The following is a 45389-nucleotide window of genomic DNA, read 5'->3' on the forward strand; positions in this document are numbered from 1 at the left end:
GCGCGCCCCCCCCCCTACACGCTACGTCGAGGGCGCCGGGACGGTCAGGCCGGTCGGGAGCACCCGCGGCAGGAGCTCTCGCAGCGCCGCGACGCGCTCGTCGCGGGCGGCGCCGGTCATGCGCTCGACCGGCGCGGTGATGCTGACGGCGGCGACGGGCCGGCCGGCGCGCAGCAGCGCGACGGCGACGCACGCGATGCCGGGCTCGTTCTCCTCGGTCTCGGTGGCGTACCCGCGATCCCGGGCCGCGGCGAGGGCCGCCCGGAGCGTGGCGTCGGGCGTGGGGTCGGGCTCGGCGTCCCCGGCCGGCGCGGCAGCCAGGAGCGCCCGGCCGAGCGCCGTCGTCGCGACGGGGATGCGCCGCCCGACGGCGGACCACACGCGCAACGGGCGCTGCGGCTCCACCTTGTCGAGGTAGACGACCTCCTGCCCGGCGAGGGTGCCGAGGTGCACCAGCTCGTCGACCTCGTCGCGCAGCGCCTCCAGCGCCGGGCGCAGCAGGCCGGGCAGGTTGTCCTCGGCGAGGTACGCCGCCCCGAGGGAGAGCACCGCCGCCCCCAGGGTGTAGGCGCCGTCGGGCCGCTGGTCGGCGTACCCCCGGTGGCGCAGCGCCGCGAGCGTGCGGTGCAGCGTCGACTTGTTGGCGCCCACCTCGGCGGCGAGGTCGGCCAGCGCGACGCCGCCGGCACCCGCGCGGGCGAGCGCGTCGAGCGTGAGCAGCGCCTTGTCCACGCTGCCGAGCGGGCTGGGGGGTTGGGTCATCGGGGACGGTCCTCTATGGTGTTCCGTAGTGAACAACGTACGTTCACCATAGCGAAACGGAGTCAGGATGTCTTCCCCCTCGACCCAGGCCGGCGACGTCGTCGCCGCGCTCGGCGCCCACCGCCTCGTGCCCGTCGTCGTGGTCGACGGCGCCGAGGAGGGCGCACGCCTCGCCGACGCGCTCGTCGCCGGCGGCCTCCCCGTCGCCGAGATCACCCTGCGCACCGCCGGCGGCATCGACGCGATCCGCGCGGTCGCGCAGACCCAGCCCGAGGTCGTCGTCGGCGCGGGCACCGTGACCACCGTCGACCAGGTCGACGCCGTCGTCGACGCCGGGGCGCGCTACATCGTGTCGCCCGGGCTGTCGGCCGCCGTCGTGCGCCGCGCGCAGGAGCACGGCGTCCCGGTCCTGCCGGGCGTCGCCACGCCCAGCGAGATCATGGCCGCGCTCGACCTCGGCATCGACGTCGTCAAGCTCTTCCCCGCCTCCGTGGTCGGCGGCCCCGCCGCGATCAAGGCGTTCTCCGCGCCGTTCCCCGGCCTGCGCTTCGTGCCCACGGGCGGCGTGAGCGCCGCCAACCTCGGCGACTACCTCGGGCTCGCCCCGGTGCTCGCCGTCGGCGGGTCGTGGATGGTCGAGAAGTCGCTCGTGACCGCCGGCGACTGGGCCGAGATCACCCGCCGCACCGCCGAGGCCGTCGCCCTCGCGGCCGCCGTCTGAGCCCGCCGCCGAGCCTGCAAGGAGCACCGACACCATGACGAACCCCTCGATCACCACCCGCCCGGCCGCCGAGTGCCGGTACGACGCCGTCGCCCTCGGCGAGGTCATGCTGCGCCTCGACCCGGGCGACCGCCGCGTGCGTACCACCCGCTCCTTCGACGTCTGGGAGGGCGGCGGCGAGTACAACGTGGCCCGCGGCCTGCGCCGTGCGTTCGGGCTGCGCGGCGCGATCGTCACCGCGCTCGCGGACAACGAGGTCGGCCGCCTCGTGGAGGACTTCATGCTCACCGGCGGCCTCGACACCTCCTGGGTGCAGTGGCGCGAGTACGACGGCATCGGCCGCAGCGTGCGCAACGGCCTGAACTTCACCGAGCGCGGCTTCGGCGTGCGCGGCGCGGTGGGCGTCAGCGATCGCGGCAACACCGCGATCGCGCAGATGAAGCCCGAGGACGTGGACTGGGACGCCCTGTTCGGCTCCGGCGTGCGCTGGCTGCACACCGGCGGCATCTTCGCCGCGCTGTCCGAGTCGGCCGCCGACGTCGCCGAGGCGGCCATGACCGCGGCCAAGAAGCACGGCACGATCGTGTCGTACGACCTCAACTACCGCCCCTCCCTCTGGAAGGGCATCGGCGGCGTCGAGCGGGCGCGCGAGGTCAACCGCCGTCTCGCGCACCACGTCGACGTGATGATCGGCAACGAGGAGGACTTCACCGCCTCGCTCGGCTTCGAGGTCGAGGGCGTGGACGAGAACCTCACCGACCTCGACACCGGCGCCTTCCGCGCGATGATCGGCACCGCCGCCGAGGCGTACCCGAACTTCCAGGTCATCGCGACGACGCTGCGAGGCGTGAAGTCGGCGTCCGTCAACGACTGGGGCGCCATCGCCTGGTCGCGGGCCGAGGGCTTCGTCGAGGCCACGCACCGTGCCGACCTGGAGATCTTCGACCGCGTGGGCGGCGGCGACTCGTTCGCCTCCGGCCTCGCCTACGGGCTCCTGGAGCTCGACTCGCTGCAGCAGGCCGTGGAGTACGGCGCCGCGCACGGCGCGCTCGCCATGACCACGCCGGGTGACACGACGACGGCGACCCTCGCCGAGGTCGCCAAGCTCGCCGGCGGCGGCAGCGCGCGCGTCCAGCGCTGAGCGCGGAGCTGGTCCGAGACCCCGCGAGGTAGTCCGAGTCCTGCCGAGGTAGTCCACTACCTCGCGGTTCCTGGAACTACCTCGCGGGGTCTCGTGCTACCTCGCGGTGGCCGGTGCTACCTCGGCGGGGGAGCGGTGGACTCCCGGACGACGAGGCCGGTGGCGAGGTTGACCCGCCGGGCCATCGGCGTCTCGCCACGGGCGAGGTCGAGCAGCAGCCGCGTCGCGGTGGTCGCCATCTCGAGCAGCGGCTGGCGGACCGTGGTCAGCGCGGGCGCGGTCCAGGTCGCCAGGGGCAGGTCGTCGTACCCGACGACGGACACGTCGCGCGGCACGGAGAGGCCGCGTTCCTGCGCGGCCCGCAGCAGGCCGATGCCCTGCATGTCCGACCCGGCGAAGACGGCGGTCGGGCGCTCGGGCAGGTCGAGCAGCTCGCTGCCGGAGCGGTAACCGGACTCCACCTCGAAGTTGCCCGACCGCACCAGCGTGGGGTCGAAGGCGATCCCGGCCTCCTCGAGCGCGGTGCGGTACCCGTCGAGGCGCGCGCGGGCGCACAGCATGTTGCCCGGGCCCGAGATGGCGGCGATGCGCCGGTGCCCCAGCTCGAGCAGGTGCCGCGTCGCCGCGAGCCCCCCGCTCCAGTTGTCCGACCCCACCGTGGGCACGTCGGGCGGGGGCTCGCCGTCGGTGTCGATGACCACGTAGGGGATGCCGCGCGTGGTGAGGCGGGGCCGCTGCGACGAGCTGAGGCTGGCCGCGACGAGCAGCACGCCCAGCGGCGGGCGGGAGAGCGTCGTCTCGAGCCAGGTGGTCGGCGGGCGGTGCTTCCCGCCCAGCTCGGACAGGATGACGCTCACCCCGGCGGCCGCGGCGGCGTCCTCCACGCCGCGGATGATCTCCGTGGACCAGGCCGAGCCGACCCGGTGGAAGACGAGGTCCACGAGCCCCGCGCCGACCGGGGGAGCCACGGCCCGGCGGCGCCGGTAGCGGTGCCGCTCCAGCGCGGCCTCCACGCGGTCGCGGGTGGCCGGCGCGACGTCGGTCCTGCCGTTCAGCACCTTCGACACCGTGGGTGCGGACACGCCGAGCTCCCGGGCGATCTCGGCGATCGTCGGCGTCGGGCCCTGCGGGGTGGGGGTGCTCATCGTCCGTCCTGTCGTGACGCGGCGTCGCGCTCGGGCGATCGACCGCAAGTTTCGGCTCGACCGTACACGACCTCGGGCGTGCTCTGGACGTTCACGGGCGCCGTGATCAGACCGTGATCGGCCGGGTGCTTGACCATCACCGAAAGCTCCCCCTACTCTCGGCCGCAGTTGGAGAACGTTTTCAATGACGAAACTTTCGGATCGTCGGCGCGAGGTTGCGACCGGCGGACCACACGACGACGTGACGGCTGGGGGACTCATGGCGCAGGCCGCAGGGATGGTGACGACCGTCCCGCCGATCGACGACGCACCGTCGTCACCACCACCGCGGGACGAACCACGGCGGCAAGGGCGGGCGCGCACCACGTGGCGCCAGGCGCTGCGCAAGGACTGGCGGCTGTACTCGTTCGTCGTCCTGCCGGTGCTGTTCTTCCTGATCTTCAAGTACGTGCCGATGATCGGGAACGTCATCGCGTTCCGCCGGTTCCGCCCCGGCGGCAGCCCGCTGGGCGACGAGTGGGTCGGCTTCTACTACTTCGAGATGTTCATCCACAACCAGCAGTTCTGGCAGGTGTTCTGGAACACCGTGGTGCTGGGCCTGCTGACGCTGGCGATCTGCTTCCCGCTGCCGATCATCCTCGCGCTCATGCTCAACGAGCTGCGGTCGCGCCGGTTCAAGAAGATCGTGCAGACGATCTCCTACCTGCCGCACTTCATGTCGATCGTCATCGTCGCGGGGCTCGTGCTCCAGCTCACCGCGGTGAGCGGCACGGTGAACCAGGTCGTGGAGGCGTTCGGCGGCGACGCGATCGCGTTCATGCAGCAGCCCGACTGGTTCCGCACGATCTACGTGAGCTCGGAGGTCTGGCAGACCGTCGGCTGGGGCACGATCCTCTACCTCGCCGCGCTGACGACCGTCGACGACCAGCTCTACGAGGCGGCCCGCATCGACGGCGCGAACCGCTGGCAGCAGACCTGGCACATCACGCTGCCCGGCATCCGCCCCACGATGATGGTGCTGCTCATCCTCAACATCGGCTCCTTCATGGCGGTCGGGTTCGAGAAGGTCCTGCTGCTGCAGAACCCGCTGATCTACTCCACGGCGGACGTCATCTCGACGTACCTGTACCGGGTGGGCATCCAGTCGGCCCAGTTCTCCTACGGCACGGCGATCGGCCTCTTCGAGGCGCTCATCGGCCTGGTCCTCGTCCTCACCGCGAACTTCGTCTCGCGCCGCACGGTAGGAGCCTCGCTGTGGTGACCGGCATGCCCACCCCCGACCTCGCCGCCGTCCGGACCGAGGCGACGACCGTCAAGGACACGGCCGGGTACCGCACCTTCAAGGTGGCCAACGTCGTCGTGCTCCTCGTGGTGTGCGCCGTGACGCTGTACCCGTTCGTGAACCTCGTGGCGAAGGCGTTCTCGTCGGAGGGCTTCATCGCCGCCGGCGAGGTCAACCTCCTGCCGCGGGGGTTCAACGTCGAGACGTTCCAGTACGTCATGGGCGACGCGATGTTCTGGACCAACTACAAGAACACCGTCGTCTACACGGTGGTCGGCACGTTCGTGTCGATGGCGCTCACCACCCCGTACGCCTACGCGCTGAGCCGCCGCCACCTCAAGGGCCGCACGTTCTTCATCGGCATCGCGGTCTTCACGATGTTCTTCAGCGGCGGCCTGATCCCGAACTACATCCTCGTCGCCGACGTGCTGGGGATGCGGAACACCCTCTGGGCGATCGTGCTGCCCGGTGCCATCTCGGTGTTCAACCTCCTGGTCATGAAGTCGTTCTTCGAGAACTTCCCGAGCGACCTCGAGGAGGCGGCCGCGATCGACGGCCTCACGACGTACGGGATCTTCTTCCGGATCGTGCTGCCGCTGTCCAAGGCGGTGCTGGCCACGATGACGCTGTTCTACGCCGTCGGCCTGTGGAACTCGTGGTTCAACGCCTTCCTCTACCTGGACCAGAAGGAGCTGTTCCCGGTCACCGTCTACCTGCGGAACATGATCGCCGCGGCGTCGCCGGCGGCCGACCCGACGCAGGACGCCGTGCAGATCGGCGCGAACATCCAGTCCGTGACGATGCTGCTCACCGTGCTGCCGATCATCTGCTTCTACCCCTTCATCCAGAGGTACTTCGTCTCCGGCGTGATGCTCGGCTCCGTCAAGGGCTGACGGGCCGGTCATCACCCGCACTGCACGCACCACATCCCGCTCGAGAGCGACGACGCTCGTCACACGAGGAGAAGACATGAGGAACACCCGGATGCGGGCGGCCGTCGCGGCCGCGTCGCTGACGACCCTGGCCCTGACGCTGGCGGCCTGCGGCAGCGGGGGAGGCGACGACGGCGGCGACGGCGCGAGCCCGGACGCCGCCACCATCGACGCGGACCACTCCGTCGGCGCGATGGACGATTTCGCGGCGGGCACGTCGTTCAAGGCGACGGAGCCGGTGGAGTTCTCGCTGATGTACCGCGACCACCCGGACTACGAGGTGCAGGACGACTGGTCGGTCTTCGAGCACCTCGAGGCGGACCGGAACGTCACGTTCTCCCGCACCGACGTGCCGCTGGCCGACTGGGACCAGAAGAAGGCGCTGCTCATCGGGTCGGGCGAGGCCTCGGACCTCATGCCGGTGACCTACCCCGGCCAGGAGACCCAGTTCGTCTCGGGCGGCGCGCTCCTGCCCGTGTCCGACTATCTCGAGTACATGCCGAACTTCGCGCAGAAGGTCGAGGACTGGGGCCTCCAGGACGAGATCGACAACCTGCGCCAGGACGACGGCAAGTACTACATCCTGCCGGGCCTGCGGGAGATCCCCGACGTGCAGTACACGGTCATGATCAACGACGACATGTGGAAGAAGGCCGGGGTCACCGAGGACCCGGCCACCTGGGACGAGTTCACCGAGGACCTGGCGAAGGTCAAGGAGGCGAACCCCGGCCTCGACTACGCCTTCTCCGACCGCTGGACGGACGTCAGCACGCTCGGCGCGCTGCTCAACGTCATGGGTCCGAACTACGGCGCCGCGGGCGGGTGGGGCTACAACAACACCTGGTTCGACCAGGACTCCGGCGAGTACGTCTTCAACGGCACGAGCGACGCGTACAAGCAGCTCCTGGAGACGGTGCACGGCTGGGTCGACGCGGGCGTCATGGACCCGGAGATCACCCAGTCCGACGACCAGGCCCGCCAGAAGTTCGTGTCCGGCAAGTCCGCCGCCGTGTCCAGCAACACCCAGGAGATCACGGCGTACCGCACGGCGATCAAGGACGGCGGCAAGGACATCACCACCCGCCTGCTCACCATCCCGGGCGGCCCGGCGGGCAGCAACCTCGCCGCGAGCCAGCTCTCCAGCGGCCTGATGATCTCCAGCAAGGCGGCGGAGCAGCCGTACTTCAAGGCGCTGCTGCAGTACGTCGACTGGCAGTACTACTCGGACGAGGGCATCGAGTTCGCCCAGTGGGGCGTGGACGGCGAGACGTACTCGAAGGGCTCGGACGGCACCCGTGAGCTGAACGAGGACATCAGCTGGAACGCGATCAACGCGGGCGCGCCGAAGAAGCTCAACACCGACTTCGGCTACAGCAACGGCGTGTTCCTCCTGGCGAACGGCTCCACGCAGGACCTGCTCGAGTCCGTGATGTCGGACGAGGTCAAGGAGTGGACCCGGTCCGTGCTCGACGCCAAGGAGGTGCTGCCGGTGGCCCCGGCGCCCCGCCTCAACGAGATGGAGCTCGAGCAGAACTCGCTGCTCGACACGCAGCTCAAGGACGCCGTCCAGTCCGCGACCGCCGGGTTCATCACCGGCCAGCGCTCGCTCGACGAGTGGGACGCGTACGTCTCCGAGATCGAGGGGCTGGGCGCCACGCAGCTCGTCGAGACCGTCAACACCGCCCTGGCGCGCCAGGAGGGCTGAGCCCTGACCACCGTCGTCGTCCCCGACGCGCCCGCCGCCACGCTCTCCGAGGCGTGGCGGCGGTGCGTCGGCACCGGCCGCCTCAACCTCGCGCTGCGTCAGGACTACCAGGACTCGCTCGCGGTGGTGCAGCGGGAGATCGGGTTCCGCTACGTGCGGGGCCACGGCCTGCTGTCCGACGACGTCGGGATCCACCGCCCCTACGACGCGGCGGGCCACCGTGGCACGCGGTACGCGTTCACGTACGCCGACCAGGTGCTCGACGCGTGGCTCGCGCAGGGCATCCGGCCGTTCCTCGAGCTCGGGTTCATGCCGTCGGCGCTCGCGTCGGGGGAGCAGACCGTGTTCTGGTGGAAGGGCAACGTGACGCCGCCGCGCGACCATCGCGAGTGGGCGGCCCTCGTCCAGGCGGTGGTGCGGCACGCGATCGACCGCTACGGCCTCGAGGAGGTGCGGCGGTGGCCGGTCGAGGTGTGGAACGAGCCGAACCTGGCGCAGTTCTGGGAGGGCGCGTCGCAGGAGGCGTACTTCCGGCTCTACGAGGTCACCGCGGCCGCGGTGAAGGAGGTCGACGCCGACCTGCAGGTGGGTGGGCCGGCGATCTCGCCCGGCGCGGACGAGTGGTGGGCGCCGTTCGCGGAGTTCGTCGAGCGGCGGGACGTCCCGGTGGACTTCGTGTCCTTCCACGCCTACACCACCGGGCCCGCCCAGCACGTGCCGTTCGGCACCTACCAGACGCTGCGGCACCCGCGGGACCTGCTGGACCAGTTCGCCGTCCCGGCGAAGCTGCTGGCGGGCACCCGGCTGGAGGGGCTGCCCGCCCATGTCACCGAATTCAGCACCAGCTACCGGCCGGACAACCCGGTGCACGACACCGCCTACCAGGCGGCGTCGCTGGCGTCCGTGCTCTCCGAGGGCGGCGACCTCGTCGACTCCTTCTCCTACTGGACGTTCTGCGACGTCTTCGAGGAGGAGAACGTCCCGACCTCGGTCTTCCACGGCGGCTTCGGGATGCTCGGGCACCGGCAGCTGCGCAAGCCGGTGTTCCACCTCTACGCCTTCATGGCGCGGATGGGCCCCGAGGTGCTGCACCGGGGCCTGGACCACCTGGTGACGCGCGACGACGGAGGCCGGGTGACGGTGCTGGCCTGGCAGCCCGTGGGCGGCACCGCCGACGCCGAGGAGCCGGACCGGCACGAGCTGCGGCTGAGCGTCCCGGTCGGCGACGCCGCGACGCGGCGGGCGTCGGTGCACCGCTCGCGCGTGAACGACGACGAGGGCAACGCGTTCAGCGCGTGGCGCCACCTGGGCCGCCCGGCGTCCCCGACGTCGCGGCAGCTCGACCTGCTGCACGAGGCGTCGGTGCCGGGTCGCTCGCACACGTCGCTCGAGGTGTCGGGCGGCCGGGTCGACCTGGCGCTCACGCTCGCCCGGCACGAGGTCACGCTGGTGGAGATCGACCCGGTGCGCGACGAGACGCCGCCCTGGCTCGACGACGCGCGCATCCTCGGTCGCGGGCCGGGCCAGGACGGCGGGGCGTCCTGATGGCGGCCGCGGCGCCCCGCGACTTCGGGGACGGCGTGCTGGGCCGGATCACGGCGCGCGTCTACTGGTACCTCGTCGTGGGGGTGCTCGTCGCCCTCGGCTGCGTGCCGACGCTGGTGCTGCTCACGCTCCTGGACCGGTCCTCGGGCAACGCGCTGCTGGTGCCGCTCTGCCTCGCGCCCGCGGCCCCGTTCCTCGCCGCGGGGATCTTCGCGCTGCACGCGCGCGCTGGCACCGACGAGCCCGTGCCGGGCCGCACCTTCGTGCGCGGCCTGCGGCTGGGCTGGCTCGACGCGCTGCGGCTGTGGGTGCCGGCGACGGCGGTGCTCGGCGTCGTCCTCACGTCCGTCGTGCACCGCGAGGCCGCCGGGATCTCCGTGGCCTACGCCGTCGTGCTGGGCGCCGTGGGCCTCGCCGTGCTGCTCTGGGCGGTGCAGGCGCTGGTCCTCGTGTCCCTGTTCTCCTTCCGCGCCCGCGACGTGGCCCGGCTGTCCGTCTACTACCTCGGCCGGCGGCCGTCCGTGACCGTCGGTCTGCTCGCGCTCGTCGTCGTGGCGGGCGGCGTGGTGTGGGTGGCGGGCGAGCTGGTGCTCGCCCTCGTCGCCGCCGCGTGGCTCGCCTTCCTGCTGCGCGTCGCGCAGCCCGTGCTGGACGACGTCCGCGCACGCTTCGTCGCCTGACCCGCACCACCGACCTCCGGAGGAAACGCCGTCATGTCCGCCCACCTGCCCGCCGGCCGCAAGGTCCGCTACGGCGGCGACTACAACCCCGAGCAGTGGCCGCGGGAGGTGTGGGAGGCCGACCACGCCGCGTTCGACCTGGCGTCGATCGACACCGTGACGCTCAACGTCTTCTCCTGGGCGACGCTGCAGCCCGACGAGGACACCTACGACTTCGCGCTGCTCGACGCGATCGTCGAGCGCGCCGTGGCCGCGGGCCGCGACGTCGTGCTCGCGACGTCGACCGGGGCGCTGCCGCCGTGGCTCGCCCACCGCCACCCCGAGGTGGAGCGCACCGACTTCCAGGGCCGGCGGCACGTGTACGGGCAGCGGCACAACGCGTGTCCCAGCTCGCCGGTGTACCGGCGGCTGTCGGCCGAGCTCGCGGGGCGCCTCGCCGAGCGCTACGCGGGCACGCCCGGCCTGGTCGCGTGGCACGTGGGCAACGAGTACGGCGGGTTCGACGGCGGCTGCTGGTGCGACCTGTGCGCCGCGGGCTTCCGCGAGTGGCTGCGTGCGCGGTACGGCACGCTGGAGCGCCTGAACGACGCCTGGAACGCGGCGTTCTGGTCGCACACGTTCAGCGACTGGGAGCAGGTCGTGCCGCCGAACATGCTCAGCGAGCACTGGCGCGGGCCGGACCACACGGCCTTCCAGGGCATCACGCTCGACTACCGGCGGTTCATGTCGGACGCGATGCTCGCGAACTACCGCGACGAGAAGGAGCGCATCCGCGCGCACGACGCGACCACCCCCGTGACGACCAACTTCATGGGCATGTTCCGGCCGATCGACTACCACCGTTGGGCCGAGGACCTCGACTTCGCGTCGTGGGACAACTACCCGCCCGGTCAGCGGGAGCACGCCCGCATGGCCTTGGCCCACGACGTCATGCGCGGGCTCAAGGGCGGCGCGCCGTTCTGGGTCATGGAACAGACGCCGACCATCACCGCGTCGCGCGACGTCAACCCGGTGAAGCGGCCGGGCGTGCTGCGGCTCTGGTCGTGGCAGGCCGTGGCGCACGGCGCGGACGCCGTCCTGTACTTCCAGATGCGGCAGTCGAAGGGGGCGTGCGAGAAGTACCACGGCGCCGTCCTCGACCACGCCGGCCGCACCGACACCCGCGCGTTCCGGGAGGTCGCGGAGCTCGGCGCCGAGCTCGACGCGCTGGGCGACGCCGTCCTCGGCGCGCGCACGCCCGCCCGCGTGGCCCTGCTCTTCGACTGGGACTCCTGGTGGGCCGCGGAGATGACGGACGGCTTCAACCGGCACGCCCGGTACGTCGACACGGTGCTCGCCTACTACCGCGCGCTGTGGCAGGCGGGCGCGCAGGTGGACGTCGTCCCGGTCACCGCGGACCTGTCCCGCTACGACGTCGTGCTCGCGCCCATGCTGCACGTGCTCAAGGGCGACGTCGCCGACCGCCTGGAGGGCGTCGTCGCGCGCGGGGGCTCCGTGCTGGCGTCGTACTGGTCCGGTCGCGCCGACGTGGACGCGAACGCCTTCCTCATGGACGCCCCCGGGCCGCTCGGTCGGCTGTTCGGCCTGCGCGTCGAGGAGACCGACTCCGCCGAGCCGGGCGTCACCAACCCCGTCACCCTCAAGGACGGCGCGGGCGACGACGCCGTCGCGGCCGCCTCGCTCGTCTTCGAGGTGCTCGTGCCCCAGGGCGCGGAGGTCGTCGGCACCTACGGCGCCGAGTTCTACGCGGGCACGCCCGCGGTGACGCGCCACCGCCCCGGAGGCCACGACGGCGGGGAGGACGGCGGCGAGGCCTGGTACGTCGCGACGGCGCTCGACGACGGGGGCGTCGCCTGGGTGGTCCGCCGCGTGCTCGGCCGGCACGGCCTCGTCGGCCCGTACGCCGACACCGACGACGTCGAGCTTGCGGTCCGCGAGGGCGCCGACGGCGCGCGGACGGCGTTCGTGCTCAACCACCGGTCCGACGCCGTCGACGTCGCGGCCCACGCCTCGGGGACCGACCTGCTCACCGGCCGCGCCGTCGTCGCGGGGGAGACCCTGCACCTCGAACCGACCGACGTCGTCGTCCTCCGTGAGGACCCGCCGAGGTAGTGCGCGCGCCCGCGAGGTAGTCCAGTGACTACCTCGCGGGCTCGCGGACTACCTCGCGGTTGGCGGTGCTACCTCGCGACGGTGCCGGTGACCGTGTCGCCGCTGCGCGTCACGGTGTACTCCACCGTGTCGCCGCTCCAGAAGTGGAACGTCAGCGAGACGGGCTCGCCGTCGCGCAGGGTGGCGAGGTAGGCCGGGCGCAGCAGGACGGCGCCGGCCTCCTCGTCCGGGGCGAACGACGCGTCGAACTCCTGGAACGGCGTCCAGCTCTGCGGGCCGGCGCCGCTGCCGTCGGCGTAGACCGAGGCCATGGTGGCCAGCCGGTCGCCGCGGAACCGCGCCGGGATCGACACGCCGCCGGCCACCGTTCCCGTCGCGTCCGCGAGCACGGGGGTGTCGGCCGCGATCACGTGGATCCGCCACGGCACCCCCGCCGAGAAGCGCGCCTCGATCGTGGCGTGCGCGCCGGGCGACGCGTCGCCGATCAGGCGTTCCAGGTACGCGGCCGAGAACGTCACCTCGTCGCCCGCGACGGCGGCGTCCGCGGCCGCGACCGGCTCGCCGTCGAGGAACAGCCCCTCGAGCCGGGTGCCGTGCGGCTCGAGCGTGACGGTCTGCGCGCCCACGTCGCCCGGGCGCACGAAGACCTGGTCCGTGGACGCGGTGCCCGACCGCGTGGTCCAGCTCGACGACACCTGCGCCCACAGCTCGGGGTCGCTCCACGTGAAGCCGGTGCGGTCGAGGTGCTGCCCGTTGTCCCAGAGCATGGTCGTGACGCCGGCGTCGCGGGCCTGGTGGCCGAGCTCCTCGAAGAACTTCAGCTTCTCGCCCTGCTCGATGGTGCCCGTGTGCCGGTCGAAGCCGAGCAGCCCGTACTCGCCGAGGACCACCGGGATCCCCTGGTCGACGAACGTGCTCCGCACGCGGTCGAACGTCCCCGTCATGTCCGCCAGGGCGACGTCGTCGAAGCGGGTGCCGCCCGCGACGTTCACGCTGAACGGCCAGTAGCCGTAGTAGTGGACCGTGGCGGCCAGCTGCGGGTCGTCGAGCTCGGCGATGGTGCCGGCGAGGGCGTCGAGCCGCTCCTGGCCGGCGTTGGTGTGCAGGGTGGGCAGCACGAGCACCCGGTCGGCGTTGCCGCCGCCGGACGCCCGGACCACCTCGTGGAACACGGTGTTGAGGTCGTCGAGCAGGACGTCGCCCTGCGCGTCGTCGACGTCCGCGAACTGCGGCTCGTTGAGGCTCTCGAACAGCAGCTCGGCCGGGTGGTCGCGGAAGCGGTCGGCGAGCTGTTCCCACGTGGCCCGGAAGCGGTCACGCACGCCGTCCGGGTCCGAGGACATCGCGTTCGCCCAGATCCACGAGTCGTGGTGGAGGTCGAGCAGCACGTACAGGTCCTCGGCCAGCGCCTGGTCGACGACCTCCTCGACCCGGTCCAGATAGTCCGTCTCGATCGCGTAGTCCGGGGCGCCGCCCTGGTGCTCGTCCCAGGTGACCGGGACGCGGATGCTGCGGAACCCCTCGTCCTTGACGGCGGCGAGCAGCTCCGGCGTGACGCGCGGGTTGCCCCAGGCGGTCTCGTCCGGCCCCACGGAGTCGAGCGAGTTGCCGAGGTTCCAGCCAGGCTGCATCGCGGCCACCGTCTCGGCCGCGCCGGCGGCGCGGTGCGGGTGCGCCGGGTGTCCGGGGCGCCCGGGGTGCGTCGGGTGCCCGGGGTGCCCGGGGTGCTGCGGGTGCGCCGGTGCGGCGCCGGCCGGGGCGGCGAGCCCGGCGGCGAGCGCCAGGCCTGCCGCGAGGGCGGTGAGCGTCGTCCTGAGCGGTCGTTTCACGATGGTGTGCCCTTCGTCGCGCACGGGTGATGGACGTCGCGCCTCCGACCGGCCGGACCGGCGTCGGCGCCGGGCTCTGCATGTCGAAGCGCTTCGACACCTTGGCGAGCCCGACGCCGTCCTGTCAAGGCCCTGAAACGTTACGGATCTCCCGTCGCGCCACCCGTCACACCACCCGGCGGTAGGCCACCACGGCGGCGGTGCCGAAGACGGCGAGGAACGCCGCGCTCCACAGCAGGGTCGCGGTCGCCGGCCCGGCGACCGGGCCGCCGAGCAGCAGGCCCTGGCTGGCCTCGATCGCCCGGCTCACCGGGTTCACCTCGGCCCAGGCCTGCAGCCAGCCCGGCATCGTCTCGACCGGCGCGGCCATGCCCGTGCCGAACACGAGCGGGAACGGCAGCAGGAACCCCACCGTCGACACCATGATCTCGTCGCGCAGCAGCACCGCCACGAGCACGGTGAGCCAGCACAGGGAGAAGCCGAGGACGATCGCGAGCCCGCACGCGGCCAGGGCGGGCAGCAGCCCCGTCTCGACCCGGAAGCCGAGCGCGTACCCGACGCCGAACAGCACGGCGAGCGCGATGACGTACCGGACGGCGTCGGCGAGGACCGAGCCCAGCAGCATCGCGGCGCGCGGCACGGGCATGCTGCGGAACCGGTCGAAGACGCCCTTCTTCATGTCCTGCACGATGCTGAGCCCGGTCGCGACCTGCCCCGTGAGCACCGTGGTGAGCACGAGGATGCCGGGGAACAGGTACTGGAGGTACTCGTGCGTGGACCCGGCGACCGCCCCGCCGAACAGGTAGACGAACAGGACGAGGAACACGACGGGCAGGATCACCGCGTCGGCCAGCTCGCCGGGGTTGCGCCGGGTCTTGACGAGAGCACGGTGCGCCAGGATCAGGCCGTGGCGGGCGAGCGGCCAGCGGCGCGGGGGCGTCGTCGTGCCCCGGCGGTGCGGTGCGGTGCCGGTGGCGACGGTCGTCGTGGTGGCGGTCATGATTCCTCCCTCGGGGTGGTGCGGTGGCCGTCGGTCAGGGTGAAGAAGACCTCGTCGAGGCCCGGGAGGCGGAGCGCCAGCTCGGTGACCGCGACGTCCGCGTCCTCGAGCCCGCGCACGACGGCGGAGAACGCGCGCTCGTCGTCGACGGACGCGGTGACCACGCCCCCGTGCGGCGGGGCGACGTCCTCCCCGGTCACGCGCGCGACGACGCCCGCCGCGGTCGCGACCCGGTCCGGGTCGCGCGGCCGCACGACCACCGTCTGCCCGCCGACCTGCTGCTTCAGGCCCGCCGGGGTGTCGTGGGCGATGACGCGGCCGCCGTCGATCACGGTGATCTCGTCGGCCAGGGCGTCGGCCTCCTCGAGGTACTGCGTGGTGAGCAGCACGGTGGTGCCGTCGTCGGCGAGCGACCGGATGGTCTGCCACAGCTCCTCCCGCTTGCCCGGGTCGAGGCCGGTCGTGGGCTCGTCGAGGAACAGGACGCTCGGCGAGCCGACGAGGCTGGCGGCCAGGTCGAGGCGGCGGCGCATCCCGCCGGAGTAGGTGGACGCGCGCCTGCCGCCCGCGTCGGTGAGCCCGAACCGGTCCAGCAGCCGCGCGGCCCGGACGCGGGCCTCGGCCGTGGGCAGGTCGAGCAGGCGACCGAACAGGACGAGGTTCTCCGCGCCGGTGAGGTCCTCGTCCACCGTCGCGTACTGGCCGGTGAGGCCGATGCGGCGGCGCACCTCGACGGGGTCGCGGCCCACGTCCAGCCCGTCCACCACCGCCCGGCCGGCGTCGGCCCGCAGCAGCGTCGCCAGCACGCGGATGGCGGTGGTCTTGCCCGCCCCGTTGGGGCCCAGGACGCCGAGCACCGTGCCGCGCTCGGCGCGCAGGTCGACGCCGTCGAGCGCCGTCGTCGGGCCGAACGCCTTGACGAGACCCTCGGCCTCGAACGCGGCGCTCACGACGCCGCCCCCGACCCGGGCGCACCGGCGGGCGCACCGGTGGGCGCACCGTCCAGGTGGCGCCCGAACAGACCGCCCGGGTCGTAGGACCGCTTGACCGCGCGCAGCCGGGCGAGCGTCGCGGGCGGGTACGCCGCCTCCAGGTCGGCCGCGGTGTCGGAGCCCTGGAAGTTCACGTACGCGCCCGTGCCGTGGGCGGCGACGCCGCGCCAGCAGGCGAGGGCGTCCTCGACGTCGGCGTCGGACGCGTCCTGAGGGACGACGGTGCCGCCCACCACCAGCGCCTCCGCGTCGCGGTGGGCGAACGTGGTCGCGTCGGGCAGCACGCGGGAGAACGCGCCACCGAGGGCGCGCAGCGCGAGCGCCACCGGCCGGTCGCCCGCGGACGCCGCGGCCACCGCCGCGACGACGTCGTCGTCCAGCCGCGGCACCAGCACGTTGCGGCCGACGAGGCGCAGGCCCGGTGGGTGGTGGCCGCCTTCGGCGAGGACGTCGGCGTACGGCACGGTCGCGACCGTGTCGCTCAGCACCGTGCCGAGGCGCCGCAGCGGCTCGACCGCCCGCTCGGCCGCCGCCGCGTCGTCGTGCGACGCGCAGACCAGGACCGACGCGGCCGCCGGACGGTCGCCCACGGGCGGCGCCAGCACCAGCGTGCTGCTCAGCTCCTCGTCCGCCTCGCGCAGCACGTCGCGCCAGCCCGCGACGAGGCGGGCGGGGTCGTCGAGGGCGAGGCCGATCGCGCCGTAGCGGACGTCGCCCACCCGGGCGGCGACGAGGTCGACGCCCGTCACGACGCCGAAGCCCCCGCCCCCGCCGCGCAGCGCCCAGAACAGGCCGGCGTGCGAGTCCCTGCCCGCGACCACCGTCCGGCCGTCGGCGAGCACCACCCGGGCCCCGACCAGGGCGTCGACGGTCAGGCCGTGCCGGCGCACCATCCACCCGACGCCGCCGCCGAGCGTCAGCCCGCCCACGCCGACGCTCGCGGTGTCGCCGGAGGAGATCGCCAGGCCGTGCGGCGCGAGCGCCGCCGCGACCCGACCCCACGTGGCGCCGGCGCCCACCCGCACCAGCCTGTGGTGCGCATCCACGACCTCGACCGCGTCCAGGTGGCGCAGGTCCACCACGAGGCCGCCGTCGTTGGTGGCGCGGCCGGTGAGGCCGTGCCCGCCCGAGCGGACCGACAGGGGCAGCCCCTCGCGGGCCGCGTACGCCACGGCGGCCGCCACCTCCGCCTCGTCGCGGGGTCGCGTGACCAGCGCGGGGGAGCCGGTGGCGAAGACGGTGCGTCGTGCCTCCTCGTAGCCGTCGTCGCCGGGGACGACGACGTCGCCCAGCCCGGCGGGGGTGCGCCCGCGTGCCTGGATGCTCGGTGCCTGGACGCTCGGTGCCTGGACGCTCGGTACCTGGATGCGGGGTGCCTGGATGCTCATGGCGGTGCTCCTCGGGTCGGTCGTGCGGGGGGTGTCCGTCCTGCGTCGTTCCGTGGTCCGATCCTTCGCGGCGAGGTGTCCTCGGCGCGTCCGCCCGTCGGCGACACCTGCGGCTACCGGTCCGGTCGGCGACGGGGCGTCGTCGTACCGCGGGGGGAGTACGCGCAGGGTGCTCCCCGCGCCGGATGCGGCGGCTCCGCGGCCGCACCTACGCTGCCGGGATGGGAACGGGACGGGCACGGGAGCGGATCCTCGCGGCGGGCTGGCTGGTCTCGCTCGGCGTCGCCGGCGTCGCGGTGCTGCAGTGGCGCGCGTACGTGCGCGAGGTGGAGCAGCGGGCCGAGGACGCCGAGCGCACGCGCGACGAGGTGGCACGGCGTCGTGCCGTCGAGGAGCGGCTGCGCATCGCGCGCGAGTTGCACGACTCCCTGACCCACAGCATCTCCGTGATCAAGGTGCAGGCGGGCGTGGCCGCCCACCTCGCGCGCAAGCGGGGCGAGGAGCCGCCGCCCGCGCTGCTCGCGATCCAGGAGGCGAGCACCGACGCGGCCCGCGAGCTGCGCTCGACCCTCGACGTGCTGCGCCGCGACGGCGAGCCGAACGGGAACGGGATCGACCGGCTCGAGGCCCTCGTCGAGCGCGCGGAGGCCGCGGGGGTGCCCACCACCGTGCGGCTCCTCGGCGTCCGGCGCGCGCTGCCGGCCGAGACCGACCAGGCCGCCTACCGCGTGGTGCAGGAGGCGCTCACCAACGTCGCCCGGCACGGCGGGGCCGCCGCGGCCGCGACCGTGCGCGTGGCGTTCGCGGCCCGCGAGCTCACCCTGCACGTCGACGACGACGGCCGCGGCGCACCCGGCGAGCCGGAGCCCGGGCACGGGCTGACGGGGATGCGCGAGCGCGTCGCCGCCCTCGGCGGGACGCTCCATGCCGGGCCGGGGACCGGCGGCGGGTTCTCGGTGCGCGTCACGCTGCCGCTGCCGGCGGGGCGGGCACGGCCGGGGGCCCCGGACGACGCGCGGGCCGCGGACGAGCCGGCGGCCCGCGGGTGATCCGCGTCGGCCTCGTCGACGACCAGGCCCTCATCCGCTCCGGCATCCGGGCGCTGCTCGACGCGGAGGACGACGTCGAGGTGGTCGCCGAGGGTGCCAACGGGGAGGACGGCGTCCGCCTGGCGCGCGAGCTGCGGCCCGACGTCGTGCTCATGGACGTCCAGATGCCCGGGATGGACGGCATCGCCGCCACCCGGCAGATCGCCGCCGACGACGCGCTGGCGGGCGTGCACGTCGTCGTGCTGACGAACTACGGCATCGACGAGTACGTGTTCGAGGCGCTGCGGGCCGGGGCGAGCGGGTTCGTCGTGAAGGACACCGAGCCCGCCGACCTCGTCGAGGCCGTGCGCGCCGCCGTGCGGGGCGACGCGCTGCTGTCCCCGGCCATCACGCGCCGGCTGATCAGCGAGTTCGTCGCGCGCCCACCGGACGCGATCGCCGCGGACGGTCTCGGTCTGCTCACGCCGCGCGAGCGCGAGGTGGTGGCGCTCGTCGCGCACGGGCTGTCCAACGACGAGATCGCCGCGCGGATGGTGCTCAGCCCGCTGACCGCGAAGACGCACGTCAGCCGCGCGATGACCAAGCTCGGCGCCCGCGACCGCGCCCAGCTGGTCGTGTTCGCCTACGAGTCCGGCATCGTCTCCCCGCGCTCCCGCCCGGCCGACCGCGCGTAGCCCCGGTCGTCCCTCACGTCGCGGCGCTCTCGCGGCGGGCGTCGTGCTCCTCGCGCCGGGAGGCGACGTCGTCCATGTGGTTCTGGGCCCACGCCCTGAGCAGGCGGGTCGTGCCGTGCAGCGACGCGCCGAGGTCGGTGAGCTCGTAGGAGACCGTGACGGGGACCGTCGGCACCACGGTGCGCGTCACCAGGCCGTCACGTTCGAGGGAGCGCAGGGTCTGCGTGAGCATCTTCTGGCTGACGCCGGCGATGAGGCGCGCCAGCTCGGAGTAGCGCATGGCGCGCGGCTCGCCGGTGCCGCCCGCGCCGTCGCCGCCGAGCGCGCACAGGACGAGCACCACCCACTTGTCGGAGAGCCGGTCGAGCAGCTCCCGGCTGGGGCACGCCGCCAGGAACGCGTCGTACTCGACCTTCGCCCGGGCACGCCGCTCGGCCGCCGGCATCGTCGTCATCCTTCGTCTCCCTCACCGGTTGCCGTCACCGCCGTCACTCTGGGGTGCAACGCACTCTCAGGTGCCTACTTCCTCACAGAGAGCATGGCACCAAGACTGGTGCCCCGGTGCGCGGCACGCCACCGACCCCTGACGAGAGGCATCCTCATGACCACCACGACCAGCACGGCCCCCGGCGGCACCTGGACCCTCGGCGACCGCACGGTCTCCAGGGTCGGGTACGGCGTTATGCAGCTCGCCGGCCCCGGCGTCATGGGTCCGCCGCGCGACCACGACGAGGCGGTCGCGGTGCTGCGCGAGGCCGTCGCCCTCGGCGTGACGCACCTCGACACCAGCGACGCCTACGGCCCGCGCGTCACCAACCGGCTGATCCGCGAGGCGCTCCACCCGTACCCCGCGGACCTGCTGGTCGCCACCAAGGTCGGGGCGCGTCGCGACGCCGTGGGGGGCTGGCCCACGGCGCGGCACCCGGAGGAGCTGCGCGCCCAGGTCCGGGGAAACCTCGAGAGCCTCGGCGTCGACACCCTCGACCTGGTGTACCTGCGCATGGGCGACGCGGCCGGCCCGCGTGCCGGCTCCGTCGCCGAGGCGTTCGAGACGCTCGCGGAGCTCCAGCAGGAGGGCCTGGTCCGGCACCTCGGCGTCAGCAACGTCACCGCCGAGCAGGTGGCCGAGGCGCGGACGATCGCACCGGTCGTGGGCGTGCAGAACAGGTACAACCTCGCGCACCGCGACGACGACGAGCTCGTCGTCCGGCTCGCGGAGGACGGCATCGCGTTCGTCCCGTACTTCCCCCTCGGCGGGTTCACCCCGCTGCAGTCGGAGACGCTCGCCAGGGTCGCCGCCGCGGCAGGCGCGACGCCGTCCGGCGTGGCCCTCGCCTGGCTCCTGCAGCGGTCCCCGAACGTGCTGGTGATCCCCGGGACGTCGCGGGTGGCGCACCTGCGCGAGAACGTCGCCGGCGCTCGCCTGCGGCTGACCGGGAAGCAGCTGGCCGACCTCGACACGGTGGGCCGCTGACCACGCCCGGGCCCGGGCCTGTCTAGGCTCGACGGGTGCCGGAACCGCGTCAGCGCCGTGTCGCCGTCCTCGTGCTGGAGGGCGCGAAGCCCCTCGACGTCGGCATCCCGGCGCAGGTCTTCACGACGCGGCCGAGCATGCCCTACGAGGTGCGGGCCTGCGCCGCGGCGCCCGGGCTCGTCGCCGGCGGGGACGGCCTCTCCTACCACCTGGACCACGGGCTCGAGGCGCTGGCCTGGGCCGACGTCGTGTTCCTCCCCGGCTACCGCCACCCGGACCGCGACGACCCGCCGCCCGCCGTCGTCGACGCGCTCCGCGCCGCGCACGCCCGCGGCGCCCGGCTGGCCGCGATCTCGACCGGAGCGTTCGCGCTCGCCGCGACCGGCCTGCTCGACGGCCGTCGCGCCACCACGCACTGGCACTACACGCGCGCGCTGGCGGCCAAGCACCCGCGGGTGCGGGTGGACGAGAACGTGCTGTTCGTCGACGAGGGCAGCGTGCTCACGTCGGCGGGAGCCGCCTCGGGCATCGACCTGTGCCTGCACGTGCTGCGCGGCGACCTGGGCGTCGCGGCGTCGAACCACGCCGCCCGCCGCCTGGTCGCGGCGCCGTACCGCAGCGGCGGCCAGGCCCAGTACGTGCCGCGCAGCGTGCCCGAGCCGCTCGGGGAGCGGTTCGCGGCCACCCGGGAGTGGGTGCTGCACCACCTGACCGACGACCTCACGCTCGAGGACCTGGCCCGGCACGCGGCCGTCTCGCCGCGCACCTTCTCGCGGCGGTTCGGCGACGACACCGGGTACACGCCGATGGCCTGGGTGCTGCGTGCCCGCATCGACGTCGCCCGCGAGCTGCTGGAGCGCTCGGAGCGCAGCGTCGAGCAGGTCGCCGCCGACGTCGGGCTCGGGACGGGCGCGAACCTCCGCGCGCACTTCCGGCGGATCCTCGGCACGACGCCCAGCGAGTACCGGCGCACGTTCGCCCGCGGGGAGTGAGGCTCCGGGCCGGAGAGCGGAGACCCGGCCTGGCGAGATCCTTGCGGACCGTGGCGTGCGCGCCGGTGTTCGGCCCGTGCGACGGCGGCGAGCCTGGTGGCGACACGGAAGGAGGGTCACATGACCCGCATCGCCATCAACGGTTTCGGCCGGATCGGGCGCAACGTGCTGCGCGCGCTGCTGGAGCGCGGCAGCGACCTGGAGCTCGTCGCCGTCAACGACCTCACCGCGCCCGCCGCGCTCGCACGCCTGCTCGCCTTCGACAGCACCGCCGGCCGGCTGGGCCGCCCGGTCACGGCCGACGACGACGCGATCGTGGTCGACGGCCGCCGCGTCGCGGTGCTCGCCGAGCGTGAGCCCGCCGCCCTGCCCTGGCGGGACCTCGGGGTGGACGTCGTGCTGGAGTCCACCGGCCGGTTCACGTCTGCCGACGCGGCGCGCGGCCACCTGGACGCCGGCGCGCGCAAGGTGCTCGTGAGCGCGCCGTCGGCCGGCGCGGACGTCACGCTCGCCCCCGGCGTCAACACCGACGCCTACGACCCGGCGGCGCACACGATCGTCTCCAACGCGTCGTGCACCACCAACGCGCTCGCCCCCCTCGCGTCCGTGCTCGACGACGTCGCCGGGATCGAGCACGGCTTCATGACCACCGTGCACGCCTACACCCAGGAGCAGAACCTCCAGGACGCCCCGCACCGCGACCCCCGCCGTGCCCGCGCGGCGGCGGTGAACATCGTGCCCACCACGACCGGCGCCGCCAAGGCCATCGGGCTGGTGCTGCCGCAGCTCGACGGCAAGCTCTCGGGCGACTCGATCCGCGTCCCCGTCCCGGTGGGCTCGCTCGTGGAGCTGAACGCCGCCGTCACACGCGACGTGTCCCGCGAGGACGTGCTCGCCGCCTACCGGGAGGCCGCACAGGGTCGGCTGGCGGGGGTGCTCGAGTACTCCGAGGACCCCCTCGTCTCGTCGGACATCACCGGCAACCCGGCGTCGTCGATCTTCGACTCCCTGCTGACCCGCGTCGACGGCCGGCACGTGAAGGTCGTGGCCTGGTACGACAACGAGTGGGGGTTCTCCCACCGCGTCGTCGACACCCTCGAGCTGCTCGCCGCGGGCTGACCCGCGCACGCGCCGCGGGGAGCCGACAGGCTCCCCGCGGCCGTGCCGCCTACGCGCGGGCGCGGAACTCCTCCGCCGCGTGCAGCAGGTAGTAGGCCAGGCCGGTCTGCTGTTGCTCCAGCATCCGGCGGTGGAAGTCGTCGGCGACGAAGAACCTCGCCTGGCCGGCGAACGCCTCCGCGTCCGTCGGGTGCACGGCGTCGAGGGCCGTCAGATGCCGGCGGATCTCGGTGGTGACGGACTCGTCGTCGGCGCGCAGGCCGGTGCGCAGGGCGTCGGCCATGAAGGTCATGAACGCCGTCGCCTCGGCGGCGGCCGCGTTCATCCGGTCGGCGTCGACGTCGGCCGTGCCGAGCTCGACGCCGTACGTGTCGCGCAGGTGCGCGTCCTGCTCCGCGAGGGCGTCCTGCCACCCGGCGCGGTCGAGCCCGGTGAACATGTCGTCGGTGGGCATGGGGTCTCCCTGTGTCTCGTGTGCGATGGCCCGCTCGAGCGTCGCCAGCACCTGGGCGAGCCGTGCTCCGCGAGCGCGGAGCATGGCGCGCTGGTCGCGCAGGCACTCGAGCCGGGAAGCGCGACCCGACAGGGCCTCCGCGATCGCGCTCAGCGGCACGTCGAGCTCCCGGAAGAACAGGATCTGCTGCAGGCGCTCCAGGTCGCCCTCGGAGTACGTCCGGTAGTCGTTCCGCGCGTCCCGAGCGGGCACGAGCAGGCCGATCCGGTCGTAGTGGTAGAGCGTCTTGAGCGTGGTGCCCGACAGCCGGGCCACCTCGGTGATCGTGAAGGACGTCGTGGGTCTCACCTCCTGCGCAGCACCTTCGACCCTCCCCCGAGGGGAGGGTCAAGCGCACGTCCGCACGACACGTCCGTACGGTGCGGGCGCTCAGAAGATCGTGCGTCCGTGGGTGTCGGGGATCCCGGACTTGCGGAAGAAGTACGTGTTCAGCTGGTCGCGCCACTCGACGGCCGACCGCAGCTGCTCGGCGAGGCGCTCGCGGACGCGGGCGTCGACGTCGGACGGGACCCTCCCGTCGAGCGACTCCCAGGCCGCGATCGCCTCGCGCACCCGCTCGACGCCCGCGAAGTGGGTGTCGTAGACGTGCTGGACCACGGTGACGCCGGAGCGCAGCACGTGCGTGTACGGCACGTGGTGGAAGAACAGCAGCAGCTCGTCGGGGCAGGTCGCGAGGTCCTCGTAGACGTCCCGCCAGGGCGCCGGGTACTGGCCCGTGAACCCGGTGCCGGTGGCCCGGGTGCGGTCCACCCCGATGCCGTCGCGGTCGGCGAAGTGGTACGTGCCCCACGGCGTGTACTCGTAGCCGTCCACGTCCGGGCCGTAGTGGTGGCCGGGCCGCACCATGAACCCGACGCCCAGCGGTGCGGTGTACGACTCGTAGGTGCGCCACGAAGCGTCCAGGACGGCGTGCAGCACCTCGCGGACGCGCGGCTCGACGGCGCCGTCCTGGCCGGCGAACGTCAGGCCGATCCACTCGTCCAGGACCGCCGCCGGGTCGAGCGTCGGGTCCCAGGCCAGACGGCCGAAGGCGTACAGGTTCGCCTGGGCCAGCGGGTGGCCGGTCCAGAAGACGTCGTCGCCGACGTTCGAGACCGCGGCGATGCCGCCGCTCCCGGTGGCCGCCACCGCGGCCGAGGCGCCAGGTCCGCGGCCGGCGACGACGTCGCGCACCGCGGCACCGCCCTCTCCCCAGGGCCGGAAGCCGAGGTTCTCGCTCCACCACGGCGCGAGGTAGCACACGTGCCGCTGCTGGCCCGTGTACTCCTGCGTCACCTGCAGCTCGAGGGCCAGCCGGGTGGCGGGCATCCCCGCGAGGACCGGTGAGACCGCCTCGCGCGTCTGGAAGTCGATCGGGCCGTGCTTGACCTGCACCACCACGTTGTCCGCGAACCGCCCGTCGAGCGGGGCGAAGTGGTCGTACGCGGCGCGGGCGCGGTCGGTGGAGCGGTCGCGCCAGTCCTGCGTGTGGTCGTAGACGAACGCCCGCCAGTGCACGACGCCGCCGTGCGGTGCGACCGCGTCGGCCAGCAGGTTCGCGCCGTCGGCGTGGTCGCGCCCGTACGCGAACGGGCCGGGCTGGCCCTCCGAGTCGGCCTTGACGACGAAGCCGCCGAAGTCGGGGATCGTGGCCCAGACCTGGTCGGCGGCGGCGCGCCACCAGGCGCGGACGTCGTCGTCGAGGGGGTCCGACGTCGGCAGCCCGCCGAGCGACATCGGCGCGGCGAAGCTCACCGCGAGGTGGGTGCGCACGCCGTACGGCCGCAGGGCGGCGGCGATCCGGGCGACCTCCGGCAGGTCGTCCGTGAGCAGCCGTGCCTCGCGCGCGTGCACGTTGACGTTGTTGATGCAGACGCGGTCGATCCCGGTCGCGGCGAGCAGGCGCGCGTAGGCGGTCACGCGGGACAGGTCGTCGCGCACCCGGCCGTCGGCGTAGAAGATCGAGCCGCCCGCGTAGCCGCGCTCGACCTGCCCCATCACGGGGTGCACGTCCACGTTGTCCCAGTGGTCCAGCACGCGGAGCGCGAAGGCGGGCGCGTGCCGCTCGTCGGCGTCGGGCCCGGTGAACGCCGCCTCGCCGAGCCGCACCACGTGGAACCAGCCGTGCAGCAGCGCCGTCGCCGTCGGCGCGGACACGGTGAGCCGGCCGCCGTCGCGCACGAGGCGGAACCCGTCGCCCCCCGCTCGCGCATCGAGCAGGAGGTCGGGGGCGCCGTCGGGGTCGACGACGTCGCCGCCGTGCGCGGCGGTCGCACGCTCCGCCTCGCGGAGCACGGTGACCAGGACGTCGTCCTCCGCCGGGCCGACGACCGCGACCCGGCGGCGGCCGACGGCGGCCAGCGCGGCGTCGGGCAGCCAGGCCGCGTGCCAGGCGGGTTCGACAACGATTTCGGACGGCGCCGGCGACGCCTTCTCGTCGGGCATGAGGGGCCTCTCGGTCGGTTTCGACCCGCTCGACCAGCGGGGCAGGGTCAGCGGGTGTAGCGGAACGCGTCCCACGCGCCGAGCAGGTACTGGATGCCCATCGCGCGGTCGTACAGCCCGTACCCGGGCCGCGGCTTGTTCGTGGTGTTCTCGTCCCACAGGTGGCGGCCGTGGTCGGGGCGCACGTAGCCCGTGTACCCCGCCTCGGCGTAGGCCTTCATGATGCCGGTGGTGTCGACGTCGCCCTCGCAGGCGCGGTGCGCCACCTCGGTGAAGTCGCCGTTCGGGAAGTGCTTGATGTTCCGCACGTGCGTGAAGTGGATGCGGTCCATGAAGCGGCGCACGGTGTCGGCCGCGATCGGCGCCTGGGCCGGGTTCGCCGAGAAGCTCCCGAGGCACAGCGTGAGGCCGTGGTTCGGGCTCGGGTGCAGGTCCAGCACGCGCTGGAGGTCCTCCGGGGTGGAGACCACGCGGGGCCAGCCGAAGACGTCGAACGGCGGGTCGTCCGGGTGCACGCCCAGCTTGATCCCCGCCTCCTCCGCCGCCGGGACCACCGCGTCGAGGAAGTACCGGTAGTGCGTGTACATGTCCTCGTGCGTGACGCCCTCGTACGCGGCGTTGAGCTCGGTGAAGCCCGCGAGCCGCTCGGGCTCCCAGCCGGGCAGCGTGAGGCCGTGCGACCCGGCCTCCATGTCGGCGATGAGGCCCTCGGGCGTCATCTCGTCCACGACCGCCTTCTCGAAGAACAGCGCGGTCGAGCCGTCGGGCAGCGGGTGCCACAGGTCCGTGCGCAGCCAGTCGAAGACGGGCATGAAGTTGTAGCAGACCACCTTGACGCCGGCCCGGCCCAGCCGCCGGATCGTGGTCACGTAGTTCTCGATCGCCTCGTCACGGCTCAGCCCGAGGACGGTGCGCCCCAGCTTGATCGACTCGTGCACGTTGACCGACTCGACCACCTCGGCGTCGAGCGTGCGGGTCACGCCGCGGGCCCGGGCCTCGTCGGAGAGCCCGGAGATGCGCGCCACCTCGGCGTCGATCTCCTCCTGCTCCCACACCTCACCGGCCTGCTTGTGGTGCAGGCTCCACACGATCGTCTCCACGCCGGGGATCTGCCGGACGTGGTCCAGCGTGACCGTGTCGTTGCCCTCGCCGTACCAGCGGAAACCCATCTTCACTGCGTGACTCCTTGCTCTCGTCCGTCGCCGCGATCACCGTGCGAGCACGAGACCGGCCCGGTTCGGCGACCGACGGTGGGCCGATCTCGTGCTCGCAGCGGTCAGGGGCGGGAGTAGGCCGCCTGCGGCAGGCGGTAGGTCAGGTCGGTGGCCACGTCGACCGCCTCGTCCAGGTCGAGGCGGTGCTCCGCCACCAGGCGGGCCAGGTAGCCGGCGTCGACGCGCCGGGCCAGGTCGTGCCGCGCGGGGATGGAGCAGAACGCGCGGGTGTCGTCCACGAAGCCGCTCATGTTGCTGAACCCCGCCGTCTCGGTGGCCGCCTCGCGGAACCTCCGCATCGCGTCGGGGGCGTCGAGGAACCACCACGGCGCGCCGAGCCGCAGCGCGGGGTAGACGCCGGCCAGCGGCGCGAGCTCGCGCGAGTACACGTCCTCGTCCACCGTGAACGCGATCAGGCGGAAGCCCGGGTGGTGGCCGAAGGCGTCCAGCACGGGGCGCAGCGAGCGCGTGAACTCGGTGACCACCGGGATGTCGTAGCCCTTGTCCGGACCGAAGGCGGCGAACGGGGCGCTGGCGTGGTCGCGCAGGACGCCCGGGTGCAGCTGCATCACGAGGCCGTCCTCGGCCGACATCGCGGCCATCTGGAACAGCATGTGCCCGCTGAACGCCTGCGCCTCCGCGGCCGTGACCGTGCCGGCCAGCGCGGCGTCGAGGATGCGGCGCGCCTCGGCGTCGTCCAGCGGCGTCGTGTCGGCGTACAGGTGGCCGTGGTCGGTGGCCCGCGCGCCCGCGGCGACGAAACGCTCGCGCTGCGCGCGCAGCGCCTCGAGGTAGCGGTCGTAGGACGTGACGTCGACGCCGGCCGCCTCGCCGAGCCGCGCGACGTCGTCGCGCCAGGTCGCGCGGTCGACGTGCAGCAGCGGGTCGGGCCGGAAGGTCGGCAGCACGCGGTCGCCGTAGCCGTCGGCGGCGAGCTTCCCGTGCGCGTCGAGCGTCGCCCAGGCGGGGTCGGTCGTGGCGATGACCTCGATGTTGAAGGCGTCGAGCAGCGCGCGGGGGCGGAAGTCCTGCTCGGCGAGGCGAGCGGCCACCTGGTCGTACAGGGCGTCGGCCGTCTCGGCCGAGGGGCGCTGCGTGACGCCGAGGATCTCGACGAGCACGTGCTCCAGCCAGTAGCGGGTGGGCGTGCCGCGGAAGTGCTTCCACCCGGCGCAGAACCGGCGCCAGATCTCCCGGGGGTCGGTCTCGACGGCCTCGTCGTCCGTGGAGCCGACGCCGAGGCGGGGGAGCGTCTCGCCCTGGGAGACCAGCATCCGCGTGAGGTAGTGGTCGGGCACGACGACGAGCTGGGCCGGGTCGCCGAACGGCGCGTCGTCGGCGAACCACTCGACGGGCACGTGGCCGTGCATCGAGACGATCGGCAGGTCCCGCACCGCGGCGTAGATCTCGCGGGCCAGTGCCCGGGATCCGGGGTCGGAGGGCAGTGCCCGGTCGGGGTGCAGGGTCCAGCGCTCGCTCACAGGGGCTCCTCAACGTCGAGATGGGATGCGAACGTTTGCATCGTAGCCTGCCGACCGCCGGGCATGGAATCCCTAAGGCAACCGGCGCCAGGGGGAGACATGGCGTGGCGAGATGTGCGACGATCTGGCAAACGTTCGCATCGTCCGGGTGCGTGCGGCGGGCACGAGGAGACGGTGGTCGTGGTCACGGTGCACGACGTCGCGCGGGCGGCCGGTGTGTCGATCTCGACGGTCTCGCGCGCCCTGACCGACCCGCAGCGGGTCGCCGCGCCGACGCGCGACCGGGTGACGGCCGCGGCGCGCGAGCTCGGCTACCGGCCCAACCGGGCCGCGAGCGTGCTCCGTGCGGGCCGCTCCGGAGCGCTCGGGCTCGTGGTGCCCGACCTCGCGAACCCCTACTTCGCGGCGATCGCCAAGGGCGCCCAGGCCCAGGCGCGGGAACGGGGCGTCGGCCTGTTCGTCGTCGACTCCGACGAGGACCCCGAGCTCGAGACCGAGGCCGTCTCGGGCCTGGCCCCGCAGACCGACGGGATCATCCTGTGCTCCCCGCGCGCGGTCGAGCGCACCGTCGAGGCGCTCGCGGGGCGGCCGGTGGTGCTGGTCAACCACCACGTCGACGGGCTGCCGTCCGTCGTCGCCGACCACGAGGCGGGCATGCTGCGCACGCTCGAGCACCTGCGGGCCCTCGGGCACGCCAAGGTCGCCTACGTGGGCGGGCCGGCCCGCTCGTGGTCGGACGGACGCCGCCGCGCCGGCCTGCGCGCGGCCGCCGCGCGGCTGGGGGACGTCGAGCTCGTGGAGCTCGGGCCGCACCGGCCGCAGGTCGCCGGCGGGCACGCGGCGGCGGACCTCGTCGTCGGCACCCGTGCCACGGCGGTCGTGACGTTCAACGACCTCGTGGCCGTCGGCCTGGTCGAGCGGCTGCGGGTGCGCGGCCTCGACGTGCCCGGCGACCTGTCCGTCGTCGGCTGCGACGACGCGTACGTCGCGGAGCTGCTGTCCCCGCCCCTCACCACCCTGCGGACCGACCTGCGCGACTCGGGCCGGGTGGCCGTCGACCGGCTGGTCCTGCGCCCGGGCAAGGACGACGGCGCCCTGCAGGGCGACGTGACGCTCCCCGTCGAGCTTGTCGTCCGCGGGTCGACCGCACCTCCGCGCGCCGCGGCACCGCGGCCCGCCCCCGACACCCCCTGACCGACGACCTGCAAGCCCTGGACGCATCTTCCCGGCGACGCCGCCGGACGACGGAGGAACCATGACCGACCGCCTGCACCGCTCCCACCTGCCCGCCCACCTCGAGGCGCCGGTGACCCCCGACCAGGTGGGCATCGTGCACCTGGGGATCGGGGCGTTCCACCGGGCGCACCAGGCGGTGTTCACGGAGCTGGCCGCCCGCGCCACGGACGACCGCCGGTGGGGGATCCTCGGCGTCACGCAGCGGTCGGCCTCCGTGCGCGACCAGCTGCGGCCGCAGGGTGGCGCCTACTCGGTCCTCACCGCGGGCACGCACGAGACCCGGCTGGACCTGGTCGGGGCGGTGCTCGACGTCGCCTGGCCGGCCGAGGAGACCGCGCGGGTGCTGGAGACGATCGCGGCGCCCACGACGCACGTCGTGACGCTCACCGTCACGGAGAAGGGCTACGCCCGCGGCGCGGACGGCGGGCTCGACGTCGAGCGGGTGCGCTCGGACCTGGATGCCCTCGCCGCGGGTGACGCCACCGTCCCGGGCACGACGGCGGTCGGCCTGCTCGTGCGCGGGCTCGCGGCCCGGTGGCGCGCCGCGCAGGCCGCGGGGGAGCGGCGCCCGGTCACCGTGCTGACCTGCGACAACATGGTCGACAACGGGCACGTCCTGGAGCGGCTCGTGACCGAGGCGGTGGACGCGGCGCTGCCGGGCGAGCTGGGCGCCGGGCTGCGGTCGTGGCTGGCGGCGGACGTCGCGTTCCCCTGCTCGATGGTGGACCGGATCGTGCCCGCGACGACGCCCGCGCAGCGCGACGCGGTGGAGCGCGAGCTCGGTGCGCGCGACGAGGGTCTCGTCGTCGGCGAGCCGTTCCGCCAGTGGGTGATCGAGGACCGGTTCGCCGGGCCGCGTCCCGCCTGGGAGCAGGCGGGCGCGACGTTCACCGACGACGTCGCACCGTGGGAGCAGGCCAAGCTGCGGCTGCTCAACGGCACGCACTCGCTGCTCGCGTACGCGGGCCGGCTGGCAGGTCACGCGACGCTCGCGGAGGCCGTGACCGACCCCGCGCTGCGCGAGCGCGCCCGCGGGTTCATGCTCGACGACGCGCTGCCGACGCTCACCCCGCCCGACGGCGCCGACCTGCGCGCGTACGCGGAGTCGCTGCTGGAGCGGTTCGCCAACCCGGCCACGGGCCACACCACGGTCCAGGTGTCGATGGACGGCACCCAGAAGATCCCGTTCCGGTGGGGCGGCATCGTCGCGGACCGGCTGGCGGCGGGCGCGGTCCCGGCGGGCGCGGCGTTCGCGCTCGCGGCGTGGAGCGAGGTGGTACGCCGGGAGGCGGCCGCGGGCCGGCTGGTCGACGACCCGCGGGCGCAAGAGCTCGCCGACGTGGTGGCCGACGCCGGGGACGGCGATGCGGCGGCCGCGTCGCCGTCCGCCGTCGCGCGGGCGCTGCTCGCGCTCCCGGGCCTGCTGCCCGAGGAGGCCGGCACGGACGCCGGGCTCGTCGACGCGGTGCTGGCCCAGGTGCCCCAGCTCGCGGAGGTCTGACGCGCGACACCCGCACGAGGCGGCAGGTGCCCCGGGGGAGCCGCTGCCGCCTCGCGTGCGGATGGACGCCCGTCGCCTGCGGGTTCGTCCGACGCCGGTGCCGCGACGTAGGCTGCCCGCCGGATGTGAGCGATCACACGTCCCCGGATCGGCGGCCCTTCCGTCGACGGGTGGCGGACCGTCGCCGCGGGAACACGTCCGGGCTCGTTGCGCGATCGTGATGTGACTCGGAGCACCTCGGGGCTGGACAACGCTTACCGAATCCTGTTTTATCGATTCAGTCGGCAGCCGTGCGAGGGGTCAACGGGGCGTCCTCGCCGCCGACGATCGTGGACGATCGACGAGCGAGGAGGCTCACATGAGGATCACGCGGAAGGCCGCCGGCGCGGCCGCGGCGGCGGTCGCCGTCGCCCTCACCCTCACCGCCTGCGGAGGCGGCGCCGACCCTGCGGAGCCGGGCTCCGCGGAGAAGGTGAGCACCGACGAGGACATCACCATCTCGCTCGCCTGGTGGGGCGAGCCGGCCCGCGCGGAGATGTACGAGAAGGCGGTGGACCTCTTCGAGGAGGAGCACCCCAACATCACCGTGCAGACCCAGTTCCAGGACTGGGACGGCTACTGGACCTCTCGCGCCACGGAGGCCGCGGGCGGCGCGCTGCCCGACGTCATCCAGATGGATCTGTCCTACCTGCGCCAGTACGGCGCCACGGGGCAGCTCCTCGACCTGGGCGGCCAGGTGGGCGTGAACCTCGACACCGAGGGTGTGGACGACTCGCTGCTCTCCTCCGGTCAGATCGACGGGGCGCAGTACGGCGTCCCGACGAGCACCAACACGCTCGCCACGTTCTACAACGCCGACCTGCTCAAGAAGGTGGGCGTCGAGCCGCTCGCCGAGGGGTACACCTGGGACGACTACAGCGCGTGGATCCAGAAGGTCACCGACGCGGGCGCCGGCGAGGACCCGGCCCTCTACGGCGGAGGCGACTTCACCGCGACGTTCTGGTTCTTCCTGCAGTGGCTCATCCAGCAGGGTGTCGAGCCCTTCAGCGAGGACGGCAAGCTGAACTTCGACGAGGCGCAGATGACCGAGTGGCTGAACCTGGGCCAGGGTCTGCGCGACTCCGAGGCGATCTACCCGATCAAGAAGAACAAGCAGCTCGAGCCCCTCGGCGGTTTCCACGTCAACGAGGTCGCCTCCGAGTCCACCTGGGACAACTTCCTGGCCGGCTACGTGGCCGAGTCGGGCGAGGACATCCAGATGCTGCCGATCCCGTCGGGCGAGAACGGCCCGGCCCAGTTCTGGAAGCCGTCGATGCTGCTCTCCGCGTCCGCGCAGACCCAGCAGCCGGAGGCCGCCGCGGCGCTCATCGACTTCCTCATCAACGAGCCGGAGGTCGGCAAGATCTTCGGCACCTCGAAGGGCGTCCCCGCCGTCCAGGCGCAGATCGACGCGATGGACGTCGAGCCGGGCTCGGTGGACGAGCAGGTCGTGCAGTACGAGGAGCAGGTGGCGGACGTCGTCACCGAGGCCGCGCCCGTGCCCGTCGAGGGCTTCGGCGAGATCGAGGCGGAGTTCAAGCGCCTCGGTGAGGAGCTCGGGTACGGGAACATCACGGTCGACGAGTTCGTCACGCAGTGGTTCTCCTTCGCCGACGGCGCGGTGAAGCAGTCGTGACTGCGGTGACCTCGGGCACCACCACGCTCGACACCGCTCGGGGGGCGCAGAACGCGTCCCCCGAGCGGGGGCGGGCCAAGCGCCGGCGTGAGGCTGGTGCGGGGTTCGCGTTCTTGTCGCCGTGGTTGGTGGGTTTTGTGGTGTTGACGGCGTTCCCGATGGTGGCGTCGTTGTATCTGGCGTTCACGGACTATGACTTGTTCCGGCCGCCGTCGTGGGTGGGGTTGGAGAACTTCACGAAGCTGTTCGAGGACCCCCGGTTCTGGACCTCGGCGAAGGTGACCGCGATCTATGTGCTGGTCGGCACGCCGATCAAGCTCGCGGCGGCGTTGTTGGTCGCGATGGTGCTGAACATGAAGCACCGCGGCCAGGGCGCGTACCGGTCGATCTTCTACGCCCCGAGCCTGATCGGCGCGAGCGTGTCGATCGCGATCGTGTGGAAGGCGATGTTCATCGATGACGGCATCGTGGACCGGATCCAGCAGCTGTTCGGGCTGCCGGCCGGGGGTTGGGTGGGTGACCCGTCCAAGACGATGCCGATGTTCGTGCTGCTCGCGGTGTGGACGTTCGGCGCCCCGATGGTCATCTTCCTCGCCGGGTTGAAGCAGATCCCGGCCGAGCTGTACGAGGCCGCGTCCGTGGATGGTGCGGGCCCGGTCCGCAAGTTCTGGCGGATCACGATCCCGATGCTGTCCCCGGTGCTGTTCTTCAACCTGCTGCTGGAGACGATCGGCGCGTTCCAGGTGTTCGGGTCGGCGTTCATCATCTCCGGCGGCACGGGCGGTCCGGCGGACTCGACGTTGTTCTACACGCTGTACCTGTACATCAAGGGCTTCGCGCAGTTCGACATGGGATACGCCTCGGCCATGGCCTGGGTCCTGGTCGTCGTGGTCGGCGTGATCACCGCGATCTTGTTCAAGACGTCCAACGCCTGGGTCCACTACTCCGGAGACAACCGATGAGCGCCCCGACCCTCTCCCAGCCCGCACCCGTGCGCGAGACGCGTGTGGTGGATACCTCGCTGCGTCAGGCGGCCAAGCGGCGTAAGGGTGCCCGGTCGGTCGGGTTCCACGCCTTCATGGTCGTGTGCACGATCGTGGTGCTGTACCCCGCGGCGTGGATGCTCATGAGCTCGTTCAAGCCGTCCAACGAGATCATCGGGAACATCAGCCTGTGGTCGGACAACCTGTCGCTGTCCAACTTCGCGACCGCGTTGTCCGGGATCGGCGGGGTCGGGTTCTGGACCTTCTTCGGCAACTCCATGATCCTCGCCGTCGCCTCGGTGATCGGCGTGATCCTGTCCTCGACCGTGGCCGCGTACGCGTTCGCGCGGATCGACTTCCCCGGCCGGGGCATCTTCTTCGCGATCATGATCGGCACGCTGCTGCTGCCGTTCCACGTCGTGATCATCCCGCAATACATCATGTTCAACGAGCTCGGCATGGTGAACACGTTCATCCCGTTGTTGGCACCGAAGTTCCTCGCCGGGGAAGCGTTCTTCGTGTTCCTCATGGTCCAGTTCATGCGCAACCTGCCCCGCGAGCTGGACGAGGCAGCCCGCATCGACGGCGCGGGACACGGGCGCATCTTCGGCTCGATCATGCTGCCCCTGATGCGCCCCGCCATCATCACCAGCTCGATCTTCGCGTTCATCTGGTCCTGGAACGACTTCCTCGGCCCGCTGCTCTACCTCAAGAAGCCCGACCTGTACCCCCTGCCCATCGCGCTGCGCCTGTACGTCGACCAAACCTCGGTGTCCGACTACGGCGCCCAGATGGCCATGGCCGTCCTGGCCCTGCTGCCCGTGATGATCTTCTTCATCCTCTTCCAGCGCTACATCGTCGACGGCGTCGCCACCCAAGGCCTCAAGGGCTGACGATGGGGCACGGCACGAGGACGGCGACAGAAGGGGTGGACATGGCGGCAGGTTCAGGTCGCGAGCGTCGGGGGCGCGCGAAGCGCCCCACGAGCGGCGGCGAGACCAAGACGGGTGCCGCCCTCGGCCTCTTCGCCGAGGTGGTGCTGGCCGGCGTGCTCGTCGCGCTCGGCAGCCTGCTGCTGGTCACCGCGGTGCCGTCCCTGGCGGCGGGCGTGGCGCACGTCCGCCGCCAGGTGACCGGCCACGACATCGGCGTGGCCCGGTTCGCCCGCGACTGGTGGGCGGCCGTGCGGGCCCTGTGGCCGCTCGGCCTCGCCGCCGTCGCGGTCGCCCTGCTGCTCGCCCTGGACTGGCAGCTCGCGCGGACGGACGTGCTGCCCGGCGCGAGCGTCGTCGCGGTGGTGGTCGCGGTCGCCGCGGCTGCCGTCGTCGTCGTGCTGGCCCGGGCGGCGGGCGCCTGGTCGGAGCCCGCCGTCTCCGGTGACGGCCCCGGACTGACCGCGCGCGAGGCGCTGGCGGCGGGCGCGCGACGCACCCAGGACGACCTCACGGGGTCGGTGCTGCTCGCCGTGGCGGCGGGGCTGTGCGTCGTCTTCGTCTGGATGCTGCCGCCGCTCGTGCTGGTGGTGGGCGGCCTGCTCGCCCTCGCGGTGGTGGGCGTCGAGACCCGACGCGGCGGCCGCCCGGCCTGACGATCTTCCGGCCGCCGTCGGGGACCGCACGGTTCCCGACGGCGGGCCGGTGGTGTCCGATCCCGAGTTGCAACGATGCAGAGAGGAACGACCCATGCGAACGACCAGAACCACCGCGGGTGCCGTCGCCGCGCTGACGGCGGGGGTGCTCGCCGTCGGCGGCGTCTCCGCCGCCGCGACACCGGCGCACGACAGGGGCCACCCCCGGCCGACCGGCGTCCAGCTGGAGCACCTCGACCGGGGGCTCGTCGCCGCCTCGACCAGCGAAGGAGTCTTCCTGTCCTGGCGGCTGCTGGGTGACGAGGTCACCGGGCACACGGACACGGGCATGGCCGGGCCGGACTTTGCGGTCTTCCGTGATGGGAAGCGGGTCGCCACGGTCACGGACTCCACGAACTACGTCGACGCGAAGGACGCGGGCGGCAGCGCGACCTCGCGCTACGCCGTCGCGCCGGTGACGCAGGACAAGCACGGCCGGGAGCGGGTGGGCACGCGCAGTGCGGCGGTGACCGCGTGGTCGGACGACTTCCTCGACGTCCCGCTGAACAAGCCGGCCGACGACGTGACGCCGCTGGGGGAGCCGATCACGTACTCCGCCAACGACGCGTCGGTGGCCGACCTGGACGGGGACGGCGCGCTGGAGATCGTCGTGAAGTGGTACCCGTCGCGCGCCAAGGACGTGTCGCAGAAGGGGTACACGGGCAACACGTACTTCGACGCGTACGAGCTGGACGGCACGCAGCTGTGGCGGATCGACATGGGCGTGAACGTCCGTTCGGGCGCGCACTACACGCAGTTCCCGGTGTACGACTTCGACGGCGACGGGACCGCCGAGGTCATGATGAAGACCGCGCCCGGCACGAAGGTCACGACCTACCGCCACGGGAAGCCCGCGAACGAGCGGTACGTGCCGATTTCGAAGGCCGACCGCAAGGTCGGCGTCACGAACGATGACGACTACCGCTGGAGCGCGGCGGACTACGCGGACCACCTCGTGGAGCTGTTCCAGGGCTGGACCGACGAGCCCGAGGTGGCGAGCGGCCAGTGGCCCGCGACGATCGAGGCGGCGCTCGGCATCGAGCCGCGGTACGACTACCCGCTGTCCGAGGCCGACGCGCGCGAGCTGGTCGACTACTACGTCGACGAGTGGGCGCCCGCCCGCTCCGACCGCAACGACCTGCGCACGTTCGACGGCTTCGTCGTCAGCGGTCCCGAGTACCTCACCGTCTTCGACGGCCGCTCCGGCAAGCCCCTGGACACCGTGGACTACGAGCCCGGCCGCACCGACGACGGCCTGCGCTGGGGCGACTACGAGTGGACACGGATCGAGCCCGGCAACCGGGTCGACCGGTTCCTGTCCGGCGTCGCGTACCTGGACGGCGAGCACCCGTCGGCGATCTTCGCCCGCGGCTACTACACGCGCGCCGCGATCGTGGCCTACGACTGGGACGGCAAGCGGATCAGCACGCGCTGGACCGCCGACTCCGGGTTCAAGCCGATGAACAACCCGTTCCTGGACAGCGACAACAAGGGCGTGCAGCCGGACCCCGACAACGAGCTGACGCAGCTGTGGGGCCAGGGCTTCCACTCCCTGTCCGCGGCGGACGTGGACGGCGACGGCAAGCAGGAGATCGTCTACGGGGCGGCGACGCTCGACGACGACGGCACGCTGCTGTACTCGTCGTCCGACACGCTCCCCGAGGGCTCGTCGAACCCGGGGGCGACGGCGAACCTCGGGCACGGCGACGCGATGCACGTCACCGACATCGACCCGGCCCGCCCGGGCCTGGAGATCTGGACGTGCCACGAGGGCGGGGCGGGCGTGCCCTACGGCTCGGTGCTGCGCGACGCGGCCACGGGCGAGGCGCTGTTCGGCGCGTTCTCCGGCAGGGACACGGGACGTTGCCTGACCGGCGACGTCGACCCCACCCCCGGCATCGAGGTCTGGGCGTCGATGCCCGACGGCACCGACGCGTCCGGGCTGCTCAGCGCCACGGGGGAGCAGCTGCGCGCCACCACGCCGGGCACCAACCAGACCGTCCGCTGGGCCGCCGACGGCACCACCCAGATCGTCACCGGCTCGCGCGAGGAGACCCCGCGGATCGTGGACGGCGACGGCACCGTGCGCCGCACGCTGGACGGCACGCTGACGAACAACGACACCAAGGGCAACCCGTCGCTCGTCGCCGACGTGCTGGGCGACTGGCGCGAGGAGGTGCTGGTGCGTACCGCGGACTCGTCCGCGCTGCGGATCTACACGTCCACCGAGGTGAGCACCACGAAGATGTACACCCTGCTGCACGACCCGCAGTACCGGGCCGAGGTGGCCCGGCAGCAGACCACCTACAACCAGCCGTCGTACCCGGGGTTCTACCTGGCGTCCGACACCGACTGGTCGCAGGTCCCCGTCCCGTCGCTGAGGTAGTCCCACTCCTGCCGAGGTAGTTCCGTTATCGCCGAGGTAGTTCATGGCACCTTGTCATGAACTACCTCGGCGAGAACGGGACTACCTCGGCCGGCCGGGAACCACCTCGGCAGAGAGAAGCAGCCATGAAGGTCACCATCCTCGGCGCCGGCGCGATCGCCGGCGCGCACGTCGACGCCGTCCGCGCGCTGGCCGCGCACGGCGGGCCCGACGGCGCGGAGGTCACGCACGTCGTCGACGTCGACGCGGGCCGCGCCGCCGCGTTCGCGGCCGAGCACGGCGTGCCGCACCACGGCACCGACCTGCAGGCGCTGCTCGACGCCGGCCAGGTCGACGTCGTGCACATCTGCACGCCGCCGTCGGTGCACCTGCAGGCGGCGCTGGCGGCGCTGCGGGCCGGAGCGCACGTCGTCGTGGAGAAGCCGGCGGTCCTGTCGCTGGCGGAGGCCGACGCCCTGGCGGCGGCGGAGCGGCAGGCGATCGACGCCGGTCTGCCGGGGCGGTTCACCCAGATCGTGCAGCACCGGTTCGGCGCGGGGATCCAGCGGCTGCGCCGGCTGCTCGACGACGGGACGCTCGGTGCGGCGTACGTCGCGCAGTGCGACACGCTCTGGTTCCGGACGCCGGAGTACTTCGAGGTGCCGTGGCGGGGCCGGTTCGACACCGAGGGCGGTGGCACCACGATGGGCCACGGCATCCACCAGTTCGACCTGCTGCTGGCCGTGCTCGGCCCGTGGACCGAGGTGCGGGCGATGGCCGGCAGGCTCGCGCGGCACACCGACACCGAGGACGTCTCGACGGCACTGGTGCGGTTCGCGGGCGGCACGATGGCGACGATCACGAACTCCGCGGTCTCGCCGCGCCAGACGTCGCGCCTGCGCTTCGACACGGAGGCCGCGACCGTCGAGCTGGAGCACCTGTACGGCTACGACGACACGAGCTGGATCGTCACCCCCGTGGCGGGGCGGGAGGACGTCGCCGAGGCGTGGGCCGCCGACGCGGAGTCGTCGGGGACGTCCGTCGACGGCGGCGCGAGCGGCCACCTGGCGCAGCTCGTGCCCACGTACCGGGCGCTGGCCGAGGGCCGCACTCCGCCCGTCACGGTCGCGGACACCCGCGCCACCCTCGAGCTCGCGGCGGCGATCTACAAGTCCGCGTTCACGGACGCCACCGTCCGCGCCGGCGAGATCGTCGAGGGCGACCCGTTCCACGCGTCCATGGCCGGCACGGGCACCCCCTGGCCGCCCGTCAAGGACGTCCCCACCGCCGTCTGACACGCGGGGTGTGGCTCCGGGACACGCCCTGAGACGGGTTTGACCCGGCCGTCCGACCCGCTGTTAACGTGACCACGCTCACACGAGCCCGGGGCACCTGCCCCGCCGACGTCACGACGAAGTGGGGACGGATGCGACAGTTCACGAGACGGGAGCTCCTCGGTTGGGGGCTCGCCGGGGGAGCGTCGGCGGTGCTCGCCGGGTGCGCGACGCCCGGCACGACGTCGGTCAACGCCCAGCCGGTGGTGCCGGCCGCGACGGGGGAGAAGGTCACGCTCACGTACTGGGCGTGGCTCAAGGACCTGCAGAAGGTCGCCGACGTCTGGAACGCCCAGCACCCGGACGTCCAGGTCCAGGTGTCCTGGATCCCGGGCGGCAACGACGGCGGGTACCAGAAGATGTACTCGGCCCTCGCGGCCGGGGGCGGGCCCGACCTGGCGCAGGTGGAGATGCGCACCGTGCCGGAGTTCATGCTGGTCAACGGGCTGGTGGACCTGGAGCGGTACGGCGTCTCCGAGCACGCGGACAAGTTCGACGAGACGCTGTGGAGCCAGGTGAGCTTCGCCGGCGGCGTCTACGGCATCCCGCAGGACTCCGGCCCCGTGGGGATGTACTACCGGCCCGACCTGTACGAGCAGGTGGGCGCCGACGTCCCCACCACGTGGACCCAGTGGGCCGAGGTGGCCCCCGCGTTCCGCGAGATCGGCGCCTACATCGACTCCTTCCCGCTCGACGACACGTCGGTGTTCGCGGCGCACGCCATGCAGGCCGGCGCCACGTGGCTGCGCAGCGCCGAGGACGGCTGGGTCATCGACATGGCCGGCGAGGTGACGCTCGACGTCGCGCGCTTCTTCGACCAGGTCATCGACGACGGCCTGGTGACCACGGCCGCCAACCCGTACACCCCCGGCTGGTACGCCGCCGCCGCGCACGACCAGATCGCGTCGCTGGTGAGCGCGAGCTGGGGCGACGCGCTGCTGCAGAGCGTGAGCGGCGCGGAGGGGAAGTGGCGCGTGGCGCCGGCGCCGCGCTGGGGCCACGGCTACGGGTCGTCGTTCATCGGCGGCTCGACGTCGGCCGTGCTGGCGAACAGCAAGCACCCGAAGGAGGCGATGGAGTTCGCCGTCTGGATGAACACCGACCCGGAGGGCATCGACGCGATGATCGAGCACTCCGGGATCGGGTGGTCGCCGGCGCGCGACTACATCGGCGCGGCGCGCGAGGAACCCAGCGAGTTCTTCGGCGGGCAGCGCTACAACACCGAGGTCTTCCAGCCGGCCACGCAGGACCAGAACCCCGACTGGCAGTGGTGGCCCATCACGCAGCAGACGTTCAACATCCTCGGCGACGGGTTCCGGGGCAAGGCCACGGGCGGCACGCTCGTGGACGCCGTGGTCGCCGCCGAGGAGCGGACCATCGAGGTGTTCCGACAGAAGGGCCTGACGATCCGGAGGGCGGAGCGATGACCGCGAAGAAGGCGAGCACCGCCGTCGGGCGCGCGCCCTGGATCCTGGTGGGGCCGTTCCTCCTGCTGTTCCTGCTGACGTTCGTGCTGCCGATCATCGTGGCGATCGGGCAGAGCTTCACCACCGTCACCCGCGCGGGGCTCTTCGGCGAGCAGGGCGTCACCACCGGGTTCGCCTGGTTCGAGAACTACCGGATCGCCCTGGAGGACGGGAACTTCGTCGCGTCGATCTGGCGGATGCTGCTGTTCGGCGTCGTGCAGGTGCCGGTGATGATCGTCGCGGCGACGGTCCTGGCGCTGCTGCTCGAGTCGGCGTCGGCGCGCTGGCCCGGCTTCTTCCGCGCCACGTACTTCATGCCGTACGGCATCCCGGGCGTCATCGCGACCATCCTCTGGTCGTTCCTCTACGTGCCCGGCCTCAGCCCGATCATCGACCTCACCGAGACGCTGTTCGGGTTCACGCCCGACTTCCTCGGCGCGGGGACGGTGCTGTGGTCGATCGCGAACATCGTGACCTGGACGTACGCGGGCTACAACATGCTCATCATCGTGGCCCAGCTCAAGGCGATCCCGCCGGAGATGTACGAGGCGGCGCGCGTGGACGGCGCCGGTCCCTGGCGCACGGCGTGGAGCATCCAGCTGCCGCTGATCCGCCCGGCGCTGGTGCTCACCACCGTCTTCTCCATCATCGGCACGCTGCAGCTCTTCGCCGAGCCGCAGCTCCTCATGACCGTGTCGCCCGCGATCGACTCGCAGTACACGCCGAACCTGTCCGCGTACACGACCGCCTTCGCCTACAACGACTACAACGTCGCCGCCGCCCAGTCCGTGCTCATCGCGCTCGTGGCGTTCGCGCTGTCCTTCCTCTTCCTCCGGCTGACGAACAGGAGCTCGCGATGACCGCCGCCGTCTCCACCGCGCCGCGCCGTACCGACACCCCGGACGTCCCCCCGGCGACCCCCGGTCGCCGCGGCCGGCGCCCGGCGACGACGATCCTCGTCACCGCCGTCCTCGCCGTCGTCGCGATCTACTTCCTGGTGCCCGTGTACTGGGTGGTCGTCGCGGCGTCGAAGACGACGGACGACCTGTTCGGCACCAACGGCTTCTGGTTCGGGAACACGTTCGCGCTGTTCGACAACCTCGCCGCCGTGCTCACCTACGGCGGCGGCGTCTTCCTCCGCTGGTTCGCCAACTCCGTGCTGTACGCCGGGGTGGGTGGCCTGATCGCCACCTACCTGGCGGCGGCGGGCGGGTACGCCCTGGCCAAGTACCGGTTCAGGGGCCGCAACCTCATCTTCGGGCTCGTGCTCGGCGGCGTCCTCGTGCCCGGCACGGCCACCGCCCTGCCGCTGTTCCTGCTGTTCAGCCAGCTCGGGCTCGCCAACACGTACTGGAGCGTGCTGATCCCGTCGCTGGTGTCGCCGTTCGGGTTCTTCCTGTGCCGCATCTACGCGGACGCCACCGTGGACACCTCCCTCGTGGAGGCCGCCCGGATCGACGGCGCGGGGGAGCTGCGCATCTTCCACACCCTGGGGCTGCGGATCATGACGCCCGCCCTCGTGACGGTGTTCCTGTTCCAGATCGTCGGCATCTGGAACAACTACTTCCTGCCGCTCGTGATGCTCAGCGACCAGGACCTGTACCCGATCACCCTCGGGCTCAACAACTGGAACAGCCAGACCGACCGGCTGCCCGAGTTCTACGAGCTCACCACCGGGGGCGTCCTGCTCTCGGTGATCCCGCTCGCCGTCGCCATGATCGTGCTGCAGCGGTTCTGGCGCGGCGGCCTGACGGAAGGTGCTGTCAAAGCATGATGGGCCGCATGACCCCGCTCTCCCCGCTCCCGCACGAGTCCACGGCACCCTGGTCGGGACGCGTCGAGCCGCCGCGGTCCGCGCCCGCCGGGGACGCGCCGCGCCTCTCCCTCGACGGCTCGTGGGGCTTCCGCCTCCTGCCGTGCGTCCCCGGCTCCCCGGGCGCACAGGGTGTCCTGGACGTCGGCGTCCTGCCCGACGGCGAGGCCCCCGACGCCTTTGCGCAGCCGGGCTACGCGACGTCGCCCGACGCGGGCTGGGGCGAGCTCCCCGTGCCCGCGCACTGGGTGCTGGAGGGCGACGGCGCGCACGGCCGCCCGATCTACACCAACGTGCAGTTCCCGTTCCCGGTGGACCCGCCGCACGTGCCGGACGAGAACCCGACCGGCGACTACCGCCGCGAGGTCGACGTCCCGGCGTCGTGGACCGAGGGCGGCCGCGTGCTGCTGCGGTTCGACGGCGTCGAGTCGTTCTTCACGGTGTGGGTGAACGGCGAGGAGGTGGGCTCGGCGTCCGGCAGCCGGCTGGCGCACGAGTACGACGTCACCGACGCCGTGCGCCCCGGCGCCAACACGGTCGCGGTGCGGGTGGTGCAGTGGTCCGCCGCGAGCTACCTCGAGGACCAGGACCAGTGGTGGCTGCCCGGCATCTTCCGCGACGTCACGCTGCTGCACCGGCCCGTCGGGGCGCTCGACGACGTGTGGCTGGACGCGGACTACGACCCCGCGTCCGGCGAGGGCCTCCTCGTGCCGGAGGTGCGGGCCGACGCGGCCGCGTTCCCGGTGCGGCTGCGGGTGCCGGAGCTCGGGGTCGACGTCGCGTGGGCGGCGCCCGAGGACGTCGCGCCCGTCGCCGTCGGCGCCGTCGAGCCGTGGTCGGCCGAGGTGCCGCGCCTCTACGACGCGACCGTGGCGTCGTCGGGCGAGACCGTCGCCCCGCGGGTCGGCTTCCGGCGCGTCGAGATCGTCGGCGACTTGTTCCTCGTCAACGGGCGACGCGTGGTGTTCTCCGGGATGAACCGGCACGAGACGCACCCCGACCGCGGCCGCGTCTTCGACGAGGAGCACGCCCGCGCCGACCTGGCCCGGATGAAGCAGCACAACGTCAACGCGATCCGCACCAGCCACTACCCGCCGCACCCGCGCGTCCTCGACCTCGCCGACGAGCTGGGGCTGTGGGTGATCCTCGAGACCGACCTGGAGACGCACGGCTTCGAGGCCGGCGGCTGGGTGGGCAACCCCAGCGACGACCCGGCCTGGCGCGACGCCTACCTCGACCGGGTGCGGCGCACCGTCGAGCGCGACAAGAACCACCCCAGCGTCGTGCTCTGGTCGCTCGGCAACGAGTCCGGCACCGGGAGCAACCTCGCCGCGATGGCGGAGTGGGTGCACCACCGCGACCCGTCGCGGCCCGTGCACTACGAGGGCGACTACGCCGGCGAGTACACCGACGTCTACTCGCGGATGTACTCGACCGTGCCCGAGACGGCGTCCATCGGGAGCGACGACGACCTCTCGCCCGTGCTCGGGTGCAGCATCGCCGACTCGGCCCGGCAGCGGTCCAAGCCGTTCCTGCTGTGCGAGTACGCGCACGCGATGGGCAACGGCCCCGGTGCCCTCGACCAGTACCGCGAGCTCGTCGACACCCACCCGCGGCTGCACGGCGGGTTCGTCTGGGAGTGGCGCGACCACGGCCTGCGCACCACCACCCCCGACGGCGTCGAGTTCTTCGCGTACGGCGGCGACTTCGGCGAGGTCGTGCACGACGGCAACTTCGTCATGGATGGCATGGTGCTGTCCGACGACACCCCCAGCCCGGGCCTGACGGAGTTCTGGCACGTCGAGCGGCCGGTCGTCGTGCGGCCGTCCGCGGGCCCGGCGTCCGGGGTGGTGGAGATCTGGAACCGCCGGCACACCGCGGACACCGCCGACCTCGTGCTGCGCTGGCGCGCGGAGCACGACGGCGAGGTGGTCGCCTCCGGCGAGGCCCCGGTGGCGGACGGCGACGGTGCGTCCGTCGCGGCGGGGGAGCGGGCCGTCGTCGGGCTGCTCGACCCGGCGTCGCTGCCGGAGGCGAGCCCCGGCGCCGAGGCGTACCTCACCGTCGAGCTGGCTCTGCGTGACGGTGCGGCGTGGGCCGCCGCCGGGCACGTCGTCGCGCGCGACCAGTGGGCGCTCCCGGCGCCGGCTGCCGTCCGGGAGCACCGCCGTCCGGCCGTGGCGCTCGCGGAGGCGCCCGTCGCGTTCCGCGGCCCGGAGCTGGTGGCCCTGGCCGGGGCGGACGTGACCGCGCCGCGCGTCGAGCTGTGGCGCGCGCCCACGGACAACGACCGGGGCGCCGCGATGGGCAGCTACGACGCCGACGACCCCACCACCCTCCCGTGGCGCGGCACGCCCGCGCCGTCGGCGGCCGACCGCTGGCGCCGGCAGGGCCTGGACCGGCTCACGCACCGCACGGTCGCCGTGGAGGAGTCGGCTGACCGGCTGCGGGTGCTGCGGCGCGTGTCCGCGGCCCAGAGCCGCCGGACGGTCGACGTCGAGGAGACGTGGACCGCCGAGCGGGCCGGCGACGGCGTCGTCGAGGCCGTGCTGCGCGTCGTCATGACGCCCGACGACCGGTGGGACGACGTGTGGCCGCGGATCGGCGTGCACGTGGGGCTGCCGGCCGACGTCGACGGCGCCGGGTGGTTCGGGCTGGGCCCGCACGACTCGTACCCGGACGTGCGCTCGTCGGTCGTGGTGGGGCGTCACCGCGCCGGGATCGACGACCTGTCGGTGCGGTACGCGCGTCCGCAGGAGTCCGGCCACCGGTCCGAGGTGCGCGACCTGGAGCTGACGCGCGGCGGCAGCCCGTGGTTGCGCCTGACGCTCGGTCGCGACGCGCGCGGCCGTCTGCCCGGGTTCACGCTCGCCCGGCACTCGGCCCACGAGCTCTCCGGGGCGGCGCACCCGCACGAGCTCCCCGCGCCCGAGCGGCACCACCTCTACGTGGACGCCGCCCAGCACGGCCTGGGCTCGCGCGCCTGCGGGCCCGACGTCTGGCCGACGGCGATGCTCCGCCCGCAGGCCCGCACCCTCGAGCTGCGCTGGCGGGCCCTGTGACCCCGTGACCCCGCGTCGCGAGGTGGCGCGCATCGCGCCGAAGTAGTCCAGATCCTGCCGAGGGAGTTAGTGTAACCCGGTGACCAAAAAACACCCCCCGATCTGTAAAAAAAAGGGGGGGTGGGGGACGGGTGCGCCGCGATAGCGCCCCG

General features: G+C 73.1%; 36 protein-coding genes. 25 read left to right on the top strand and 11 right to left on the bottom strand.

The genetic code is table 11. The features are described from left to right. Nucleotides 1–21: 21 nt before the first annotated feature. Nucleotides 22–762, bottom strand: a complete 741-nt coding sequence (locus ACFQ8Y_RS18950) for an IclR family transcriptional regulator (RefSeq protein WP_430565093.1) — start codon at nucleotides 760–762, stop codon at nucleotides 22–24. 67 nt (nucleotides 763–829) lie between these two features. On the opposite strand from ACFQ8Y_RS18950, the gene eda reads away from it, so the two are divergent. Together eda and ACFQ8Y_RS18960 are read left to right on the top strand one after the other, a co-directional pair. Beyond that, the gene (gene eda, locus ACFQ8Y_RS18955) at nucleotides 830–1483 is read left to right on the top strand and encodes a bifunctional 4-hydroxy-2-oxoglutarate aldolase/2-dehydro-3-deoxy-phosphogluconate aldolase (RefSeq protein WP_430586429.1); all 654 of its coding nucleotides are present in this window, start codon (nucleotides 830–832) and stop codon (nucleotides 1481–1483) included. A 34-nt stretch (nucleotides 1484–1517) separates the two neighbouring features. Further along, on the top strand, nucleotides 1518–2624 hold the full coding sequence (locus ACFQ8Y_RS18960) for a sugar kinase (RefSeq protein ID WP_430550760.1): 1107 nt from the start codon (nucleotides 1518–1520) through the stop codon (nucleotides 2622–2624). 116 nt (nucleotides 2625–2740) lie between these two features. Here ACFQ8Y_RS18960 and ACFQ8Y_RS18965 read toward each other — a convergent pair whose 3' ends face one another. Further along, nucleotides 2741–3769, bottom strand: coding sequence for a LacI family DNA-binding transcriptional regulator (locus ACFQ8Y_RS18965; RefSeq protein ID WP_430550759.1), 1029 nt, complete (start codon nucleotides 3767–3769; stop codon nucleotides 2741–2743). Nucleotides 3770–4046: 277 nt separating this feature from the next. On the opposite strand from ACFQ8Y_RS18965, the gene ACFQ8Y_RS18970 reads away from it, so the two are divergent. The 6 genes from ACFQ8Y_RS18970 to ACFQ8Y_RS18995 all read left to right on the top strand — a co-directional run bounded on the left by ACFQ8Y_RS18970 (nucleotide 4047) and on the right by ACFQ8Y_RS18995 (nucleotide 12025). After that, nucleotides 4047–5030 (top strand): ABC transporter permease, encoded by a 984-nt coding sequence (locus ACFQ8Y_RS18970; protein WP_430550758.1) that lies wholly within the window; start codon nucleotides 4047–4049, stop codon nucleotides 5028–5030. 5 nt (nucleotides 5031–5035) lie between these two features. Next, nucleotides 5036–5944 carry a carbohydrate ABC transporter permease gene (locus ACFQ8Y_RS18975; protein WP_430550757.1) on the top strand — a complete coding sequence of 303 codons (909 nt, stop codon included), beginning with the start codon at nucleotides 5036–5038 and terminating at the stop codon, nucleotides 5942–5944. Nucleotides 5945–6020: 76 nt separating this feature from the next. Beyond that, nucleotides 6021–7688 (top strand): extracellular solute-binding protein, encoded by a 1668-nt coding sequence (locus ACFQ8Y_RS18980; RefSeq protein ID WP_430550756.1) that lies wholly within the window; start codon nucleotides 6021–6023, stop codon nucleotides 7686–7688. Nucleotides 7689–7691: 3 nt separating this feature from the next. Continuing rightward, nucleotides 7692–9233 carry a xylan 1,4-beta-xylosidase gene (locus ACFQ8Y_RS18985; RefSeq protein ID WP_430586462.1) on the top strand — a complete coding sequence of 514 codons (1542 nt, stop codon included), beginning with the start codon at nucleotides 7692–7694 and terminating at the stop codon, nucleotides 9231–9233. Beyond that, on the top strand, nucleotides 9233–9913 hold the full coding sequence (locus ACFQ8Y_RS18990; protein ID WP_430586430.1) for a glycosyltransferase: 681 nt from the start codon (nucleotides 9233–9235) through the stop codon (nucleotides 9911–9913). The genes ACFQ8Y_RS18985 and ACFQ8Y_RS18990 overlap by 1 nt, the downstream gene beginning before the upstream one ends. A gap of 33 nt (nucleotides 9914–9946) precedes the next feature. Then, nucleotides 9947–12025, top strand: a complete 2079-nt coding sequence (locus ACFQ8Y_RS18995) for a beta-galactosidase (RefSeq protein WP_430586431.1) — start codon at nucleotides 9947–9949, stop codon at nucleotides 12023–12025. Nucleotides 12026–12093: 68 nt separating this feature from the next. Here the strand turns inward: ACFQ8Y_RS18995 and ACFQ8Y_RS19000 are convergent, their stop codons facing one another. The 4 genes from ACFQ8Y_RS19000 to ACFQ8Y_RS19015 all read right to left on the bottom strand — a co-directional run bounded on the left by ACFQ8Y_RS19000 (nucleotide 12094) and on the right by ACFQ8Y_RS19015 (nucleotide 17234). After that, nucleotides 12094–13854, bottom strand: coding sequence for a cellulase family glycosylhydrolase (locus ACFQ8Y_RS19000; protein WP_430550753.1), 1761 nt, complete (start codon nucleotides 13852–13854; stop codon nucleotides 12094–12096). 166 nt (nucleotides 13855–14020) lie between these two features. Continuing rightward, nucleotides 14021–14854: an ABC transporter permease gene (locus ACFQ8Y_RS19005; protein ID WP_430550752.1), complete on the bottom strand. Its 834-nt coding sequence runs from the start codon at nucleotides 14852–14854 to the stop codon at nucleotides 14021–14023. Then, nucleotides 14851–15804, bottom strand: a complete 954-nt coding sequence (locus ACFQ8Y_RS19010) for an ATP-binding cassette domain-containing protein (protein WP_430550751.1) — start codon at nucleotides 15802–15804, stop codon at nucleotides 14851–14853. Before ACFQ8Y_RS19010 ends, ACFQ8Y_RS19005 begins: the two co-directional genes overlap by 4 nt. Beyond that, nucleotides 15801–17234: an FAD-binding oxidoreductase gene (locus ACFQ8Y_RS19015; protein ID WP_430586432.1), complete on the bottom strand. Its 1434-nt coding sequence runs from the start codon at nucleotides 17232–17234 to the stop codon at nucleotides 15801–15803. Before ACFQ8Y_RS19015 ends, ACFQ8Y_RS19010 begins: the two co-directional genes overlap by 4 nt. 221 nt (nucleotides 17235–17455) lie before the next feature. Here ACFQ8Y_RS19015 and ACFQ8Y_RS19020 point away from each other — a divergent pair, with 221 nt between their 5' ends. Both ACFQ8Y_RS19020 and ACFQ8Y_RS19025 read left to right on the top strand, forming a co-directional pair. Further along, a complete protein-coding gene (locus ACFQ8Y_RS19020; RefSeq protein WP_430586433.1) occupies nucleotides 17456–18283 on the top strand; it encodes a sensor histidine kinase in 828 nt (275 codons plus the stop codon). After that, nucleotides 18280–18957 carry a response regulator gene (locus ACFQ8Y_RS19025; protein ID WP_430550748.1) on the top strand — a complete coding sequence of 226 codons (678 nt, stop codon included), beginning with the start codon at nucleotides 18280–18282 and terminating at the stop codon, nucleotides 18955–18957. Before ACFQ8Y_RS19020 ends, ACFQ8Y_RS19025 begins: the two co-directional genes overlap by 4 nt. 13 nt (nucleotides 18958–18970) lie before the next feature. On the opposite strand, the gene ACFQ8Y_RS19030 is transcribed toward ACFQ8Y_RS19025, so the two are convergent. Beyond that, nucleotides 18971–19411: a winged helix-turn-helix transcriptional regulator gene (locus ACFQ8Y_RS19030; RefSeq protein ID WP_430564547.1), complete on the bottom strand. Its 441-nt coding sequence runs from the start codon at nucleotides 19409–19411 to the stop codon at nucleotides 18971–18973. Between the two features lie 147 nt (nucleotides 19412–19558). Between ACFQ8Y_RS19030 and ACFQ8Y_RS19035 the strand changes: the two genes are divergently transcribed. The 3 genes from ACFQ8Y_RS19035 to gap all read left to right on the top strand — a co-directional run bounded on the left by ACFQ8Y_RS19035 (nucleotide 19559) and on the right by gap (nucleotide 22542). Beyond that, nucleotides 19559–20431, top strand: coding sequence for an oxidoreductase (locus ACFQ8Y_RS19035; protein WP_430550746.1), 873 nt, complete (start codon nucleotides 19559–19561; stop codon nucleotides 20429–20431). Between the two features lie 35 nt (nucleotides 20432–20466). After that, nucleotides 20467–21423, top strand: coding sequence for a GlxA family transcriptional regulator (locus ACFQ8Y_RS19040; RefSeq protein WP_430586434.1), 957 nt, complete (start codon nucleotides 20467–20469; stop codon nucleotides 21421–21423). A gap of 120 nt (nucleotides 21424–21543) precedes the next feature. Further along, on the top strand, nucleotides 21544–22542 hold the full coding sequence (gap, locus tag ACFQ8Y_RS19045; protein ID WP_430564549.1) for a type I glyceraldehyde-3-phosphate dehydrogenase: 999 nt from the start codon (nucleotides 21544–21546) through the stop codon (nucleotides 22540–22542). A 49-nt stretch (nucleotides 22543–22591) separates the two neighbouring features. On the opposite strand, the gene ACFQ8Y_RS19050 is transcribed toward gap, so the two are convergent. The 4 genes from ACFQ8Y_RS19050 to uxaC form a co-directional block, all read right to left on the bottom strand. Beyond that, nucleotides 22592–23344 carry a MerR family transcriptional regulator gene (locus ACFQ8Y_RS19050; protein WP_430586435.1) on the bottom strand — a complete coding sequence of 251 codons (753 nt, stop codon included), beginning with the start codon at nucleotides 23342–23344 and terminating at the stop codon, nucleotides 22592–22594. 81 nt (nucleotides 23345–23425) lie between these two features. Beyond that, nucleotides 23426–25480 (bottom strand): alpha-glucuronidase, encoded by a 2055-nt coding sequence (locus ACFQ8Y_RS19055; protein ID WP_430586436.1) that lies wholly within the window; start codon nucleotides 25478–25480, stop codon nucleotides 23426–23428. A 47-nt stretch (nucleotides 25481–25527) separates the two neighbouring features. Next, entirely contained in the window at nucleotides 25528–26649 is a 1122-nt protein-coding gene (gene uxuA, locus ACFQ8Y_RS19060) for a mannonate dehydratase (protein WP_430550778.1), read from the bottom strand. 107 nt (nucleotides 26650–26756) lie between these two features. Continuing rightward, entirely contained in the window at nucleotides 26757–28175 is a 1419-nt protein-coding gene (uxaC, locus tag ACFQ8Y_RS19065; RefSeq protein WP_430586437.1) for a glucuronate isomerase, read from the bottom strand. Nucleotides 28176–28355: 180 nt separating this feature from the next. Between uxaC and ACFQ8Y_RS19070 the strand changes: the two genes are divergently transcribed. The 12 genes from ACFQ8Y_RS19070 (at nucleotide 28356) to ACFQ8Y_RS19125 (ending at nucleotide 45237) form a co-directional block, all read left to right on the top strand. Next, complete coding sequence (locus ACFQ8Y_RS19070) at nucleotides 28356–29369, top strand: LacI family DNA-binding transcriptional regulator (RefSeq protein WP_430550740.1); 1014 nt, start codon at nucleotides 28356–28358, stop codon at nucleotides 29367–29369. A 61-nt stretch (nucleotides 29370–29430) separates the two neighbouring features. Continuing rightward, nucleotides 29431–30912 (top strand): mannitol dehydrogenase family protein, encoded by a 1482-nt coding sequence (locus ACFQ8Y_RS19075; RefSeq protein ID WP_430586438.1) that lies wholly within the window; start codon nucleotides 29431–29433, stop codon nucleotides 30910–30912. Between the two features lie 358 nt (nucleotides 30913–31270). After that, nucleotides 31271–32587, top strand: a complete 1317-nt coding sequence (locus ACFQ8Y_RS19080; RefSeq protein WP_430586439.1) for an ABC transporter substrate-binding protein — start codon at nucleotides 31271–31273, stop codon at nucleotides 32585–32587. 5 nt (nucleotides 32588–32592) lie between these two features. Beyond that, nucleotides 32593–33549 (top strand): carbohydrate ABC transporter permease, encoded by a 957-nt coding sequence (locus tag ACFQ8Y_RS19085; protein ID WP_430586463.1) that lies wholly within the window; start codon nucleotides 32593–32595, stop codon nucleotides 33547–33549. After that, entirely contained in the window at nucleotides 33546–34463 is a 918-nt protein-coding gene (locus ACFQ8Y_RS19090; RefSeq protein ID WP_430586440.1) for a carbohydrate ABC transporter permease, read from the top strand. The genes ACFQ8Y_RS19085 and ACFQ8Y_RS19090 overlap by 4 nt, the downstream gene beginning before the upstream one ends. A gap of 41 nt (nucleotides 34464–34504) precedes the next feature. Further along, on the top strand, nucleotides 34505–35158 hold the full coding sequence (locus tag ACFQ8Y_RS19095; protein ID WP_430586441.1) for a hypothetical protein: 654 nt from the start codon (nucleotides 34505–34507) through the stop codon (nucleotides 35156–35158). A gap of 94 nt (nucleotides 35159–35252) precedes the next feature. After that, nucleotides 35253–37583 carry a rhamnogalacturonan lyase gene (locus ACFQ8Y_RS19100; protein WP_430586442.1) on the top strand — a complete coding sequence of 777 codons (2331 nt, stop codon included), beginning with the start codon at nucleotides 35253–35255 and terminating at the stop codon, nucleotides 37581–37583. Nucleotides 37584–37708: 125 nt separating this feature from the next. Further along, nucleotides 37709–38857, top strand: coding sequence for a Gfo/Idh/MocA family protein (locus ACFQ8Y_RS19105; protein WP_430586443.1), 1149 nt, complete (start codon nucleotides 37709–37711; stop codon nucleotides 38855–38857). A 131-nt stretch (nucleotides 38858–38988) separates the two neighbouring features. Next, entirely contained in the window at nucleotides 38989–40323 is a 1335-nt protein-coding gene (locus ACFQ8Y_RS19110) for an extracellular solute-binding protein (RefSeq protein WP_430550733.1), read from the top strand. Continuing rightward, nucleotides 40320–41222 (top strand): carbohydrate ABC transporter permease, encoded by a 903-nt coding sequence (locus ACFQ8Y_RS19115; protein ID WP_430548093.1) that lies wholly within the window; start codon nucleotides 40320–40322, stop codon nucleotides 41220–41222. The genes ACFQ8Y_RS19110 and ACFQ8Y_RS19115 overlap by 4 nt, the downstream gene beginning before the upstream one ends. Continuing rightward, entirely contained in the window at nucleotides 41219–42136 is a 918-nt protein-coding gene (locus ACFQ8Y_RS19120) for a carbohydrate ABC transporter permease (protein ID WP_430550732.1), read from the top strand. The genes ACFQ8Y_RS19115 and ACFQ8Y_RS19120 overlap by 4 nt, the downstream gene beginning before the upstream one ends. Nucleotides 42137–42144: 8 nt before the next feature. Then, nucleotides 42145–45237: a glycoside hydrolase family 2 TIM barrel-domain containing protein gene (locus ACFQ8Y_RS19125; protein ID WP_430586444.1), complete on the top strand. Its 3093-nt coding sequence runs from the start codon at nucleotides 42145–42147 to the stop codon at nucleotides 45235–45237. Nucleotides 45238–45389: the final 152 nt, after the last annotated feature.

The sequence above is a fragment of the Isoptericola sp. NPDC056605 genome, from assembly GCF_042792795.1.
Lineage (GTDB): Bacteria > Actinomycetota > Actinomycetes > Actinomycetales > Cellulomonadaceae > Isoptericola.

Bases quoted from the DNA above. Each gene is read 5' to 3' on its own strand.
- ACFQ8Y_RS19090 (WP_430586440.1), top strand. From the start codon at position 33,546: ATGAGCGCCCCGACCCTCTCCCAGCCCGCACCCGTGCGCGAGACGCGT.
- ACFQ8Y_RS18950 (WP_430565093.1), bottom strand. From the start codon at position 762: ATGACCCAACCCCCCAGCCCGCTCGGCAGCGTGGACAAGGCGCTGCTC.
- ACFQ8Y_RS19100 (WP_430586442.1), top strand. From the start codon at position 35,253: ATGCGAACGACCAGAACCACCGCGGGTGCCGTCGCCGCGCTGACGGCG.
- ACFQ8Y_RS19125 (WP_430586444.1), top strand. From the start codon at position 42,145: ATGACCCCGCTCTCCCCGCTCCCGCACGAGTCCACGGCACCCTGGTCG.
- uxuA (WP_430550778.1), bottom strand. From the start codon at position 26,649: ATGGGTTTCCGCTGGTACGGCGAGGGCAACGACACGGTCACGCTGGAC.
- ACFQ8Y_RS18965 (WP_430550759.1), bottom strand. From the start codon at position 3,769: ATGAGCACCCCCACCCCGCAGGGCCCGACGCCGACGATCGCCGAGATC.
- ACFQ8Y_RS19115 (WP_430548093.1), top strand. From the start codon at position 40,320: ATGACCGCGAAGAAGGCGAGCACCGCCGTCGGGCGCGCGCCCTGGATC.
- ACFQ8Y_RS19035 (WP_430550746.1), top strand. From the start codon at position 19,559: ATGACCACCACGACCAGCACGGCCCCCGGCGGCACCTGGACCCTCGGC.
- ACFQ8Y_RS19120 (WP_430550732.1), top strand. From the start codon at position 41,219: ATGACCGCCGCCGTCTCCACCGCGCCGCGCCGTACCGACACCCCGGAC.
- ACFQ8Y_RS19005 (WP_430550752.1), bottom strand. From the start codon at position 14,854: ATGACCGCCACCACGACGACCGTCGCCACCGGCACCGCACCGCACCGC.
- eda (WP_430586429.1), top strand. From the start codon at position 830: ATGTCTTCCCCCTCGACCCAGGCCGGCGACGTCGTCGCCGCGCTCGGC.
- ACFQ8Y_RS19075 (WP_430586438.1), top strand. From the start codon at position 29,431: ATGACCGACCGCCTGCACCGCTCCCACCTGCCCGCCCACCTCGAGGCG.
- ACFQ8Y_RS19110 (WP_430550733.1), top strand. From the start codon at position 38,989: ATGCGACAGTTCACGAGACGGGAGCTCCTCGGTTGGGGGCTCGCCGGG.
- ACFQ8Y_RS19080 (WP_430586439.1), top strand. From the start codon at position 31,271: ATGAGGATCACGCGGAAGGCCGCCGGCGCGGCCGCGGCGGCGGTCGCC.
- gap (WP_430564549.1), top strand. From the start codon at position 21,544: ATGACCCGCATCGCCATCAACGGTTTCGGCCGGATCGGGCGCAACGTG.
- ACFQ8Y_RS18995 (WP_430586431.1), top strand. From the start codon at position 9,947: ATGTCCGCCCACCTGCCCGCCGGCCGCAAGGTCCGCTACGGCGGCGAC.
- ACFQ8Y_RS19015 (WP_430586432.1), bottom strand. From the start codon at position 17,234: ATGAGCATCCAGGCACCCCGCATCCAGGTACCGAGCGTCCAGGCACCG.
- ACFQ8Y_RS18975 (WP_430550757.1), top strand. From the start codon at position 5,036: ATGCCCACCCCCGACCTCGCCGCCGTCCGGACCGAGGCGACGACCGTC.
- ACFQ8Y_RS19055 (WP_430586436.1), bottom strand. From the start codon at position 25,480: ATGCCCGACGAGAAGGCGTCGCCGGCGCCGTCCGAAATCGTTGTCGAA.
- ACFQ8Y_RS19105 (WP_430586443.1), top strand. From the start codon at position 37,709: ATGAAGGTCACCATCCTCGGCGCCGGCGCGATCGCCGGCGCGCACGTC.
- ACFQ8Y_RS19020 (WP_430586433.1), top strand. From the start codon at position 17,456: ATGGGAACGGGACGGGCACGGGAGCGGATCCTCGCGGCGGGCTGGCTG.
- ACFQ8Y_RS19030 (WP_430564547.1), bottom strand. From the start codon at position 19,411: ATGACGACGATGCCGGCGGCCGAGCGGCGTGCCCGGGCGAAGGTCGAG.
- ACFQ8Y_RS18980 (WP_430550756.1), top strand. From the start codon at position 6,021: ATGAGGAACACCCGGATGCGGGCGGCCGTCGCGGCCGCGTCGCTGACG.
- ACFQ8Y_RS18990 (WP_430586430.1), top strand. From the start codon at position 9,233: ATGGCGGCCGCGGCGCCCCGCGACTTCGGGGACGGCGTGCTGGGCCGG.
- ACFQ8Y_RS18970 (WP_430550758.1), top strand. From the start codon at position 4,047: ATGGTGACGACCGTCCCGCCGATCGACGACGCACCGTCGTCACCACCA.
- ACFQ8Y_RS19095 (WP_430586441.1), top strand. From the start codon at position 34,505: ATGGCGGCAGGTTCAGGTCGCGAGCGTCGGGGGCGCGCGAAGCGCCCC.
- ACFQ8Y_RS18960 (WP_430550760.1), top strand. From the start codon at position 1,518: ATGACGAACCCCTCGATCACCACCCGCCCGGCCGCCGAGTGCCGGTAC.